Here is a 56,157-nt window from a genome sequence, read left to right on the forward strand (position 1 = left end):
CGTGGGTTGTGCCGGGTTGGTCAGCGGCCCCAGGGCGTTGAACGCGGTGCCGACCCCCAGTCCCCCACGTGCGGCGGCGGCGTGGCGCATCGCCGGGTGGAACGTCTGGGCGAAACAGAACGTGATGCCGGCCTCACGGGCGACCTGCTCGACGCGTTCGGGGCTCAACGTCAGGTCGACCCCGAGGGCTTCGAGCACGTCCGCTGAGCCCGAGCTCGAGGACGCGGCCCGGTTGCCGTGCTTGACGACGGTGATGCCGCACGCGGCGATGACGACCGCAGCCATCGTGGAGATGTTGACAGTGTGGGCGCGGTCGCCACCCGTCCCGACGATGTCGAGGCTCGGACCTGCCACCTCGATGCGGTGGGCGTGCTCCAGCATGACGTCGGCCAGCCCCCGCAGCTCCTCGACGCTCTCACCCTTGGCACGCAGCGCGACGAGGAAGCCGGCCAGCTGGACGGGTGTCGCCTCACCGGACATGACCTCGTGCATGGCCCAGGCCGCCTGAGCGGTGCTGAGGTCCTCGCGCCGCAGCAGCATGCTCAGCAGGTCGGGCCAGCTGGCAGTCGTGCGGGTCGGGGAAGACGTCGGCTGGTCGGCCGTCATGGTCTAACCGGCGCGGACGGACCCGCGGCGACCCAGCTCAGCCACCGCACCAGCGAGGGCCACGGGGTCGAGCGGGTGCGGCACGGCCACGTCGGCCAGGGACCAGGTGGCCAGCCAGCCGTCCTGAGGGCGCCCGGTGAGGACCAGGATCGGCGGGCACTGGAAGATCTCGTTCTTCAGCTGGCGGCACAGTCCCAGACCACCCACGGGGGCAGCCTCGCCGTCGAGGATGAGCAGGTCGAAATGGGATGCCTCGACCGCCTCGATCACGGCCGCACTCGTCGCGCACTCGCGCCAGGCGGTCACCTCGACGTCGCGCGCCGGGCGTCGTCCCACGGCAACTCGCACCTCGTCGCGCGTGGTGCGGTCGTCGCTGTAGAGGAGCACCGAGATCTGGCGGACCGGGGTCGCCCCCGCGAGGGCGGTGTCGGTGGCGGGCGCGTGCGAAGCGGTCATGCGGCAGATGCTACCGGGGCAGGCGTGAGACCCCTCCAGGTGGCTCAGAGGTGAGACCCCAGGTCACCCACAGGTGGGGCCCTGGGGCGCCCACAGGTGAGGCCCGTAGCGTGGGATTGCCCACGCTCGGGCCCTCGACGGGGGGTCGACGGTGTGCCGCGTGGGGAATATGGCAATAATGCTCACGTGGCGACAGCATCCGCAGTGACCTCAGACTCTCCCCGCCCCGCGACCATTCCCGGTCACGGTCCGGTCTCCCGGCCCAACATGGTCTCCGTCGGCACGATCGTGTGGCTGGCCAGCGAGCTGATGTTCTTCGCGGGGCTCTTCGCGATGTACTTCACGATCCGGTCGGTCGAGCCTTCGCTGTGGTCCACGGAGACGGGCAAGCTCAACGTCCCCTACGCGACGGTCAACACGCTGGTGCTCGTGATCTCGTCCGTCTGGTGCCAGCTCGGCGTTCACGCGGCGGAGCACGGCAAGGCCCACCGCGGTGCGGCCAGCCTCCTGTCCGTCAAGGAATGGGGCATGCGCGAGTGGTACGTCCTGACCTACCTCTTCGGCGCGGTCTTCGTGTCCGGTCAGGTCCTGGAGTACTCCAACCTCACGCACGACAACATCACCCTGTCGGCCAACGCTTACGGCTCGGTGTTCTACCTGACCACCGGCTTCCACGCCCTGCACGTGACCGGCGGCCTGTTGGCCTTCCTCCTGATCATCGGCCGCACGTTCACGACCCGCCACTACAGCCATGCCCAAGCGGCCGGTGCGGTGGTGACCTCGTACTACTGGCACTTCGTCGACGTGGTGTGGATCGCCCTGTTCGCGACGATCTACCTCCTGAAGTGAGTCGCCGGATGCCGACCACCACTCCCGCCTCCCCCGCCCTGCCCGTGACGACCGACAGGACCGCATCGTGAACGCCTTGGCCGCCCGCCGCCGACACCCGGCCGCGATCGCCGTGCTCATCCTGCTGGGGCTGGTCGTGACCGGCCTCGCCTACTCGGTCCTGGCCCCGCGCCCCGCACAGGCCTCCGCCTCCGGCGTCGACCAGGTCGGACTGGGCAAGAAGCTCTTCCTCGCCAACTGCGCCACCTGTCACGGCCTGCAGGCCCAGGGCAGCAAGGTTGCCCCTTCCCTGGCCGGCGTCGGCGCCGCTGCCGTGGACTTCCAGGTGGGCACGGGGCGTATGCCGTTGGCCAAGCCTGACGTGCAGGCCCCCAAGCAGCGGGTCCAGTTCAGCAACGACGAGATCGCCGCGCTCGCGGCCTACGTCGCCTCCCTTGCCCCCGGCCCGGCCATCCCGGACAGCCAGTCGGTCAGTGGCCAGGGCGGCAACGTCGCCATGGGCGGTGAGCTGTTCCGGGTGAACTGCGCGATGTGCCACAACTTCGCCGGCTCCGGTGGCGCCCTGACCCGCGGCAAGTTCGCGCCCAGCCTGCGCAACGTCTCCGGCAAGCACATCTACGAGGCCATGGTCACCGGGCCGCAGTCGATGCCCGTCTTCAACGACGACAACATCTCCCCTCAGGCCAAGAACGACATCATCGCCTACCTGCACTCGGTCGACCAGGAGGAGAATGTCGGTGGCATGAACCTCGGCAACATCGGCCCCGTTTCCGAGGGCCTGTTCGCCTGGGTCTTCGGCCTTGGCCTCATGGTCGCGTTCGCGGTCTGGCTCGGGAAGAAGGCCGCCTAATGACGTCACGACAGGATCAACCGATGAGTGAACACGACACCGCCTCCCGCGAGGTCGTCCACAGCACCGACGGCTATGGCGCCAACGCCGTCCGCCTCGACCAGGGCCACATCGAGGGCACCGGCGGCCTCCCCGAGCGGTTCCAGAACCCGGGCCTACCCCCGCACGTGCCCCGCATGGCCGACCTCGACGAGAAGGCCGCCAAGCGCGCCGAGAGGCAGGTCGCGACCCTGTTCGGGCTCTCCAGCCTGGCCACGATCGTCTTCGTCGTCGCGTACTTCGCGATCAGCCCGGACCACGCCACGTTCCTGCCCGGCATCGGTAAGGCGAACCTCTACAACGTCGTGCTGGGCACCTCGATGGCGATCGCCCTCCTGGGTATCGGTGTCGGAGCCGTGCACTGGGCCAAGACGCTGATGCCCGACACCGAGATGGTCGAGATGCGTCACCCTCAGCGCGCGTCTGACGCTGACCGTCAGCGGGTGATCGACAACCTCACCGAGGGTGGCGAGGCTGCGCAGATCAACCGCCGCCCGCTCATCAAGTACTCCCTGGGTGGCGCGCTCGGCCTCTTCGCCCTGCCGCTCGTGCTCCCCCTGGTCGGCGGTCTCGGGCCGCTGCCCGGCAACGGCCTGTCGACCACCATCTGGAAGAAGGGCATCCGGCTGGTCCGCGACCCCGAGCGGACCCCCATCCGCGCCGACCAGGTGACGATCGGATCGGTCTACCACGTGCTTCCGGAGTCGATCAACGAGTCCCAGCACGTCCTCGAGGACAAGGCCAAGGCGGCCGTTCTCCTCATGCGCCTCAACCCCGAGGACATCAAGCCCCAGAAGGAACGCGACTGGGGTCACGACGGCATCGTCGCCTACTCCAAGATCTGTACCCACGTGGGCTGCCCTGTCGGTCTCTACGAGCAGCAGACGCACCACCTGCTGTGCCCCTGCCACCAGTCGACCTTCGACGTGACGCAGGACTGCAAGGTGATCTTCGGGCCGGCCAAGCGACCGCTCCCCCAGCTCAAGATCACCGTTGACTCCGAGGGCTACCTCGTGGCCGATGCTCCCTTCCGCGAAGCCGTCGGCCCGAGCTTCTTCGAGCGAGGACACTCATGAGCACCGCCGACACCGTGAACCACGGCACCGCGAACCACGACCCCGTCGACCGTCTCCGGGCAGACGACCCCGCTCCGAAGGCGCCTCCGGGCCCGGGAGCCAAGGCCATCGGCGGCGTCGCCGGTTGGCTGGACGACCGCACCGGCGCGGCCAAGCCGGTCGGGTACCTCATGAAGAAGGTCTTCCCCGACCACTGGTCCTTCATGCTCGGCGAAGTGGCCATGTACTCCATGATCATCTGCCTGCTCTCCGGCACGTTCCTGACCTTCTGGTTCGTTCCGAGCGGCGGGCAGGTCATCTATGACGGCTCCTTCCTGCCCCTGCGCGGCGTGACCATGTCAGAGGCCTACCGCTCCACGGTCGATATCTCCTTCGACATCCGCGGTGGCCTGCTCATCCGGCAGATCCACCACTGGGCCGCGCTGATGTTCATCGTGTCCCTCTCGGTGCACATGCTCCGGGTCTTCTTCACCGGCGCCTTCCGCAAGCCGCGTGAGATCAACTGGGTCATCGGCTCGATCCTGTCGATGCTCGCCCTCGTGGAGGGCTTCGCCGGCTACTCGCTGCCGGACGACCTGCTCTCGGGCACGGGTCTGCGCGCGGCGGAGGGCTTCATGCGCTCGGTCCCCGTGCTGGGCTCGTACCTGTCGTACTTCGTCTTCGACGGGCCGTTCCCGGGCGAGGCGATCATCCCGCGCCTGTACTCCGTACACATCCTGCTGCTGCCGGCCATCCTCGTGGGGCTCTTCACCGCTCACATCGGCCTGGTCTTCGTCCACAAGCACACCCAGTACCCGGGCCCCGGCAAGACCAACGACAACGTCGTCGGCTACCCCGTGATGCCGGTGTATGCCGCGAAGGCCGGCGGCTTCTTCTTCATCGTCTTCGGTGTCATCGCCCTCATTTCCGCCCTGGTCACGATCAACCCCATCTGGGCCTACGGTCCCTATGACCCGAGTCCGGTGACGGCGGGTGCCCAACCCGACTGGTACATGGGCTTCGCCGACGGGGCACTGCGTCTGCTTCCTGGCTTCCTGGAGTTCACCGCCTTCGGGTTCACGTTCTCCTTCAACGTGATGATCGGCGCGATCCTGCTCATCCCGGTGATGTACGGCCTCATGGCGGCCTACCCGTTCCTCGAGCGCTGGGTCACCGGCGACGAGCGCGAGCACCACCTGCTCGACCGGCCTCGCAACAACCCCACCCGCACGGGCCTGGGCATGGCAGCGATGACCTTCTACGGCGTGCTCATGTTCGCGGCCGGCAACGACATCATGGCCACCAAGCTGCACTTGTCGATCAACGACATCACCCACGTCCTGCGTGCAGCGGTGTTCGTAGCCCCGCCCATCGCCTACTGGGTGACCAAGCGGATCTGCCTGTCGCTGCAGCGTCGCGACCGCGACCTCGTCCTGCACGGGCGGGAGACCGGCCGCATCATCCGCACTGCGGACGGCCGCTTCTTCGAGCAGCACGAGGCGCTGGACCCCTACACCCGCTGGAGCCTGGTGCAGCACGACGTGCACCGCCCGCTCGAGCTCGGGGCCGCCACCGACGAGAACGGCGTGGCCTCCCCCACAGCCCGCAAGGAGAAGCTGCGCGCCCGCCTGTCGCACTTCTACTTCAGCGACCGCATCGAGGCTCCCACGCCCGCCGAGCTCGCCGCCGCCCACCACGACGGTCACGGCGCCGAGGCAATCGAGTCCGGCAACGGGTCGGGCACCGGCTCGCAGGCCACCCAGCACGAGCTGGAGTCCTCCGAGCGCCACTGAGGCGCACCACCGTTCCAGCCCAAAACGGCTCCAGGTATGCCGCCCGCTCCCCGGAGTGGGCGGCATACCTGTCTGTGCGCCTGACAGCTGGGTGCCGTGGCACCCGTCGGCACGTGACACGCTGGGTGGCGTGGAGATGGACGCGCGGGACTTCGAGGACGCCGTCGCGGACGCGCTGGATGCCGTCCCCTCGGAGCTCATGGGGCTGCTCGACAACGTGGTCTTCCTCATCGAGGACGAGCCCACGGCCGGCGAGCCCGACCTGCTCGGACTCTACGAGGGGACGCCACTGACGGCTCGTGGCGACGGCTGGGCCGGATCGCTGCCCGACCGGATCACGGTGTTCCGGGGACCCCTGACGCGGATGTGCCGGGACCGTGCGGAGCTACGTGCAGAGATCGCCGTCACCGTGGTCCACGAGATCGCGCACCATTTCGGCATTGACGAGGCGCGCCTGCACGAGCTCGGCTGGGACTAGCGGGGACCTTCGACGAGCGATCGCGCTCAGACCAGCGCGCTCTGGTGCTGCCAGCCTGCGAAGGTGTACTGCCACACCCCGATGCCCTCGGTGGGCAGGAACGGGCGGTTCGAGCCGGTGAAGATGACGATGTCACCGACCTTGGAGTTGTTGAACATCCACTCGGCATTCGCCGGCGACATGTTCGTGCAGCCGTGCGAGACGTTGGCGGTGCCCTGACTGTCCACCGACCACGGCGCGGAGTGGATGTACTCCCCGGTCCAGGTCAAGCGCAGGTTCCACTGGGTGTCGATCTTGTAGTAGTTCGGGTCGCCCTTGGGGATACCGATGGTCGTGGAGTCCATGGTGATCTTGCCCTCCTTGCGGATGATCACCTTCACCCCCGAGCGCGTCTCCGTGAGGGGCCCCGGCCGCCCGGTGCTCACCGGGATCGTCTTGATGACCTGGCCGCCTCGGGTCACCGTCATCATGTGTGTCTGGATGTTGACCCGGCTGACCATCGCCGAGCCGACGGTGAAGCTGGCGTGGTCGTCGTGAGCGATCCACTTGTCCGCGCCGGTCTGGACGCCGGTCAGCGGCGCGTCGACCGTCACCGTGGTGCCTGGCTGCCAGTAGGTCGCCGGGCGCCACATCAGCTGACGGCTGTCGAGCCACCCCCATGAGCCCTTCTGGGCGGGCGAGACTGTGATCTTGACGAGCTTCTCGATCTGAGCGCGCATGGCCTTGGTGGCCACCGCCGTGTCGAACTGGATGCTGGCCGGCATGCCGATGCCGACGGTGTCACCGGAGTTGAGGATGCCGTAGGTGGCGACGACCTTGGGCACCAGCGTGGTGAAGGTGCTGGTCGTGGTGCTCGATGCCCCACCGTCGGGCCCGGTGGACTTGGCGGTGACCGTGTAGGTGGTGCTGGGAGCCAGGCGAGCGCTGGAGATCCACGTGCCCGAGCTGTCGGTCGACCCGGGCACGGCTTTGCCGGTGGCGTCGGCGACCGTGACGTGGTCGACCGTACCGGTCGTCGCCTTGACGGTGACGGTCTGGGTGGGCAGGACACCGGTGGCCCGATCGGCGGGCGCGATGACCAGCTGGGCCGGCTGGGCGGTGGCTGAGGACGACGCGGACGGTGCGGGCGCGGATGACTGGCTGGAGTCGTGCGCCGACGGCGTCACGGAGACCCCTTGGCAGGCTGCCGCCAACGTCGCCACAGCGACCATCGTCAGGGCAGCGGACAGTGCCCGAGGCCGTCGTGTCATACCTACCACGTGTGCGCTCCTGTGCTCGGCGTCCGGCCTCCTAGCCGGCGGCCCCCCATATGGCGGCCGCCTCGGGAGGCGGCCAGCCTGCCCCAGTCTACCCGTTCAGCATGGGCGTCATGACAACGACGCGAACCGCGAGGAGCACGAGGGGACCGCGAGGGGCGCTCAGACGGCGTGCGGGCCCTTGAAGTACTCGAAGGTCCAGCCCACCAGAGCGACCACGCCCAGGGCGGCGCCGATGATGAACAGCCACCAGCCGATGGCCACTCCCAGGAAGCAGAGCGCTGCGGCCCCGGCGAGTGGCAGCGGCCACCAGGAGTGGGGGCTGAAGAAGCCGTACTCCCCCTCCTGCTCGGCGATCTCACCCGCGGGGTTGTCCTCGGGGCGCTCGGGCAGGCGGCGACCGGTGATCCACAGGTAGAAGGCGATCATGATGCCCAGGCCCGAGGAGAGGAAGAGCCCTGCGGGGCCGACCGGCTCGCGCCAGTGGGTGAAGTAGCCGTAGATCACGCCCAGAGGCGCGAAGAAGGCGGCTAGGACGACGAAGAGCTTGTACTCGATCTTCATCGTCAGTCGCGCTCCTCGTGGTAACGGCCATGCTGGTCGGGACGGTCGAGGTCACCCGTGTGGTGCGGGTGCAGGCCCTCGCCCTGCTGGGCCGGCCCGACGATGCGGGTCAGCGTGTCGGGGTCGGCCATCAGGCTCGCCATGTGGGTGACCTCCGGGTGGTGCAGGTCGAACGCGGGGCGCTCGGAGCGGATCCGGGGGATGGAGTCGAAGTTGTGCCGCGGAGGCGGGCACGACGTGGCCCACTCCAGCGAGGCGCCGTAGCCCCACGGGTCGTCCGTCTCCACCAGCGGCGCCGTGCGCCACGTCTTCCATACGTTGTAGAGGAACGGCAGCGTCGACGCGGCCAGCAGGAAGGCGCCTGCTGTCGACACCTGGTTCATCCAGGTGAAGCCGTCCTCGGGCAGGTAGTCCGCGTATCGACGGGGCATGCCGTCCACGCCGAGCACGTGCTGGATCAGGAAGGTGGTGTGGAAGCCGATGAACAACATCCAGAAGTGCCACTTGCCCAGGCGCTCGTCGAGCATGCGCCCGGTGAACTTGGGCCACCAGAAGTAGAAGCCACCGAACATCGCGAACACGACGGTCCCGAACACGACGTAGTGGAAGTGAGCCACCACGAAGTAGGTGTCGGACAGGTGGAAGTCGAGCGCCGGGCTGGACAGGATGATGCCGGTCAGGCCACCGAAGAGGAACGTGATGAGGAAGCCGATGGCCCAGAGCATGGGCGTCTCGAAGGACAGCTTGCCCCCCCACATCGTGCCGATCCAGTTGAAGAACTTCACTCCGGTCGGCACGGCGATGAGCATGGTCATCACCGAGAAGAACGGCAGCAGGACCTGACCCGTGGCGTACATGTGGTGGGCCCACACGGTCACCGACAGGGCTGCGATGCCGATCGTGGCGAACACGAGCGTCTTGTAGCCGAAGATCGGCTTGCGCGAGAACACCGGCAGGATCTCGGAGATGATGCCGAAGAACGGCAGCGCGATGATGTAGACCTCTGGGTGGCCGAAGAACCAGAACATGTGTTGCCACAGCATCGGCCCGCCGTTCTCCGCCTGGAAGACGTGGGCACCGAACTTGCGGTCCGCACCCAGCGCGAGCAGCGCCGAGGCCAGCACCGGGAAGGCCATGAGCACGAGCAGGCTCGTGATCAGGATGGTCCAGGTGAAGATGGGCATCCGGAACATCGTCATGCCGGGGGCGCGCATGCAGATGATCGTGGTGATGAAGTTGACCGCACCAAGGATCGTGCCGAAACCACCGAGCGCGAGACCGAAGACCCACAGGTCACCGCCGGCTCCGGGGCTGTTGCTGGCGTCGGACAGCGGCGAGTAGGCGAACCAGCCGAACGACGCGGCGCCGGACGGCGTGAGGAACCCGGCGGACGCGATCAGGCCACCGAAGAGGTAGAGCCAGTACGCGAACATGTTCAGCCGCGGGAAGGCGACGTCCGGCGCGCCGATCTGGATGGGCATCAGCGCGTTGGCGAACCCGGCGAACAGGGGCGTGGCGAACAGCAGCAGCATGATCGTGCCGTGCATGGTGAACAGCTGGTTGAACTGCTCGGGGTTGTCGACGACCTGCAGGCCCGGCTGGAAGAGCTCGGCGCGGATGAGCAGCGCCAGCACACCACCGAACATGAAGAACGCGAACGAGGTGATGAAGTAGAGGTTGCCGATGACCTTGTGGTCCGTCGTCGTGAGCCACTTCACCACGGTCTGGCCCTTGGTCAGCCGCCGGGTGGAGGTGGCCTGGGTCGACCGGTAGTAGGTCGACGAGGTGTCGGTGACGGCTGCCATCACTGCCCCCCTGCGCTCGGAACGCTGCTCTGGTCTTGGTTCATGATCTTTTCTGGGTTGAGGCTGTTGTCGAGCTGGCCGGTGTTGCCCTTGGCCTTGAGGTCGGCGATGTGCTGCTCATAGGTGGCCTGGTCGACGACCTTGACGTTGAAGAGCATGTCCGAGTGGTAGGCACCGCAGAGCTCCGCGCACTTGCCCCTGAAGTCACCCGTCTGCGTCGGGACCACCTGGAACTTGTTGACGAGCCCCGGGATCACGTCGAGCTTCTGGAGGAAGGCCGGCACCCAGAACGAGTGGATGACGTCCCGCGAGGTCAGCACGAACTCGACCCGCTTGTTGACCGGCAGGTAGAGGGTCGGCAGCGAGGCCTCGGCCCCCGGCTTGCCCGTGAGCTCAGCCTGGGTGCCCGCCTCGTACGTCTTCTCGTTGACGTAGTTGAAGTCCCAGCTCCACTTCTTGCCGATCACGTTGACCACGACGTCCGGGTGCTTGGACGTGTCGAGCAGGGTCGCCTCGTCGTGCGCGGTGTAGTAGAAGAGCACGGCGATCATGAACACCGGGACGACGGTGTAGAGGATCTCCAGCGGCACGTTGTAGCGCAGCTGGACCGGCAGCTCGGTGTCGTCGGGGCGCCGGCGGTAGGCCACGACGCACCACAGGATCAGGCCCCAGACGAGGACACCGACGCCGAGGGCGGCGATCCAGGCGCCCACCCAGAGGTTGGTGACGTGCTGGCCGTTCTGGGTGACCGCCCGAGGCAGGAACCCGTCCTGGACACGGCCGGCGCAGCCGGAAAGGGCGAGCACGACGAGCGCGGCGAGGGATGCCGTGGTCGCCGTCCTGACGAGGGTCCGCCGCCGGTGTGGGCGCGGCGCAGAGACGTCATGCTGACGCAACGGTGCACCTTCTTCGAAGCAGTGAGGGGCCATCGCGCCAAACCCTACTCCAGCCCCCGCCCCTGGGCCGGTCAGGGTGCGGCTAACGTCGAGGTGTGGCCGAACCCACTGTCCCCCGGGCCCTTCTCGACGCGGCGAGTGGTCCTGTGCACCCCCAGGCGACGCAGACGTTGATGGCGGCGATCGAGGCCGGCTGGGCGGACCCACGGCGCCTGTATGCCGAGGCACGGACCGCTCGCATGCTGCTCGACCAGAGCCGGGAGGTCCTCGCCGCAGGGTTGGGAGTGCGCCCATCTGAGGTCTGCTTCGCCCCCGATGGTGTCGCTGCTGCACGACTGGCGGTCGACGGGCTCCTGCACGCCGCGCGCCGCCGCGGGTCCGGCATGGTCGCCTCGGCCGTCGAGCACTCGGCCTTCCTCGTCCCGGCTCGCGACCGGCTGAACCGCGACGCGGCAGCCCGCCTTCACGAGGTGCCCGTCGACGCCCGCGGGCGGGTGCATCTCGACGCCCTGACCGAGGCCCTTCAGGACCCTGCAGTCGTGGTGGCCGCCCTCCAGCATGGCAACGCCGAGGTGGGCACGCTGCAGCCGATCGCCCAGGCGGCCGAGGCCGCCGCCCGCGCCGGTGTCCCCCTGGTCGTGGACGCTCAGGCCTCGCTCGGCCGCACCGCGCCACCGGAGCGCTACGACGTCATGGTCGCGGATGCCCGCTCGTGGGGCGGTCCAGGTGGGGTCGGGCTCGTGATCCTGCCCGAGCGGACCCGCTGGTCGCTGCCCGGGGCCGCCGATCCCGACGAGGCGCTGACGGGGCCTACCCGGCATACGCCCTGGCTGCCTCTCGTTCTGGCGGCCGCCGAGGCCTGGCAGCAGACCGAGGCCACCCGCGCCACCGACGAGCGCGAGGCGTTCGCCCTCGTCGACCGCCTCCGGGCGGCGGCCGCGGCCGTGCCCGACACCGAGGTGGTGGGCGACCCCGTCGGTCGGCTGCCGCACATCGTGACGTTCTCGGCGCTCTACACCGACGGCGAGGCCCTGGTGCGGGCGCTGGACCGCCGCGGGGTCGCCGTCGCCTCCGGGTCGGCATGCACCAGCAGCACGCTCGAGCCGAGCCACGTCCTGGCGGCCATGGGAGCCCTGACCCACGGCAACCTCCGGGTGACCCTGCCCCTCGCCGCCGTGGCGCCTGAGCGGGCCTCGGCCGTCGAGCGCCTCGCCGTGGCGCTCCCCGAGGTCGTCGCCGAGGTGCGGGCCGAGCTGGGAGCGCGGAACCTGTGACCTCCTCCCCCGGTCCCGACGCGTTCGCGAGTGCGCCCGACGCGGTCGTCGACGCGCGCGGGCTGCGCTGCCCGCTACCGGTGATCCGGCTCGCCGCTCACGCCCGCTCCGTCGGGGGCGTCGAGGTGGTGGAGGTGCTGGCCACCGACCCGGCCGCCAGGTCAGACATCCCGGCGTGGTGCCGGCTCCGCGGTCAGGAGTACCTGGGCGCCCTCGACCGGGCCGCCGACGGTGGGGTCGCCGAGGGCGGCGGCCACACGGCATACCGGGTCAGGATCACCCCGGCCGACGCGGAAGGACGAACGGCGGCGGAGGCAGCCGCAGCGCGTCCTGGAGGCGCGCCAGATAGGCCTGCCGGCTGACCGTGACCACGCCCAGCGACCGCAGGTGGTCAGTGGCCCACTGGACGTCCACGATGCGGCGAGGGTCGCCGTCGGCGAACACGGTATCCGCCAGCGCGACCACGGCCGCCTTGGACGCGTCCCGGGCACGGTGGAACATCGACTCCCCCGCGAACAGGCCACCGATGGCGAGTCCGTACAACCCACCCACGAGCTCGCCGTCCTGCCAGGTCTCGATGCTGTGCGCCCAGCCCAGTGCGTGCAGCTCGGCATAGGCGTCGACGATCTCGGGGGTGATCCAGCCGCCTTCGCGTGAGGGGTCGGCACACGCTTCGACCACCTCACGGAACGCGGTGTCGGCCCGCATCTCGAAACCGCGCATGGCCTTGCGCAGCGACCGGCTCGCGTGCACCCCGCCCCGGAGCAGGACCCCCCTCGGGTCAGGGGACCACCAGCCCAACGGCCGCGAGCCGTGCTCGCCGACCCCCATCGGGAACACCCCGCTGCGGTATGCCGCGAGCACGGTGCCCGGCCGCAGGTCACCGCCGAGCGCCACCAGGTCCTCGCCGTCCGCGACGGTGCTCAGGTCGAAGTCCCACGGGGTCTGCGGCGGCTCTACCGGGTCGCGCATCCGCCGCTCACGGTCGGTCACTGTCGGTGATGGACGAGAGCCCGGCCGTTACGGCGCGATACAGGTGATGTGCGGGGCGATGGCGTCCGCGGACTCCTGTCCGTAGGCCTCGGCCAGGCGGCGCAGGAAGCGCTCCTTGCCGAGGGTGTACTCCTGGGTGCCCACCGTCTCGATGACATAGGTGGCCAGCATCGACCCGAGCTCGGCGGCATGGCGCAGCCCCAGGTCGGCCGCCAGGCCGGTCAGGAAGCCGGCCCTGAAGGCGTCGCCGACACCGGTGGGATCGGCGCGGCGCACCTCGCGTGCCACCGACACCTCGACGGGGGCCTCTCCCCGCCGCTCGATGACGACGCCGTCCTTGCCCTTGGTGATGACGCGGGTGGTGACGCGCGCGGCGATCTCCTCAGAGGTCCAGCCGGTCTTCTTCTCCGTCAGCGCCGCTTCGTACTCGTTGGTCAGCAGGTAGTCCGCTCCGTCGATGAGCTCGCGGATGGTCTCGCCGTCGGCGAAGGCCAGCTGCTGGCTCGGGTCGGCGGCGAACGGGATGCCCCGAGAGCGGCATTCACGGGTGTGGCGAAGCATGGCCTCCGGGTCGTTGGCGCCCACGACGACCAGGTCCAGGCCGCCGACCCGCTCCGCGATGGGGCCCAGCTCGATGCCGCGCGCCTCGCTCATGGCACCGGCATAGAACGTGGCGATCTGCGCCATGTCCTCGTCCGTCGTGCACACGAACCGCGCGGTGTGCTTGGACTCGGACACGTGCACCGACACGCAGTCGACGCCGTGTCGCTCGAGCCAGCTGCGGTAGTCCGCGAAGTCCTCGCCGACCGCACCCACCAGGATCGGACGCTGACCGAGCCCGGCCATGCCGAACGCGATGTTGGCGGCCACGCCGCCGCGGCGCACCTCGAGGTCGTCGGCCAGGAAGGACAGCGAGACCTTGTCGAGCTGTTCTACGACGAGGGAGTCGCGGAACCTGCCGCGGAAGGTCATGAGGTGGTCGGTGGCAATGGATCCAGTGATGGCTATCTGCACCCTGGAAACCTACCCGCTTGACCGCACCCAGGCTGCACTCGCTGCGTAGGCTCGCCCCATGACTGAGTCAGCGATCCGAGAGTTCGACTTCGGCGGACTGCGAGCGACGTTCGTCAACTGCACGCTCAAGCGGTCCCCCGAGACCAGCAACACCCAGGCCCTGGTCGACATCAGCGCCTCGATCATGGCCAAGCACGGTGTCGAGGTCGAGGTGATCCGGGCGGTCGACCACGACATCGCCACGGGCGTCTATCTCGACATGACCGAGCACGGCTGGGAGCGCGACGAGTGGCCGACGATCTTTGCGCGCCTGCTGACCAGCGACATCCTCGTGCTGGCCGGACCCATCTGGCTCGGCGACAACTCCAGCGTCACCAAGCGGGTGATCGAGCGGCTGTATGCCGGTTCGTCCATGACCAACGCGAGTGGCCAGTACGTCTACTACGGCAAGGTGGGCGGCGCCATCATCACGGGGAACGAGGACGGCATCAAGCACTGCTCCTCGAACGTCCTCTACAGCCTCCAGCACATCGGCTTCGCCATCCCACCGGGCGCGGACGCCGGGTGGATCGGCGAGGCCGGGCCGGGTCCGTCCTACCTCGACCCCGGCAGCGGCGGCCCGGAGAACGAGTTCACCCAGCGAAACACGACGTTCATGACGTGGAACCTCATGCACCTCGCGCGGCTGCTGCGCGACGCGGGAGGGTTCCCGGTGGGTGGCAACCAGCGCACCGAGTGGGACGCCGGCGCGCGGTTCGACTACCCGAACCCCGAGTACCGCTGAGCCCGGCGCCGTATCGCTGAGCGATACGGCGCCGGGCTCGAAGCGGGCTGGGTCAGCTGAAGGAGTCGCCGCAGGCGCAGGAGCTGCCCGCGTTGGGGTTGTCGATGGTGAAGCCCTGCTTCTCGATGGTGTCGGCGAAGTCGATGCTGGCGCCCTCGAGGTAGGGGGCACTCATGCGGTCGACGACGACCTCGACACCGTCGAAGTCGCGCACCAGGTCACCGTCGAGCGTGCGCTCGTCGAAGTAGAGCTGGTAGATGAGCCCCGAGCAGCCACCGGGCTGCACGCCGACGCGCAGTCGGAGGTCGTCGCGGCCCTCCTGCTCGAGCAGGGACTTGACCTTGGCAGCGGCGACATCGGTGAGGAGCACGCCGTGCGAGGTCTCGGCGGCCTGCGTCGTGGTGTCGCTCGCCGGAGCGGTCTGGTCCTGAACACTCATGGTGATGCGTCCTTCATGTCGGTGGAGGGGGCCATCAGAGCCAACCCACGGTTCGCGCGGATTGTTCCCCGCGCAGTTCCCACTGTACGTCGTGGTCAGCGCGAGGGGGACCAGGTGGCGGCGACCCGGACCGCCCGAGCGCGCAACGTGCCCACCGGGTCAGCCATCGCCGCCTCCAGCTGAGCCGGCGTCTCGGCGACCGCATAGGTGCCCGACAGCCCCAAGGTCATCGCCTCGCGCCGCCCCACCAGCGTCTGCCCGGCGATGACGACGCTCGGCGTGGCGGTCTCGAGGGCCGTCGCGGCGACCCCGGCGACGACCTTGCCCTGCAGGCTGGACCAGTCGAAGCACCCCTCACCCGTGACGACCAGGTCGGCAGCGGCGGCGAGGTCGCGGAAGCCGACGGCGCGCAGCACCTCCTCGACGCCGCTGACCCTCGTCCCACCCAGCAGGTACAGGGCGTAGCCGAGGCCTCCGGCCGCCCCTGCACCGGGCTCCTTGTCGAGACGTCGCGGCTTGCCGGTGAGCAGGTCCGTGGGCTCGGGAACCGTGCGGCGGACGACCTCGGCATACCGCCCCAGGGCACCCTCCAGGGCCTGGGCCAGCTCGGGAGACGCGCCCTTCTGCGGCGCGAACACTGCGCTGGCGCCCTGCAGCCCCAGCAGTGGTGAGTCCACGTCGGTGGCGAGGACGAGCTCCACGCCGGCGAACCGCTGGCGCACCTCGTGGAGACCGGCCAGGGCATCGTCGGAGAGCTCGGCCAGCGCCAGCCCGCCGCGGGCCAGGGCGCCCTCGGGGCCGGCCCCGAGGGCGGCGAGCAGCCCTGCTCCCCCGTCGTTGGTCGCACTGCCCCCGAGCCCGACCACGATGCGCGTGGCCCCGGCCGCGAGCGCGACATCGAGCAGCTGGCCCACACCCCAGGTGCTCGTGACGGCGGGGTTGCGTTCGTCGGCGTCGAGCAGGTGCAGGCCGGCCGCCTGCGCCGACTCCAGGTAGGCCGTGCGCCTCCCGTCCAGGTCCACCAGGGTCAGAGCCGCCGGCACCTCGCGACCGAGCGGATCGGCGACGGTGCTGGCGAGGGTCTCCGCCTGCGGGAACGCCGCACCCAGCACCTCGAGGAAGCCGGGCCCCCCGTCGGACAGCGGCAGCAGGGTCAACAGGTCGTGGGGGGCGGCCTCGCGCCAACCAGAGGCGATGGCTTCGGCGGCCTGCTGCGCGGTGAGCGTGCCGGTGAAACAGTCCGGAGCGATGACGACGTGCACGGAGCCATCTTGTCAGCAGCCGCTGAGCACGGGACACGCCTGGGTAAGGCGACCCTACTGTCAGCCATACTCGCCAAACGGGTCCACACTGGTGGGATGCGCCCTCGTTCATCGGCCAACAAGCCGCACCTGCCCAACAGCCCCTTCCGGGCTCAGCCGACGCCGGAGGTCCACCCGTTCGAGGTCAACGACCGCGTCACGCACGACCGGCACGGTCTCGGATCGGTGGTGCGCATCACCGGCGACCGTATGGAGGTCAGGTTCGGCCAGATCATGGTCAGCGTGGCCCGGAACAGCACCAAGATCCACCCGCTCTGAGCGGCGGCATACGATCGGGACGTGAGCACCTCCACGGACGCCCCACGCACCGCGCCGCTTCCCCTGCTCGTCCTCGGGCGCGGCACCGACCTGCACAGTGAGCGCGGCGTCGAGTGTCCCGGTGACCTGCCCGCGCCGTCCGACCCCGGGCTGGTCGAGCGGGCCCGTACCGCGAAGGAGGCGCTGGGCGATCGAGTGTTCGTGCTGGGACACCACTACCAGCGCGACGAGGTGATCGAGTTCGCCGACGTGACCGGCGACTCGTTCAAGCTGGCCAAGGAGGCTGCCGCCCGGCCCGACGCCCCCTACATCGTGTTCTGCGGCGTCCACTTCATGGCCGAGTCGGCCGACATCCTGACCAGCGACGAGCAGACGGTCATCCTGCCGGACCTCGCGGCAGGGTGCTCGATGGCCGACATGGCCGCCATCCGCCAGGTCGAGGACGCCTGGGACGACCTGGTCGAGGTTGGGGTCGCCAACCGCACCGTTCCCGTGACGTACATGAACTCCTCGGCCGCCATCAAGGCCTTCACCGGTCGTCACGGCGGCACGATCTGCACGTCCTCCAACGCCAAGACCGCCCTGACCTGGGCGCTGGAACAGGCCGGCGAGGGCGGCAAGGTGCTGTTCCTGCCCGACCAGCACCTGGGCCGCAACACCTTCGTCCGCGACCTCGGCGGCTCTCTCGACGGCTGTGTCGTCTTCGACCCGCACCGGCCGATGGGCGGCCTGACACCCCAGGAGCTGCAGGACGCGACGATGATCCTGTGGCGCGGGCACTGCTCGGTGCACGGCCGGTTCAGCGTCGAGGCAGTCGAGCAGGCCCGCCGCGAGATCCCCGGGGTGCGGGTGATCGTGCACCCCGAATGCCGTCACGAGGTCGTCCAAGCGGCCGACGAGGTCGGTTCGACGGAGCGCATCATCTCGACGATCGCCGCGGCGCCGGCAGGCACGCGGTGGGTGGTCGGCACCGAGCTCAACCTGGTGCGACGTCTGGGCGCCATGTTCCCCGAGCAGCAGATCGCCTTCCTGGAGAAGAATGTCTGCTACTGCTCGACGATGAACCGGATCGACCTGCCCCACCTCGTGTGGGCACTGGAGTCGCTGGTCGCGGGCCGGGTCGTCAACCCGATCCGGGTCGACGACGAGGTGGCGCACTATGCCCGCGTCGCCCTCGACCAGATGCTCGCGCTGCCCGGCGAGACCCAGCGCGACTGAAACCCAGGGCGAGTCGGGCCCAAGACGTCTGAGGCGCGCCGGTCAGGTCTCCTCGACCGTCAGCGTGAAGCCGCGAGCGCGCAGCCGGTCCACGAGCGCGTCACCCATGGCGGTCGCCGGGGTCAGCGCTCCCGCCGAGGCAGGCAGGCGTTCGCCGTCCAGGGCCAAGCACAGCGCCGACTCTGCGAGCATCACGGCCGTCGCGGCATAGCCAGGGTCACCGTCGGCCGCCACGATGGCTCGGTAGCGCCGGCCCGTCTCAGTGGTCGTGCGCAGCTCCATGCGGAACCAGCCCGCAGCGCGGCTCTGCGCGCTGGGGCCCTCGCCGGGCTTGGGTGCCAGGCGGTCGAACCAGGGGCGCAGGCGCGGCTCGCTGAGCGCCTTGAGCGCCAGACCCAGGACGCCCGTCATGAGCATCGCCTGGCGACGCCCCTTGAGGCCGCGGCCGTATGCACTCAGCTCGCGGTAGCGGAACCTGCGGCCGTAGTCGTGGCCGCGAAGTGCGTTGCTACGCCTGACCACTCGCGTGTTGAAGGCTGCCATGACGAACGGCCCGACCCACTGGCCGGTCTCCGCATCGACGAACACCGAGCGCGGGTCGTGCTCGGGGCCCAGCTGAGGCTCGGCCTCCCGGTCGGGGCTCAGGGAGTAGGGGTCGAAGACGACCTTCGCGAGCCGCCGGTCGGCCGTGACCTCGTCGATCTGGGTGCGCGAGGAGTCGATGGTGCCACCCGACAGGCCGCCTTTGGCGCGGGCCAGGAGCGTGGTGTCCAGCAGACCACCAGCGCCGTCCTGGCGCGCTCGCTCGTGCAGCATGAGCACGCCCAGGTCGGAGGGGATCGAGTCGTAACCGCAGGACGTGACGATCCGGGCGCCCGTGCGACGAGCGGTCTCGTCACACTCGTCGACGACGCGACGCACGAACAGGACCTCTCCGGTGAGGTCCGCGTAGTGCGTGCCCGCCTCGGCGCAGGCGCGCGCGAGCGGCAGACCGTACTTGAGGAACGGCCCGACGGTCGTCGCCACGACAGTGGTCGAGGCGGCCAGGTCGGCCATGGCTCGTTCGTCCGCCGCATCTGCCACGACGAGCGGCCAGTCGTGCGCGGCGCTGGGCAGCTCGGCGCGCACCGCCTCCAGCTTGGCGAGTGAACGCCCCGCGAGGGCGACCCGCGTGCCTTCGGGTGCGTGCTGCGCGAGATCGGCGGCAAGCAGCCGCCCGACGAACCCAGTCGCGCCATAGACCACGACGTCGTAGGGACGGCTGGCGCCGATGGGACTGGTCATGGCCGGTGCTCCTCGGGGACGCGCTCGCTGTCGTGGACCGGCCCGGGCGGCGTGCCGTCGCCGAACGGGGAGCCGCCGAGCTGTTCGCGGTGATGAGGGGTGAGCCACCCGCGCAGGTCGGGCCCGCCGGGGACGACCCCCGTCGGGTTGATGTCGTGGTGGACGACGTAGTAGTGCCGCTTGATCTGGACGAAGTCTGTGGTGTCGCCGAAACCAGGCGTCTGGAAGAGGTCGCGCGCGTAGGCCCACAGCACCGGCAGCTCGGTGAGCTTCGAGCGGTTGCACTTGAAGTGGCCGTGGTAGACGGGGTCGAACCGCGCGAGCGTGGTGAACAGCCGGACATCGGCCTCAGTGATGCGCTCCCCCATGAGGAAGCGCTGGGTGGCCAGGCGCTCCTCGAGCCAGTCCAGGGCGGCGAACAACCGCTCGTATGCCGCGTCGTAGGCCTCCTGGGTACCCGCGAAGCCACAGCGGTACACACCGTTGTTGACCTCGGTGTAGACGCGCTGCATGACCTCGTCCATCTCGTCCCGCTGGCCCTCGGGATAGAGGTCCGGAGCCCCCCTGCGGTGGTAAGCGGTCCACTGCGTCGACAGGTCGAGGGTGATCTGGGCGAAGTCGTTGGTCACCACCTGGCCGGTCGGCACGTCGACGATGGCCGGGACCGTGATGCCGCGCGGGTAGCCCGGCTGGCGTCGCTCGTAGGCGTCCTTCAGCCGCGGGATGCCGAGCACGGGATCCACGCCGCCGGGGTCCAGGTCGAACGTCCAGCTGTCCTGGTCATGCGTGGGGCCGCACAGACCCATGGAGATGGCGTCATCGAGACCGAGCAGCCGTCGCACGATGATGGCCCGGTTGGCCCAGGGGCAGGCCCGGGCGGCGACGAGCCGGTACCGGCCGGCCTCGACTGGCCATGGGCTGGTGCCGTCGGCGGTGATGCGGTCGGTGAGGTAGCGGGTGTCGCGTTCGAAGGAGGGCTCCACGTAGCCCTGGGTCTGCACTGCCATCCGCCGAACCTAGCCGGTCAGCGCTTCATGGCGCCCAGTCGCGCCAGCAGGACGGCCTCGGCGACGCAGACCTTCTCGAACTCGCCGAGGTGCAGGGACTCGTTGGCCCCGTGGGCCCGGGTGTCCGGGTCCTCCACGCCGGTGACGAGGATCGCCGCCTGCGGGAACTTCTCGGCGAAGGCCGCGACGAACGGGATGGAGCCGCCGACGCCGATGTCGACCGGCTCGACACCCCAGGCGTCCGTGAACGCCGCCCGGGCCTGGTCGTAGACCGGCCCGGTTGCGTCGGCGTCGAAGCCGGCGCCCTGGTCGTCCAGGTGGACCTCGACCTTCGCGCCCCAGGGGGTGTGCGCCTCGATGTGCCGCTGTACCGCGGCATACGCGTCCAGGGGCACCTCGTCGGGAGCCAGGCGGATGGAGACCTTGGCGCTGGCCGTGGGGACCAGGGTGTTGGAGGACTTCGCGACGGACGGCGCGTCGAGGCCGATGACCGTCGCGGTGGGCTTGGCCCACATCCGGTCGAGCAGCGAGCCGGTGCCGATCACCCCGACGCCGTCGAGCAGGCCCGACTCCTCGCGCAGGCGGTCCTCTCCGAACTCGAGGTCGGCGGCGTGGCCGGACTTCAGCCCCTGCACGGCCACGTCGCCGGCCTCGTCGTGGAAGGTGGCCAGCAGCCGCACCAGCGTCGTCAGAGCGTCGGGCACGGGGCCGCCGAACATGCCCGAGTGGATGCCGTGGTCCAAGGTGGTGACCGTGACCACGACCCGGATCAGGCCGCGCAGGGTCGTCGTGAGCGCAGGCTCGCCGAGCGCCCAGTTGGTCGAGTCGGCCAGCACGATGGCGTCGGCCCGCAGCCGGTCGCCGTGGCGCTCGAGGATGGTGGCCAGGGAGTCGGAGCCGATCTCCTCCTCCCCCTCGACGAAGACGGTCACCCCGACCGGCAGCTGGCCCGTGTGGGCACGCAGGGCCGCGAGGTGGGCCATGATCCCGGCCTTGTCGTCGGCGGCGCCGCGGCCATAGAGCCGGCCGTCGCGCTCGGTCGGCTCGAAGGGCGGGCTGTCCCAGTCCTCGTCGGCGCCGGGAGGCTGCACGTCGTGGTGGGCGTAGAGCATGACGGTGGGAGCGCCCTGCGGCCCGTCGATGTGGCCGATCACGGCCGGACGACCGCCCTCGCGCACGATCTCGACCTCGAGACCCTCGGCGCGCAACAGGGCGGCGGTGGCCTCGGCGCTCGCCTCGACCTGAGCCTGGTCGAAGGCGTCGAGGGAGACGCTCGGGATGCGGGTGAGGTCCTCGAGGTCCTTGCGCAGGCCGGGCATGAGCCCGGCCACCGTGGTCTTGAGAGCGGAGATCTGGTCGGGCGTCAGCACGTCGTCGGTCACGAGGCGTGAGCCTAGACCGTGAGCCGGACGGTCGAGGCGACCCAGGTGGGTGCTCGTCGTCGCCGAGCCGCGATGCGGGGCCTGCCCCGGCCACGGCATACAGTGGGTCTGTGTTCGGACGTAGCAGCAAGACCCTCCAGGAGCAGCAGAGCGAGACGGTTCTGCGCGAGCCGCGCGATGGCGCCAAGAACAGGCCCACGCCCAAGCGGCGCGACCAGGAGGCCGCGAACAAGCGTCCGCTCGTCGTCACCGACCGCAAGGCTGCCCGCGAGGTCGAACGCACCAACCGCCGCCAGGCGCAGCTGAAGCAGCGCGAGGCCATGGTCACCGGGGACGACGCCAACCTGCCTGCCCGCGACAAGGGGCCGGTGAAGCGCTACGTCCGCGACTACGTCGACGCCCGGTGGAACCTCGGCGAGTTCATGCTGCCGGTGATGCTGGTCGTGCTGGCGCTGTCGTTCATCCGCTCGCCCCTCGTGTTCGCGTTCGTGTCCATGGGGGTCTACGCGCTGCTGCTCGTCGCCATCGTCGACGGTTTCCTCATGTGGCGCCGGCTGAAGAAGCGGCTCGTGGCGAAGTTCGGCGCGGGCCAGACGGTGCGCGGGCTCGCGATGTATGCGGCGATGCGCAGCTTCCAGCTGCGCCGCTCGCGGATGCCGCGCCCCCAGGTCAAGCGCGGTCAGTACCCCAGCTGACCCGTCACCCCAGCGGACCCGTCATTCTGCTACTCGGGGGGCCGCAGGCTCATCGGGCCGTAGACGGGCGCGCCGTCCCGCAGCAGCGTGACGGCGTCGACGCCGGCCGCGCTCAGGTCGTGCCAGCTCTCGCCGAACCAGTTCTCCGCGTCGGACTGTGACGGGAACTCCGTGGTCGCCAGCGCTCCGCCGGAGAGCTCGCGGCCCTCGGCGTCGAGGTAGGTCCAGGTCCATGCATCGGCCATGGTCCACACCCTAGGACCAGGCTTTGACAGGAGCGCGGTGGGGTGGGACGGTTCGTTCGTCGATTCAGCCACGCCCTGGGTAAGCCGGTCACATTCCGGCGCTGTCCCGCAACCGTAGGCTGCCGACCGCCTCGTCCGAGGCGGTCGGTGGTAAGCCGGAAAACCAGCCGAGGCCCTTCGACTCCAACTATGTCCGTCGTGGAATGCGGACCGGAGTCACAGACGATCCCGCGCAGCGGGTGCGTCTTCTCGCCGGTCGCGAGGAGGAAATGCACATGGCGCGCGCCAGCCTGCGGTCGTCCCTGCTCTTGTTCACGCTCGTCGCCGCCCTGGGAGCCGCCCTCGTGGTGCCAGCAGGCTCGGCCGATGCTGCGGCATACCGCTTCTGGGGGTACTTCCAGCTCAGCGGGTCGTCGTGGAAGTTCGCACCGAAAGGCCCCGACCAGCTGACTCCGGCCAACGGCGCCGTCGAGGGGTGGCGCTTCGCGCTCGCCAGCGAGACCGATACGCGCGCCCCCCGGGTCCACCCCACGTTCGACGCGGTCTGCGGCGCCACCAAGGCCGAGAGTGGCAAGAAGCGCGTCGCCGTCGTCATCGACTACGGCCGTGTCGCCGACCAGGAGGACGGCGCGCAGGTGCCGGCCCCCGTGGCGAAGTGCGCGCTCGTCCCGACGGCAGCCACTGGCGCCGAGGTCCTCGCGGCCGTGGCCACCGTGCGGACCGACAAGGGGCTGGTCTGCGGCCTGGACAACCACCCCGCGACGGGCTGCGGTGGTGCGGTCAAGACCGTCTCCGCAGCAGCGGCGGCGCCCGACACGCCCGTGACCCTGGCGGCGCGGCCTGCGGCACCCGCAGCCGCATCGACGAGCCCTGCCCAGTACATCGGGATCGGTGTTGTCATCCTGGCCCTGCTGGCTCTCGGTGTGGTCGCGCTCCGCCGGCGTCGCAGCGCCTTCGGGCCATCCGAGCTCTGACCCGACGCGCACGGACTGCTCTCGATGACTCGCTCCCCCACCTTGCCCAGGCTGCTGCATCCGGCCGCCTGGTGGGTGTGGGGCGCGGGTCTGGCCGTCGCCGCCTCGCGCACCACCAACCCGTTCCTGCTCGTGCTGGTGGTGGCGGTCGCAGGATGGGTGGTCCTCGAACGACGTGACGTGGGCTCCTCCAACGCCTTCGCCCCGTTCCTCCTCGTGGGGATGTTCGCTGTGGGGTTGCGCGTCGTCATGGTCGCACTGCTCGGTGGGGGCGTGACCGGGAGCACCGTCCTCGTCCGCCTCCCGCAGCTGCCCTTGCCCGCGTGGTCCGGTGGCCTGCGGCTCGGCGGACCGGTGACGGCCGAGGGCATTCTCGCGGCTGCCTACGACGGGCTTCGGCTCGCCGCCATGCTGGCCTGCCTCGGCGCGACGAACGCCCTGGCCAGCCCTCGACGGTTGCTGCGGTACGTCCCCGCCACTCTCTATGAGGTGGGAACGGCTGTCGTCGTGGCGCTCACATTCGCCCCGCAGCTGGTCGAGGACGCCCGGCGGGTCCGCCTGGCCCGTCGCCTCCGGGGACACACCGGCCGAGGGATCCGCGAGATCGCCCGCCTCGCAGTGCCCGTGCTCGTCGGCGCCCTCGAACGCTCGCTCCACCTCGCGGCCTCGATGGAGTCGCGCGGGTACGGCCGGGCCGTGCGGCGCACCCAGAGGTCAGCCCGTCTGGGCGGAGCGCTCACCATCCTGGGGTTGCTCGGCGTGGTTCTCGGCCTCTACGGCATGCTCGACACGACGAGCCCTGTCGCACTGGGGCTGCCGACGCTGGTGGCCGGCACGGTCTGTGCAACGGCAGCACTGCTCGTCGGGGCCCGCCGTGACCCGCGGACCCGCTATCGCCGTGATCCTTGGGGGGTGCCGGAGACCTTGGTCACCCTGAGCGGCGTGGTTCCGGCGGGTGTTCTCATAGCCGCCAGCATCCCGGGGTGGGGTGGAGTGGCGCCCCAGCAGGTGCCCGCTGTCGTGCCCACGGTCAACCTGGCTCTGGTGGCGGCCATCCTCGTCGGCGCCGCGGCGGCCGTGGCCGCGCCGGTACCGCCCCAGGTCGCCGGTCTGAGAACAGCGAGGGCCGAAGCGTGATCGAGTTCCAGGACGTCTCTGTCGCGTATGCCGTGGGTACCCAGGGCGCGGATGTTCAGCCCCAGCGGGTCGCTTTCACCGGCGCCACCTTCACGGTGCCCGAGGGCGAGCTCGTGCTGGTCGTCGGACCGACAGGTGCGGGCAAGTCCACTCTCCTGCGCTGCATCAACGGCCTAGTGCCGCATTTCTCGGGCGGCACGCTCAGGGGGCGCGTCGTGGTTGACGGTCGCGACACCCGGGTCCACCGCCCTAGGGATCTCGCCGACCTCGTCGGCTTCGTGGCCCAGGACCCGGTCTCGTCGTTCGTCACTGACACGGTCGAGGAGGAGGTCGCCTACGGGATGGAGGCGATGGGTGTCGACGCCACTGCCATGCGTCGGCGGGTCGAGGAGACCCTCGACCTCATGGGGTTGTCCGACGTGCGGCATCGTGCCCTCAAGGACCTCTCCGGCGGCCAGCAGCAACGCGTCGCGATCGGCGCAGTCCTCGCGGCGGGGCCCCGGATCCTCGTGCTCGACGAGCCGACATCGGCGCTGGACCCCGTCGCCGCAGAGGACGTGCTCGCCACCCTCCACCGGCTCGTGCACGACCTGGGTATCACCGTCGTCGTGGCCGAACACCGCCTGGAGCGGGTCATCCACCACGCCGACCGGGTACTGCTGCTCGAGTCGGGTCGGGTCAGCGGGCTGCTGGACCCCGCCGACGCCATGGTCCACTCCCCCGTCTTCCCCCCTGTCATCGCGCTGGGGCGAGCCCTCGAGTGGCGCCCCCTGCCCCTGTCGGTCCGCGACGCCCGCCGGCGGGCTCGGGAGCTGCGCGGGTCGCTGACGCCCCCGGCGCCGTCCCCGTCGCCGTCGCTGTCCCCGTCGCCGTCGCCGTCGAGCCGGACAGACGCGCAACGACCGCCGGTCACACGTCTCGAGCGTCTGACGGTGCGGCGGGGGCCGGTGGTGGCGCTCCGAGAGGTCGACCTCAGCGTGCGACCGACCGAGGTGGTCGCTCTCATGGGACGCAACGGCGCAGGCAAGTCGACCTTGCTCGCCTGCATCGCGGGGCAGCTTCAGCCGTCTGGCGGCCGGGTGCGCCTCGGCGACCTCGACCCTGCTCGCAGTGCGCCGGCGCAGATCGTGCGGCGGGCCGGCCTGGTGCCCCAGGACCCCTCTCTGATCCTGTATGCCGACACCGTGGCCGACGAGCTCGCCACTGCAGATCGCGACTTCGGGCTGCCAGCCGGGTCCACAGCCGCGGTTCTCGACCGTGTGGCACGCGGGGTCGCCCGGGACCAGCACCCGCGCGACCTCTCCGAGGGGCAACGTGTCAGCCTCGCCCTGGCGGTCGTCCTCGCGTCGATGCCACCGCTTGTCCTGCTCGACGAGCCGACCCGGGGCCTGGACTACGCCGCGAAGCGACGGCTTGTCCAGGTGCTCGCCGGACTGGCCGCGCAGGGCCGCGCCGTGGTCCTCGCGACGCACGACGTCGAGCTGGCCGCCGAGGTCGCCACGCGTGTCGTCATCCTGGCTGAAGGGGAGGTCGTCGCCGACGGGCCGGCCACGGATGTCCTGGCGGGCTCTCCGGCGTTTGCTCCTCAGGTGGCCAAGATCCTTCACCCGCTGCCCTTCCTCACCGTCGATGATGTCGTCGCCGCCCTCGGGCAGGCGTCATGACGACCGGCCGTTGGCGCGGAGCGCTGACCATGGGGCTGGTCATGGTGGTGGGCGTGGTGGCGTTCGGCTGGCCGTTCCTGGCCACGTCGGGGTCCGAGCTCGACCAGCTGGGCCACAGTGGCGATGCCTCATTGGTCTTCGTCGCCCTGATGGCCCTGCTCGCACTGGTCCTGCTGGCCGAGCTCGGGTCGGGCGGCATGGATGCCAAGACGGTGGCCGTGCTCGGGGTCCTCGCGGCAGCCGGCGGCGCCCTCCGCGTGCTCTCGGCAGGCACCGCGGGCCTCGAGCCGATGTTCTTCCTGCTCGTGATCGCCGGCCGAGTCCTGGGGCCCACCAAGGCGTTCCTCCTGGGGGCGCTTGCCCTGCTCACCTCGGCCTTCCTCACCGCCGGGGTGGGCCCTTGGACCCCGTTCCAGATGCTGAGCTGCGGCTGGGTGGCCATGGGAGCCGCCCTCCTTCCGCGCGTGATCGTGCGGTCCGAGCGGTGGCTGCTCACGGCATACGGCCTGGTGGCGGGTCTGGCCTATGGGGCCGTCATGAACCTGTGGTTCTGGCCGTTCCTCGGCTCGAGTGCACCATCGGGAGCAGGGTTCACCCCGGGTGCCGCCGCCACGGCGAACCTGCAGCACTACGCGGTGTTCTATCTGGCGACCTCGCTCGCGTGGGACCTGCCAAGGGGGGTCCTGACCGCGGTGTTGACGTGGGTCGCGGCCCCGCCTCTGTTGCGGGCCCTGCGTCGCAGCCTGCGGCAGGCACGGTTCGAGGCACCGGTGGCGTTCGCACCTCCCCACTCCCCCATCGCTGCCTCCACGCTCTCCGCCCCGCCAGCATCACCCCTCCGCTAGCGACCCGCCCGCAGGTCGCACTCAATGGCTGGTCGGCGGCCCTCCCTCCACCCGGCGGCGGACCTCGGCGTGGCCGGCGGGACCGTCGTCGAGGTTCCACCAGCCCTCGACCCACCAGGTCGCTCCGGCCTCCTCCCAGTCGGACGGCCCGCCCTCCAGGTGCACGTGCTCACCCCAGCTGTCCGCCTCGACGACCCGCTCGTATCCCTGCCACGGCAGCCCCTGCTGCTCGCGCATCCCCCGCACCAGGCTCACCACCTGGGCGAACGACTCGAGGTCGTAACCGGCCTGACCCTGCGGCGCGGCCGCCGGGTCCTCGGGGACGATGGCAGGCAGCAGCCCGTCCCAGCCCGCCGCCCGCTCGAGCGAGGGCTGGCGCGCCCGGCCGACCCGATAGGCGCCGACCACCCAGACCGGCGGATGCGGCTGATGCATGGGAGGCGGTGGCAGCCGGAAGTCCGTGGGGCGCGCCGAGTAGTGCCTGCCCCGAAACGTGAACGGCTGGCCGTGCATGAGCCCGGCGTAGATGGCAAGGCACTCGTCGAGCCGCTCCGCGCGCACGGCGCGGCCCTCGTCGGCCTCGAACGCGAGCCAGCCGTCATGCAGGGCCCCGAGGCCGACGGACATGACGGCCCTGCCCCCGCTGAGCCGGTCGACGGTGCCCACCTTGGAGGCGAGGTCCCACGGCCGGTGCCGAGCGGCCGGGGTGAGCAGCGTGCCGAGCCGAATGCGTGAGGTGACCATGGCCGCCGCTCCCAGACTCACCCAGGCATCGGTGCCCCATAGGGCCTCCCAGGTGAAGATGCCGTCCCACCCGTGCTGCTCGCCGAGGACCGCCAGCTCGGTGAACAGGCGAGCATCGGAGAACGGGACGACGACGCCGAACCTCATGACGCGACGCTACGCCGCGGCACCGACAGCGGGCATCGCGACCGCGCACGACGTCAGACGTGCACCACCGTGGGCTCGAGAACCACCTCAGACGTCAGCGAGCTCGCGATGTAGCACTCGTCATGGGCCTGAAGAAGCAGCGCCTGCACCGTCTCGTCGTCGGTGTCGCCGCAGACTGACACCCTGGGTCGCAGGGTGATTCGGGTGATGCGCTGTGGGACGGCCGTGGCCGGCATCTCGCCGAATGCCTCGTCCTCGTAACCCACCACGTCGACGCCCTGCCGTGCCGCCACCGCCAGGAACGACAGCAGCTGGCACGAGCTGGCCGCCAGGACGAGCAGCTGCTCGGGGTTGGGCAGGTCCGCGTCCCCGCGAAAGTGCGGGTCCGCGCTGAGGTCCAGCCCCTCGACGGCCGGTGGCAGGTATGCCGAGTGGGCCCGCGGGTACGCGGCGTACCCCAGGCCGGTCGACCCGGTCCACTGCACCTGCGCGCGGTAGTGGTGCCCCGGCATACTCAGCCCTCGCGGACCCCGACCTCGACGAACGGCGGCTTCACGACGCGGGCCGGGACCTCGCGCCCACGCACGTCGATGACGACCTCGGTGCCCTCAGCGACACTCGGCGCCAGCAGGGCCAGGGCGATGCCGTTCTTCAGGGTCGGGCTGAAGGTGCCCGAGGTGACCTCGCCGATGACCTCGCCATCGAGCCGCACCTCGCAGTGCGCCCGGGGGATGCCGCGACCGGTGGCCAACAGGCCCCACGCGACGCGAGCCGGGCCCTCGGCGCGCTCAGCCGCGAGCGCCTCCTTGCCCCAGAAGGCGTCCTTCTTCCAGCCGACCGCCCAGCCGACGCGCGCCTGGACGGGGGTGATCGACGGGGACAGCTCGTTGCCGTGCAGGGCATAGCCCATCTCGGTGCGCAGGGTGTCCCTGGCGCCGAGACCACAGGGCAGCCCGTCGTAGGGCGCGGCCGCCTCGACCAGCGCATCCCACAGCTCGCCGGCCACCTCCCACGCAGGAACCAGCTCGTAGCCCCGCTCCCCCGTGTAGCCGGTCCGGCACACGATGACCGGGTGACCGTTCCAGTCGGTCTCGGCGAACGACATGTAGTCGTGCCCGGTCGGCAGCCCGAGCGCGTCGAGAACCTCATCGGACCTGGTGCCCTGCACCGCGATGACGCCGTAGCGGTCGTGCAGGTTCTCCACGGTGATGCCCTCAGGGGCAGCCGCCGCGAGGAGGGCGACCACCGCAGCGGTGTTGGCCGCGTTGGGGATGAGGAACACGTCGTCGTCACTGCGCAGGTAGGCGATCAGGTCGTCGACAACACCCCCAGACTCGTTGCAGCACAAGGTGTACTGCGCCTTCCCCTCGTGGATCCGCCCCAGGTCGTTGGTGAGGCAACGGTTGACGAACTCACGCGCGCCCGGCCCCGACACCCGAGCCTTGCCCAGGTGCGAGACGTCGAAGAGGCCGACCGAGGTGCGCACGGCGGTGTGCTCGCGAACCACGCCGCCACCGGGGTACTCGATCGGCATCTCCCACCCACCGAAGTCCGCCATCTTGGCGCCGAGCGCCACGTGACGGTCGTGGAGGGGGGACGTCTTGAGGTCTGGGTCGCTCATGGCGCGAACGCTACCGCCCCTTAGCCTGCCAGCCCGCAGCAGCACGGTTATCCTGCGCTGCAGCAGGTGCCAAAAGCCCCCATCAGAAGGATGCCTTGTGACGACCGTCAACGTCTCCGACCGCTCTGCCCACGACCTCAAGGTCGACGTGCTGGTCCTCGCCACCGTCGGAGTGGACGGAACCGCGCGACTCGCGGCCGCCCACGGACTGCCACGCGAGGCCGCCTCCCACATCGAGACCTCGCTTGAGGCCCTGGCGGCTGCCGGGGCCGCCGAGGAGGTTCACACGCTGACGGCAGTGCCCGGAGTGCGCGCGCCGCTGGTGGTCGTCACGGGCCTGGGCAGGCAGGCCGCAGACTCCTCCGGTTTCGACCACGAGGTGCTGCGGCGCGCCGCCGGTGCGGCTATCCGCTCGGTGAAGGGGGGCGGCAAGGTCGTCGTCTCCCTCCCCGCACCGGACGAGGCAGCCGTGGCCGCCATCGCCGAGGGCGCTGCGCTCGGCGCCTACCGGTATGCCGGCGTGCGCGGCCCCAAGGCCAAGCCCGCCAAGCCCGTCACCGCCATCACTGTCGTCACGGGTGTGGCGCGGAGCAAGGCCGCCAAGGCGGCAGCCACGCGCGCCGCCGTCCTCGCGGAGGCCAAGGCCTACGCGCGCGACCTGGTGAACACCCCGCCCAACCAGCTGTTCCCCAAGTCCTTCGCCGACTCGGTCACGGCGCGGGCCCGCTCGGCCAGCGGCAAGGTCAGCGTCACCGTGCTCGACGAGAAGGCGCTGGTCAAGGGCGGCTTCGGCGGCATCGTCGGCGTCGGCCAGGGCTCGGTGAACCCGCCCAGGCTCGTCACCCTCACCTGGTCCCCGTCGAAGGCGAAGGGCTCGGTCGCGCTGGTCGGCAAGGGCATCACGTTCGACTCCGGTGGCCTGTGCATCAAGCCGCCGGCCTCGATGCTCACCATGAAGTCCGACATGGCCGGAGCCGCCGCCGTGGCCGCGACCGTGTTCGCCGCGGCCGAGCTCGGCCTGCCCGTCACCGTGACCGGCTATCTCTGCCTGGCAGAGAACATGCCGAGCGGCTCGGCCCAACGTCCCAGCGACGTGGTCACGATGCGTAACGGCACCACCGTCGAGATCCTCGACACCGACGCCGAGGGCCGCATGGTGCTCGGCGACGGGCTGGCCTTGGCGGGCGAGGCCAAGCCTGACGTCATCGTCGACATCGCCACCCTCACCGGAGCCCAGATGGTCGCCCTCGGGGCGCGGGTCGCCGGCATCATGGCGAACGACGACGCCTTCCGCGACCGGGTCCGCGCCGCGGCCGACCAGTCGGGAGAGGCCGCGTGGCCGATGCCCCTGCCGCAGGACCTGCGCAGCCAGCTCGACTCGCAGGTCGCCGACATCGCCCACAAGGGCGAGCGCTGGGGCGGCATGCTGACGGCCGGGTTGTTCCTGCGCGAGTTCGTCGAGGAGGGGACCCCCTGGGCGCACGTCGACATCGCCGGACCGTCCTTCAACGAGGGGTCCGCCTGGGGCTACACGCCCAAGGGCGCCACCGGGTTCGGCGTCGCCACCCTGCTCACGTTGGTCGAGAGCTACGCCGGCTGACCGGCACACGACCTGCACGCTGAGAGGGGCCCGTCCGACACCGGACGGGCCCCTCTCAGATATGTCCGCGGGTCTATCCGCGGGCGGTGTTCACCCGCTCTTGCGACGGAACATCTGCTGCGTCGCGCTCGTCGCGGCGCTCTGCGCGTGGTCCACCTTGCCGTGCTCGTGGTCGTCGGAGACGTCACGTCCGGCATGGGACTGCTTGCGCTCCAGCGCCTCGCGGAACCTGCGCTTGACGTCCTCGCTCGGCCCCTGCTGCCCAGACTTGCCATTGCCAGACATGGTTCCTCCTGCTCGTCCGAACTGCTCGTGTGAGCCTCCACCCTCGCACCTTCGGACGACCAGAACCACCGGTTAGCGCGTCAAGGCTTGTTGCGTTGGCGGGAGTTCCACTCGCGCATGCGCTGCGGATACCCCGTGTGGAGCACGTCGTAGACAGGGATCCCGAGGCTCGTGGCCAGCTCGAAGGCGGCCTGGCGGGTGCCGGCCGCCCGCCTGGTCCACTCCCCGTCGTGGGCGATGAGGATCACCGTGGTGGCCGTGACGTTGGTCGGGGGTTCGACATACGCCTCCACACCCCGGCGGCTGGCGACGAAGTCGGCGAGGTGACGCCGGACCGCCTGTTGGTCCACCGCCATGTTGGGACCGTCGGACGGCCCGCCGTGTCGCGAGCCCCGGCGTCTGCGCCACCACACCATGGCGCAACGATACGGGGCGAAGGTGCGCGGCCCCGAGGGTTTCGCGCCGTTTCGGCGCGTCTCTCACCCCGCCCGCGCCGGGGTGAGACCTGCTTGTGCCTGTCAGGTCCATCAGTGACAAGATGCACTGTGTCGCACGCGACACGGTCACCACATGACCGGCGGCTGCAGCGACACGACCCACGACGCGAACGACGCAAGGGAGCGACCAGGATGTCGGCTGACGCCGAGAGCACCACCTTCGACGTAGTGATCCTCGGCGGCGGCAGTGGCGGATACGCCTGCGCGTTCCGCGCGGCCGAGCTCGGCCTGCGCGTCGCTCTCGTCGAGAAGCACAAGCTGGGTGGCACCTGTCTGCACGTCGGCTGCATCCCGACCAAGGCGCTGCTCCACGCCGCCGAGGTCGCCGACACCGCCCGCGAGGGCGAGCGCTTCGGCGTGAAGTCCACCTTCGAGTCCGTCGACATGTCGGGGGTCAACGCGTACAAGGACGGCGTCATCGCCCGTCTCTACAAGGGTCTCCAGGGTCTCGCCAAGGCTCACCAGATCGAGCTCATCGAGGGCGAGGGCCGGCTCGTCGACCGCTCGACGGTCGAGGTCGGTGGCCGGGCCGTGCGGGGCCGGCACGTCGTCCTCGCCACGGGGTCGTACCCCAAGTCGCTGCCTGGTCTCGAGATCGGCGGCCGCATCATGACCAGTGAGCAGGCGCTCGCGATCGACTTCGTACCGCCGCGCGTCGTCGTCCTGGGCGGCGGCGTCATCGGCGTCGAGTTCGCCTCGGTGTTCCGCTCGTTCGGCTCCGAGGTGACCGTGGTCGAGGCACTGCCCCGACTGGTCGCCGCCGAGGACGAGGCGATCAGCAAGCAGCTCGAGCGCTCGTTCCGCAAGCGCAAGATCGCCGTGAAGACGGGCGTCCGGTTCGCGGGTGCGACCCAGAGCGGCGACACCGTCACCGTCTCGCTCGAGGGCGGCGACTCGATCGAGGCCGACCTGCTCCTCGTCGCCGTGGGCCGGGGTCCGGTCACCGAGGGCCTGGGGTATGCCGAGGCCGGCGTCACCCTCGACCGCGGCTTCGTGACGACCGACGAGCGGCTGCGCACCGGCGTCGAGGGCGTCTACGCCGTGGGCGACATCGTGCCGGGGCTCCAGCTCGCTCATCGCGGCTTCGCCCAGGGCATCTTCGTCGCCGAGGAGATCGCCGGGCTGGAGCCGGCGCTGATCGACGAGACCGGCATCCCACGGGTGACCTACTGCGACCCCGAGATCGCGTCCGTCGGTCTGACGGAAGCCCAGGCCGCGGAGAAGTACGGCGAGATCGAGACCTACGAGTACAACCTCGGCGGGAACGGCAAGTCCCAGATCCTGCAGACCCAGGGCTTCGTCAAGCTGGTCCGCGAGAAGGACGGTCCTGTTGTGGGCGTCCATATGGTCGGCGCCCGGATGGGCGAGCAGGTGGGCGAGGCGCAGCTGATCTACAACTGGGAGGCCCTCCCTTCCGACGTGGCATCGCTGATCCATGCCCACCCCACGCAGAACGAGTCACTCGGAGAGGCGCACCTGGCCCTCGCCGGCAAACCGCTCCACGCACACAACTAAGAGGAGAACGAGCAGATGTCTGAACGCGTGACCATGCCGGCGCTGGGTGAGTCGGTCACCGAAGGCACCGTGACGCGCTGGTTGAAGAACGTCGGCGACACCGTCGCGGTGGACGAGCCGCTGCTCGAGGTCTCCACCGACAAGGTCGACACCGAGATCCCTTCACCAGTGGCGGGCGTGCTCCAGGAGATCCTCGCGGGTGAGGACGACACGGTCCCAGTCGGCGCAGACCTCGCGGTGATCGGTGACGGCAGCGAGTCCGGCGCCGGCGGGTCCCAGGGCGGGTCGGCCGACGCGCAGCAGGGCGACCAGGGTGGTCAGCAGGGCGACGTCGGGGCCAGCCCCGTGCCGGAGACGCCCTCGGTGGACCAGGAGCCGCAGCAGCAGAACTCCGAGCCGGAGAGCTCCCAGCAAGGCCAGCCGTCGCAGGACCAGCAGGATGGCCAGCCGCAGGGCGGCGACTCCGGTGGTGGCGAGACGGTCCGTATGCCGGCGCTCGGCGAGTCGGTCACCGAGGGCACGGTGACGCGCTGGCTGAAGGCCGAGGGAGACCGGGTCGAGGTCGACGAGCCGCTGCTCGAGGTGTCCACCGACAAGGTCGACACCGAGATCCCCTCCCCCGTAGCCGGGGTTCTCACCAAGATCCTCGTCGCCGAGGACGACACCGTCCCGGTCGGTGGCGACCTCGCCGTCATCGGTGGCAGCGCCCCCGCGCAGCAGCAGTCTCAGCCAGCCCAGGAGCAGGAGCAGCCCCAGCCCGCGCAGGAGGCGCCGAAGCAGCAGGAGCAGGCACCCGCCCAGGAGCAGGCACCGCAGCAGGCACCGGCAGTACCTGCACCCGCTCAGGCTCCGCAGGCCCAGGCACCCCAGGCCCAGGCACCCCAGGCAGCGCCTGAGCAGGCGCCCGCCGCCCCTGCTCAGGCTCCCCAGGCCGATGGCGGCCAGGCTGCCGACGCGTCGGCATACGTCACTCCGCTCGTACGCAAGCTGGCGGCAGACAACAACGTCGACCTCGGCGCACTCACGGGCACCGGCATCGGTGGGCGGATCCGCAAGCAGGACGTCCTCGACGCCGCCAAGGCCGCCCAGGACGCGGCACAGCAGCAGTCGACCCAGCAGCAGGCGCCTGCAGAGCCCGCGGCCGCACCGGCCAGCGCTGCCCAGTCCGGGGCCGCCGCGGCCAGTCGCCCGGCCGCGCCGTCGCCCAAGCGTGGCACCACCGAGAAGATGTCGCGCCTGCGACAGACCATCGCCAAGCGCATGGTCGAGTCCCTGCACGTCTCGGCGCAGCTCACCACGGTGGTCGAGGTCGACGTCACGAAGATCGCTCGCCTGCGGGCCAGGGCCAAGAGCGAGTTCGAGCGTCGCGAGGGCACCAAGCTCAGCTTCCTGCCGTTCTTCGCGCTCGCGTCCGTCGAGGCCCTGAAGGCGCACCCGACGGTCAACGCGAGCGTCGAGGGCGACCAGGTCACCTACCACGGATCCGAGAACCTCGGCGTGGCCGTCGACACCGAGCGCGGCCTGCTGGTGCCCGTCATCAAGGACGCCGGCGACCTCAACATCGCCGGGCTGGCCCGCAAGATCGCCGACCTCGCCGAGCGCACCCGGGGCAACAAGATCACGCCCGACGAGCTCGGTGGTGGCACGTTCACGCTGACCAACACCGGCAGCCGCGGAGCGCTGTTCGACACGCCGATCATCAACCAGCCCAACGTGGCGATCCTCGGCACCGGCGCGGTCGTCAAGCGTCCCGTGGTCGTCACCGACGTCGACGGCGGCGAGACGATCGCGATCCGCTCGATGGCCTACCTGGCCCTGTCCTACGACCACCGGATCGTCGACGGCGCCGACGCCGCTCGGTTCCTGACCACCATGAAGGCCCGGCTCGAAGAGGGCAACTTCGAGGCCGACCTCGGTCTCTGAGCGACGACCCGGACCTCTTGAGACCACCACCACACATGTCGAAGCGCGTCGCCGTCACCGGTTCGTCCGGACTGATCGGCGGCGCGCTCTCGGCGTACCTGGAGAAGCGCGGGGACGAGGTGGTCCGGCTGGTACGGCGGACCCCGCGTGACTCCACGGAAGTGCAGTGGGACCCCTCCTCGCGGGAGCTCGACCCGACGGCTCTGCGGAGCATCGACGCCGTGGTCCACCTGGCCGGAGCGGGTGTCGGCGACCACCGCTGGACCCCGGCCTACCAGCGCGAGATCCTTACCTCCAGAGTCGACGGCACCACGGCCATCGCCGGCGCTCTCGCGCAGCTCGGTGGCGACGTCCGGCTGGTGAGTGGCTCCGCGGTGGGCTTCTACGGCGACCGGGGTGACGAGCTGCTCACCGAGGACTCGGAAGGCGGCACCGGGTTCCTCAGCGAGGTCGTGCGGGCCTGGGAGGCAGCCGCAGAGCCGGCCCGTGCGGCAGGCATCTCCGTGGCGCACCCGCGCACCGGCATCGTGCTGGCGGCGTCCGGCGGAGCCATGGCGCGCATGCTCCCGTTGGCTCGGCTGGGCATCAACGGGCCACTGGGAAGCGGCACGCAGTGGTGGCCCTGGATCTCGTTGCGAGACACCGTCGCCGGCCTCGCGTTCCTTGTCGACCACCCCGACCTCACCGGTCCGGTGAACCTGGTCGGCCCATCCCCCGACAGGCAGCTCGACCTGGCTCGTGAGCTGGGCCGTCAGATCCACCGGCCGGCGCTGCTGCCGGCCCCGGCGTTCGGCATCAAGCTCGTGCTGGGTGGTTTCTCCGACGAGGTCCTGACGAGCAAGCGGGCGATGCCGGCCCGGCTCGCCGAGGCCGGCTTCGTGCACCAGGACACCACCCTCGCGTCGGCGCTACGCGCAGTCCTCGCGGACGCCTAGGGAGCACTCACCTCCTCGATGCGCCATCCGGCGTCCTGCCAACGCAGCGAGAAGCGCACCACCGGCGCGGGCGGCAGCCGCTCATGCCGGACGACTCCTCCTGCGTCATCCACCGTGTATGCCGTGGTGTCCACGGCCGCGTCGATCTGCGCCGTGGTGGCGGTGCACTCCACGTAGCGCGCGCTCCGCACGCGAAAGGCGACATCGCGGTAGGACCGGTGGTGAGCCGCGAGGTCACGAAGCAGCGCCGCGTCGTCACGCATGGCGACCGATCCCGTCACATCCAACGACTCGAGCTCGGCGGGCACCCGACTGGTCATCGTCCGGGCCCGACGGTCCGCGAGTGCCTGCATCAGCCCCACGGGGTCGCGACGAGCAGCGGCGGGGTCAGTGGTGAGGTCGCGAGGCGTCACGGAGACGAGGGTTCTGGGCCGTTGCGGCACCGCGCTCGGATGCGGGGGGATGCGCCACGGTAGGTGGTCCGCGAACGCGACGCCTGCCACGGCCAAGCCCAGCGCGGTCATCACAGCGGCGCCCACGAGCAGCCATCGCAGCCTGGGCCGCCCTCGGACCCGAGCGGCCGCTCGAGATGCGGCCGGTGGGGCCGGCTGGGACCTGCGCAGCCGGTGGGTCAGCAGTGAGGTGTCGTCCGCGCCGACGACGAGCCGTAGCGGCTCACACGGCGCCGAGTCGAAGTAGGCCAGGGCCAGCTCTGCCGCGGTCGGTCGATCGGCGGGGTCGCGCGAGAGCGCCTGTGCGGTGACCGCTCGCCACGACTCCGGCAGCCCGGGAGCCAACGCGTCCAGCGGCTGCCGCAGGGATGCCGGGGTCGGAAGCTCCCCGGTGACGCACCACCACCCCAGAGCGCCCACGGCATAGACGTCGGAGGCAGCGGTCCGCGGCGACCCGTCCTCGAGCTCGGGAGCCACGAAGCCGGTCGTCCCATAGGTCTGAGCGTCCGACACCCCGGCCACCTGTGCGACGCCGAGGTCGGAGAGCACCGGCCGGCCGCTCCGCTGGAGCAGGACGTTGCGCGGCGAGACGTCACCGTGGACCACGCCCATCGCGTGCAGCCCGGCGAGCGCTCTCGCCACGGGCACCAGCACGGTCACGCTCTCACCCACGCTGAGGTGACCGCGGGCCCGAACCGCGCTCCAGAGCGAGCCGCCGGCGACGTGGTCCAGTACCAGGGCGAGCGACGGCGGGTCGGTGTGGAGGCCGATCGCCTCGTGGAAGCCGACCAGCCCCTCGACCGACACCCGGCCGAGGACAGCCAGCTCGCGCGCGGCGTGGCCGCCCGGCTCGTCGACCGGCTGGTCGCCCGCCTGGTCGACCGGCTTCACGTGCGCCCCGACGGGCACCACCTTGACCGCCACCGGCAGCAGGTCTCGCGACCGTAGCGCCGCCCACACCGTGCCGGTCGCGCCAGTCCCGAGGTGCTCGCCGAGCCGGTAACCGGGGACGTCCGGAGGCGGCATGGGGTCGGTCGCGTCCATGGGCGCCACTATGCCGAGATCGCCGTGCGAGGCCGCGAGCTTCTCCACAGGCCGTCCTTCTGCACTGGCCGTCGGGGCAGGCCCATAGGGTGCCTCCATGCCTGCAGACCAGCCCACGATCCTGGCCACCTCCGGTGGCTACCGCCTGGCCGACCGGGTGCGTTTCGAGTTCGATGCGCTCGTGCACCACGCCGTCGAGCTCTCCGGCGCCACAGGACGGCCTCGGCTGACGCATCTCGGCACCGCCGGCGGGGACCAGCGGTTCGCCAACGACTGGATGAGCGACGCCGCTCGGGTGGCCGGGTTCGAGCTGACCAACCTCAACCTGTTCTCGATGCCGAGCATCGAGGACATGGAGGGGCACCTCCTCGAGCAGGACGTCGTCTGGGTCAACGGTGGCTCCGTGGCGAACCTCCTGGCCGTATGGCGGGTCCACGGGCTCGACGCCATCTTCCGCAGGGTGTGGGAGGCCGGGGTGGTGCTCGCCGGCGTCTCCGCCGGCTCGATCTGCTGGTACTCCGGCGGCACCACCGACTCGTTCGGACCGGAGCTGCGCGCCGTGACCAACGGGCTGGCGTTCCTGCCCTTCGGCAACGGCGTGCACTACGACTCCGAATCCCGCCGCCGTCCACTCGTGCACCAGCTGGTCGCTGACGGCACGCTGCCGACGACCCACTGCACCGACGACGGCGTCGGCCTGGTCTATCGCGGGACCGATCTGGTCGAGGCGGTCAGTGAGGTCGACGGCAAGGGCGCGTACGTCGTGACCCGCGAGGGCGACGTCGCGACCGAGGAGCGGATCGAGCCGCGTCGCCTCTGACCAACGCTGCCCGTGGTGGGCTGACAGCCTCGGCGTACCCTGACGTCATGCGTTTCGAGCACGTGGGCTTTGCACCGGAGTTCGTCGACTATCAGCGGGCCTGGGACCACCAGCGCGAGGTCCACGCCGCTGTCGTGGCTGGCGGCGAGGACACCGTGCTGCTGCTCGAGCACTCCCCCGTCTACACCGCCGGCAAGCGGACGCTCGACTCCCAGCGGCCGTTCGACGGCACCCCGGTGGTCGACGTCGACCGGGGCGGCCTGATCACCTGGCACGGTCCTGGCCAGCTCGTCGGCTACCCGATCGTGCGGCTGCATGGCGTGCCCATCGACGTGGTGGCCCACGTGCGCCGGCTCGAGGAGGTGATGATCCGGGTGTGCCGCGAGTTCGAGGTCGAGACGACTCGGGTCGAGGGCCGCAGCGGGGTGTGGGTGCTGGCCGACGACCGTGGTCCGGACCGCAAGCTCGGCGCCATCGGCGTGCGGGTCAGCCGCCAGGTCACCATGCACGGGTTTGCGCTCAACTGCGACGCCGACCTGTCCTGGGCCGACAACATCGTGGCCTGCGGCATCGACGACGCGGGCGTGAGCTCGATCAGCCGGGAGGCAGACCGGACGGTGACCGTCCAAGACGTCCTGCCGTATGCCGAGAAGCACCTGAGCGAGGTGCTCACCGCAGCTACCCGGCCCTAGCCGGGGCACGACCGGGCGTACCCTTGAAGGACGCCCGGTGACCTCCGGGCGGACCTGTGCCCCGCGGCATACCGCTCGGCAGCACTGACGAAGGGCAAGGGAGCTTCGTGACCATCGCACCCGAGGGCCGCCGCCTGCTTCGCGTCGAGGCGCGCAACGCCGAGACGCCGATCGAGCGCAAGCCGGAGTGGATCCGGACGACCGCCAAGATGGGCCCCGAGTACACCAAGCTGCACTCGATGGTGAAGTCCGAGGGCCTGCACACGGTGTGCCAGGAGGCCGGCTGCCCCAACATCTTCGAGTGCTGGGAGGACCGCGAGGCCACCTTCCTCATCGGCGGCGACATCTGTACGCGACGGTGCGACTTCTGTGACATCGCGACCGGCCGTCCGTTGGCGCTCGACCTCGACGAGCCGCGCCGGGTGGCCGACTCGGTGGCTCAGATGGGACTGCGCTACTCGACCGTCACGGGTGTGGCGCGAGACGACCAGCCCGACGGCGCCGCGTGGCTCTACGCGGAGACGATCCGCCAGATCCACGCCAAGAACCCCACCACCGGCGTCGAGATCCTGCCTCCTGACTTCGGCGCGCAGCCCGAGCTCGTCGGCCAGGTCTTCGACGCCCGTCCCGAGGTGTTCGCGCACAACCTCGAGACGGTGCCACGGATCTTCAAGCAGATCCGCCCGGCCTTCACGTACGACAAGTCGCTGCGGGTCCTGTCCATGGCGCGCGAGGCCCAGCTCGTCACCAAGTCCAACCTCATCCTCGGCATGGGCGAGCAGGACCACGAGGTCGAGCAGGCCATCCGTGACCTGCACGACGCGGGGTGCGACATCCTGACCATCACCCAGTACCTGCGCCCCTCGAAGCTGCACCACCCGATCGACCGCTGGGTCAAGCCCGAGGAGTTCGTGCACTGGAGCGAGGTGGCCGAGGACCTCGGGTTCAAGGGTGTCATGGCCGGCCCGCTCGTGCGCTCGTCGTATCGTGCCGGTCGCCTGTGGGCCACGGCCATGACGAAGTGGGGCCGGGAGATTCCCGAGCACCTCCAGCACCTCGCGGCGGCTGCCGGCGACCCGGCCCGGCAGGAGGCCGCCTCGCTGGTCGCCGCACGTCGGCCCGCCGCATTGGGTCAGCGCGGCTGACGCCCCGTATCCTGACCCCTATGGCCCGCAAGGATTCGCAGCAGTCGGACACGCCCGCAAAGCAGGGCCGTTTCGCCCAGATTCGCCAGGTCTACCGGGCCGCCTACCAGGTGGACCGCACCATCCCCTGGTGGATGCTGCTGGCTGCTCTCGGCGTCGTCGTGGTGGGCGTCATCATCGGTCTGCTGCTGGGCCACTGGGTCTACGCGCTCATCCTGTCGCTGCCGCTCGCCATGCTGGCCGCCACCCTCGTGCTGAGCCGCCGCGCCGAGCGGGCGGCATACCGCGCTCTCGAGGGGCAGCCAGGCGCGGCCGGCGCCGCCCTGGGCGCGCTGCGTCGCGGTTGGTATGCCGACCAGCAGCCGGTCGCCGTGGACGGTGCCCGCGGCGCGCGGCCCGAGGACATGACCGGAGCCGCCTTCGTCTACCGCGCGGTGGGGCGCCCCGGAGTGGTGCTCATCGGTGAGGGGCCGGACGCGCGACGCAGCAAGCTGCTCGCCTCGGAGCGCAAGAAGATCGAGCGCGTCGCGCCCGGTGTCCCGGTCACGCTGGTCGTCGTCGGCGACGGGGACGGGCAGGTCGCCGTCCGCAAGCTCACCGGCAAGCTGACCCGGATGAAGGCCGTCCTCACCAAGGACGAGGTCTCCGCCGTCAACAAGCGCCTGAAGTCGCTGGGCGGACTGCGCCCTCCGATCCCTGCCGGCATGGACCCGCAGCGCGCACGCGTCGACCGCAAGGCCATGCGCGGACGCTGACCTTCAGCCCCCGCCCGGCCGCGGCGATCAGGGCTTGCGGTCGCGGCATACGCGATATAGCGTGATTGTCCACAACGCGATATAGCGCGAGAAGGGACAGATCTCATGACTGAGGAATGGACGATCGACGCACCACGCGTCCTCGATGTCGGGGACGACGGCGAGCGCGTCCGCGAGCTGAGCGTGGCCATCGTCGGCGGCCGGGTCGACGTGGTCACCCACGCCGACTCCCCCACCGCGCGGGTGGAGGTCTCGGGCGTGGAGGGCGACCCGCTGACGGTGAAGTGGGACGGCTCCAAGCTCAAGATCACCCACGGGATCAGCTCGGCGGGGATCCTCGCCAAGGTGCGGCGCGCCTTCGACGGCATCGAGCGCAACCGAGTCTCCATCAGCATCTCCATCCCCGAGGACGCGCGCGCCTCCGTCAGCACGGTCAGCGCCAGCGGGCTGCTGGCCGGAATGCGCTCGGGCGCCAAGGCCAACACCGTGTCCGGCGCGATGACCATCGACGACGTGGCCGGGCCCGTGGGCGTCAACACCGTCAGCGGCGACGTGGAGTGCGGGAACGTGCGCGGGCCGTTCACGGTGCACTCGGTCTCGGGCTCGGTCACCGCCCAGTCGAGCCAGACACCCGAGGTCAGCATCAACACCGTCAGTGGTGACATCACCCTCGACCTGACGATGGGACGGGCCACGATCACCTCGAACTCGGTGTCGGGGGACGTCACCGTGCGCGCTCCGCATGAGGGCTACGACGTCACGGCGAACACCGCCTCCGGACAGGTGGTCATCGACGGGCAGATCATCGACAAGCTCTCGCGCCCCTCGGGCAACCGACTCACTGGTGGCGATGGTGGGCTGCGCCTCAAGGCGAACGCGGTGTCGGGCAACGTCGTCCTGCTCAAGTCGGTCGTGGGAGCGTCCGCATGAGCCCGGTGTTCGCCCACGGGCAGCTGCGCCTCTATCTGCTGTCGCTGCTCGACGAGGGTCCTCGCCATGGGTACGAGGTCATCCAGGACCTCGAGCAGCGGTTCAACGGCCTGTACTCCCCCAGCGCCGGCACGGTGTATCCGCGGCTGGCCAAGCTCGAGGAGGAAGGCCTGGTCGAGCGAACGGACGAAGGTCGCAAGGCGGTGTACCGGATCACCGAGGCCGGTCGTGAGGAGGTCCGCTCACGGCAGGACGACCTGAGTGCGCTCGAGGCCGACCTCGACGTATCGGTGCGCGAGCTGGCCGAGGAGGTGCGGTCGCGCGTCCGCGGCCAGACGAGCGACCTGCGCGCCGAGCTCAGGGTGGCCGCGCAGGAGGCTCGCCGCACCGCGACGCCGGTCGGCGGTCAGCAGACCTGGCCGACCCCCGACTCGCACACCGTGCACGAGGTCGAGGAGGCGGTGCAGCAGCTGCGCCAGGAGGCCCGCACGGCCTGGCGGCGGCACGGCATCACGCCCGCGCAGACTCGCGAGATCGTGGACATCCTGGCCGAGGCGACGAACCGGATCCGCGAGGTGGTCAGGTCCGGACGATGACGGTGCCCGCGGCCTTGTCGTGCAGGCCGCGACCGTCGGCGTCCCAGAACATCGCGGGCAGGAACAGGGCGAGCAGCACCGTGCGAACCAGCACCTGGAACGGCCGAGCAGGCTGCCCGTCGATGGTCTGCACCCGCAGGCCGACGATGCGATGGCCGAGGGTGTTGCCCAGCGTGCCCACGAGCACGAGGTTCTCGACGGCGAAGATGGCCAGCGGGACGAAGGACCCACCGCCCGCCTGCACCAGCGGCACCCGGAACAGCCCGTAGGCGATCAGCTGGCAGACGGTCCAGTCCACGAGGACGCCGAGCAGCCGCCGCCCCCACCGGCCGACCGAGCCGGCGCCGTCGCGCGGCATACCGAGTCGTTGTCCTGGGTATGCCGTGGGCGCACCCGTGCGTGCTCCGGGCCCGTCGAGCCAGGAGCCGATGTCCTTGCGGTCGACCACGTCGCCAGCCTCTCACGGCGTAACACCCGCGAAACATTCGGGTCATGGCCGAGAAATGCCCGCCCGATAAGGTCGTGGACGACACCGGTTGGGTCGACAACCGTCACCGGGCGGTCTCGGCCGCCCTACCACCAGGAGGTTGGATTGTTCAGCAATGCTGACGAGGTCCTGAAGTTCATCAAGGACGAAGACGTCAAGTTCGTGGATGTGCGGTTCTGCGACCTGCCCGGCGTGATGCAGCACTTCAACGTGCCTGCGCAGAGCGTGACGGCAGACTTCTTCAAGGATGGCCAGATGTTCGACGGATCCTCGATCCGCGGCTTCCAGGCCATCCACGAGTCCGACATGAAGCTGATCCCGGACCCCACGAGCGCCTACGTGGACCCGTTCCGCGCGGAGAAGACGCTCATCCTCAACTTCTCGATCGTGGACCCCTTCACCGGCGAGGAGTACTCGCGCGACCCGCGCAACATCGCGGCCAAGGCCGAGGCCTATCTCAAGTCGACGGGCATCGCCGACACCGCGTACTTCGGCGCCGAGGCAGAGTTCTACATCTTCGACGACGTGCGCTTCGAGACCAAGCAGAACGCCGGCTACTACTTCATCGACTCCGTCGAGGCCGCGTGGAACACGGGTCGCGAGGAGGAGGGCGGCAACAAGGGCTACAAGACCCGCTACAAGGGCGGCTACTTCCCCGTCCCGCCGGTCGACCACTTCGCCGACATGCGCGACCAGATGTCGCTGGCCCTCGAGGCCGCCGGCCTGAGCGTCGAGCGCGCGCACCACGAGGTGGGCACCGCTGGCCAGCAGGAGATCAACTACCGCTTCAACACGCTGAAGCAGGCGGCTGACGACGTTCTGAAGTTCAAGTACATCATCAAGAACGTGGCCTGGCATGGCGGCAAGACCGTCACCTTCATGCCCAAGCCGCTCTTCGGTGACAACGGCTCGGGCATGCACTCGCACCAGTCGCTATGGAAGGACGGCGAGCCCCTGTTCTACGACGAGCGCGGCTACGGCGGCCTGTCGGACCTGGCCCGCTGGTACATCGGCGGTCTGCTCAAGCACGCTCCCGCGGTCCTCGCGTTCACCAACCCGACGGTGAACTCCTACCACCGCCTGGTCCCGGGCTACGAGGCTCCCGTGAACCTCGTGTACTCGGCCCGCAACCGCTCGGCCTGTGTGCGCATCCCGATCACCGGCGACTCCCCCAAGGCCAAGCGCCTCGAGTTCCGCGTGCCCGACCCGTCGGCGAACCCGTACCTCGCGTTCTCGGCGATGCTGATGGCAGGCCTCGACGGCATCAAGAACCGCATCGAGCCCCCCGAGCCCGTGGACAAGGACCTCTACGAGCTGCCGCCCGAGGAGCACGACGCCATCGCCCAGGTGCCCGGCTCGCTGCCCGAGGTGCTCGCCGCGCTGGAGGCCGACCACGAGTTCCTGCTCGAGGGTGACGTGTTCACCCAGGACCTCATCGAGACCTGGATCGAGTGGAAGCGCAAGAACGAGGTCGACCCGATCCGGTTCCGCCCACACCCGCACGAGTTCGAGATGTACTACGACCTCTGACCTTCACGTGCCGCTTGACCTGCTGTTCTGCGCGCTCGATGCCGTCCTAGTCCGCATCTAGTCCGCAAGACTCGGGATCTTCCTCTGCGAGTCCGCCCGCGCTGCCAGACCACACCACGGCAGTGCGGGCGGACTCGTCCGCGTCGGGCCACATCTGGCCGTACGGGTTGTTGCCTGGGAGCGTGCGGTGATGCGGGTTGCGGCCGCGAGCACCGGGGCGAGTTGACCGACAAGGCGGCGCTCGCCACGCTGACCGAAAGCACCTCCAACGGAGAGTCCTCTCATCCCTTGACTCCGCCCTCGTTGGCGCCGCGGATGAAGTAGCGCTGGAGGGAGAAGAAGAGCACCGCGACCGGGATGGTGGTCAACAGCGCTGCGCCGAGTTTGAGCGGGAACTGCGTCCCTGCACCGAGCTGGCCGCTGGTGAGGGAAGCGAGGCCGGTGACCAGGGTCATGTGGTCGGGCGTGCCCCTGGTCACGACGAGGAAGTGGCTGAACTCGTTCCAGGAACCCTGGAAGGACAGGATCGTCAGGGTGATCAACGCCGGCCGCGCCATCGGCAGGACCACAGACCAGAACGTCCGGAAGATCGAGGCGCCGTCCATGCGCGCCGCCTCCTCAATCGAGATCGGCACCGAGTCGAAGAACTGCTTCATGATGAAGACCCCGGCTGCATCGACGACGAGCGGCATGATCATCGCCGTGTAGGTGTCGTAGATCCCGAGGTAGTTGACCATCAGAAACTTGGGGATCAGCAGGGCGACTCCGGGCACGCTCATGACGGCAAGCAGGGCGCTGAAGATGGCCCCGCGGCCGCGGAACTTCAACCGTGCCAACGCGTAGCCGGCGAGGCTGTCGAGGAAGACCCGGGCGAACGTGACGATGACGGCGATGAGGACCGAGTTCTTGATCCAGGTCGGGAAGGGGACGGCGCCACTGCCGAAGATCGTCTTCCAGGCGGCCAGGCTCAGCGGGTTGGGGATCAGCGACAACGGGTGCGAGGCCGCGTCCGGGTCGGTCTTGAACGACGTCACGATCTGGATCAGGAAGGGGACGATGAAGATCAGGGCGAAGAGGGTCAGTGCCCCGTACAGGAGCGCCCGCTTGAGTGCGCTTGCGCGGGTGGTCATGCGCGTGCTCCCTTCCGGCGGCCGAACAGTGATCGTCGTTCGTCCTTCTCCGTCAGGGCCCACCGCTGGATGCGAGTGAGCACGAGGATGATCACGAAGACGACGAAGGCCATGGCGGCACCCGAGCCGTACTTGAAGTTGCCGAAGCTCTGCTGGTAGGAGAGGAAGGCCGGGGAGAGAGTCGTTCCGTTGGGTGCACCCTTGCCCATGACGAAGATCTGGTCGAAGACCTGCCAGGTCCCGATCAGGCCGAGAGTAAGGACCAGGAACAGGACGGGCCGGATCATCGGGATGGTCACCATGCGCAGCTTCTTCCACCCGGTGGCGCCGTCGAGGGCAGCAGCCTCGTCGATCTCGACGGGTAGGTCCTGCAAGGCGGCGATGAACATGAGCATGAAGGTGCCCGACGTCGTCCACACGACGAGGATGATGATGACGCTCATCGCCACCGAGGGACCGGACAGCCAGTCCCAGAGGCTGCGACCGACGATGTCATGTTGGCCCCACCCCGGGTTGTCGACGCCGACGGCGTTGAAGAGCAGGTGGATGAGGCCGCGGTCGTCGGTGAACCAGTTCGGCCCGTTGAGGCCGACGACCTGGAGCAGGCCGTTGACAACCCCGGTGCTGGAGAAGATGAACAGGAACACCGTGGAGATCGCGATCGAACTGGTGACCGAGGGGAAGTAGAAGGCGGTCCGGAAGAAGCTGCGCGCCTTGAGGATCTTGGCGTTGACGAGCAGGGCGAGGCCCAGCGCCAAGGCGGTCTGCGCGGGGACGACGAAGAGCACATACCAGAAGGTGTTGCTGATCGACTGCATGAAGTTGGAGCGGGTCAGGCCGTCCCTGGTAAACAGATCGGTGTAGTTCTTCGCGCCGACGAACTGCGCGCCCGGGCCACCCGAGAACGGGTTGCTCGACCCGTTCCAGTCGGTCAGGCTCACCCACAGTGCCATCACGATGGGGATCGCGAGGAACAGCCCGAGGATGACCACCATGGGCGAGACGAACAGCCACCCCATCGGACCCTCCGGACCGCGCAAACCCCTACCTCGCTCCTTGGGGGGCTTCGTTGCCTTGGCGACGGCCTCTTCCGCAGCGACCGGTGCGGGTGTGGCTGGTCGTCCCGCTTTGGCTGTCGTCATGTGCGACTCCTGCGTGAGAAGTGTTGCGGCCGAGGGGGTGGGTCGTGCTGGGTCCGTATGCCGGTGACGCCGGCGCAAGGGCGACGCGCCACCGGCATACGGACGGGGTCAGCTAGCTGCCCGAGAGCGCGGCTTTGCCGTTCTTCTGCAGCTCGGCCAGCATCGTGGCCGGGTTGCCGCCCTTGGACAGGGTGGCCAGCTCGGCGTTGAACTTGCTCATGACGTCGTCCAGGCCGGCGAGGTTGACCGGTCCCTGACCGTAGGCCGCACCCGCGACAAAGGCTGCCGACTCCGGATACTTGGCTGCGAACTGCTTGAGCCCTTCGGTCGTCGAGGGCATGACGCCGAAGGCATCGGCGAAGGCCATCTGCTGGGCTGGGGTGATGAGCGACTTGACCAGGTCGACCGCAGCGGCCTGGTGGGGCGACTTGGTAGCGATGCCCCAGCAGTTGGTGAAGGTCAACGTGCCCTTGCCCCCGGGGCCAGCAGGAAGCTCGACGGTCTTGTACTTGATGTTGGGGTAGTCCTTCATACCGCCGGCGATCCAGTTGCCTTCGATCGTCATGGCAGCCAGGCCCTTACCGAAGGCCTCGCCGCCCCAGCCGGTGGCCGGCTTGGTGTCGGTGTTGAACTTCAGCACCCCTTCCTTCATGAGCTTCTGGACCTCCTGCAGCCCCGCCAGGTTTCCGGGAGCGTCGGCGGTCATCTTGCCGTCAGGGGAGACGACCCAGCCGCCAGCCTGCTTCATGAAGGCGCCGGAGCGGTTGATGTCGTTGCCAATGACCAGGCCGGTCACGTTGCCCTTGGTGAGCTTCTTGGCGACGGTCTCCAGGCCGGCCCAATCCTTGGGGATGTCGGCATCGGTCAGTCCTGCCGCGGTCCACATGGCCGTGTTGATCTCCAGCGCGAGCGTCGAGGAGTCCTTGGGCGCGCAGTAGAACTTGCCCTGGTAGGTGAACGACTTGACGAGGGAGTCGACGAATCCGGCGTTCTTGACCTGGTCGCCGTAGGCGTACAGGTTCCCCGCCTTGGCATACGTGCCGAGCTTGCTGGCATCGGTATAGAAGACATCGGGCGGGCTTGAGCTGGCGAATGCCTGGCCGAGCTGCTGACCGAGGTCGGAGGCGGCGATGACCTCGACGGTGTTGCCCGTCTTGGTCGCCCACGCCTGAGTGGCGGACTTGACGGCGGCCGTCTCGGCGGCACCGGAGCTGCCGATCATGACCGTCAGCTTGACTGGGCCCTTGCTGGTGCTCTGCGTCGTGGAGCTGCTGAACCCACCGCTGCACGCGGAGAGCGCGAGAGCGCCGGTCGTCGCGAGAGCGACCGCGGCGATACCACGGACGGACCGTGTCTTCATAGGTGCCTCTTTCATTGTGTGCGGTCGCCCGCAGGGGAGGAACTGGCCCGGATGACCAGCTCGGGGGGAATCAGGAGCCCGACATCGTCGCCTTCGCCGCCGAGCAGCGCGAGCACGCGGTCGGCAATCTCGGCGAGCGGCTGACGGACAGTGGAGAGGTCGAGCGCTGCGGCCAGATCACCGTCGTCGAAGCCGACGAGACCGAAGTCCAGGCCGGGCTGCCAGCCTCGGTTGATCAGCACCATCCAGGCGCCGACAGCGAGGGCATCGGAGGCGCAGACCATCGCGGCACCCCGCCCCAACCGGTCGATCAAAGGGCCGGCAGCGGCCGCGGCGAGCGTGAAGTCCTGCGCGGCCGTGGCCTGCCAGTCGGACCTCTGAAGGCCGAGGTCGAGCGTCGCGCGCGACCAGCCCGCTCGGCGGTCATCGCCGACCGGCGAGCCCGGCGGCCAGCCGAGGAAGCCGATGCGCTCGAAGCCGTTCCCCGCGAGGTGCCGCACGGCGGCGTCGACCCCCGCCGCGCCATCGATGTCGACCCACCCGGCGTGCGTCGGGTCGTCCCAGATCCGACCGAAGGACGCGAACGGGACGCCGCTGTCGCGCAGCCACCTTGGCCGTGGGTCGCCGTGCCGGGTGTCGGTGAGCACGAACCCGTCGGCGAGTCGAGAGGCCAAGAGGTCCTCGTAAGCCGCGATCGGAGCCTCCGGGTCGGGCGCGGTGAACGGCACGATGTGCGCGTCGTGCCGGTGAGACAGGGTCGTGAGGCTGACGAGAAAGTTCACGAGGAGGTTCCCCTGACGCCCGGCTCCGGCCGTCTTGAGCTCGAGGCCCCAGGCGCCGGCACGTTCTTGCTTGAGGTTGCGGGCGGCGCGGCTGGGCCGGAAGCCAAGCCGGGCGATCTCGCGCCTGACCCGCTCCAGCGTGTCGGCAGCAACGCGCTCCGGCTGGTTGACGACGTTGCTCACGGTCTGACGAGAGACGCCCGCAGCGCGCGCCACGTCGATCACGGTCGCTCGGTCGCGACCCCCCCGATCCAACGTCATCCTTGACGACCACCCTCAGTTGTGGAACGTTCATATTCGGCCGGCAGCCCCGGTATGAACGTTCATACCCGTGGGTCGACAGGTTCATACCTCTCACACGGCTTGTCAAGACCCTGACGCAGAACAACCCGATGGTGAACCGAGGGCCCGGCGCCACCCGTCACGAGAGAGAACACATGCACACGCAGCGCATCGACCCCCCCGGCGGGCCGGCACGCCTGCAGCCATGGCTGCACGACCTCGTCATCACCACGGCCGGCAACGTCACTGCGCTGGGAACGGCCGGCGGCGACATAGGTCTCTCCGCGGCCGAGGGCCTCTACGTCGATGACGCCCGCGTTGTCTCGCGGTGCCTGGTCACCTTTGGGGGTGCTCCCCTCGAGCCTGTGGGTCGAGCCGCGCTCGGCCCGGAGAGCGAGTTCGTGGGGTCGGCCCGCCACCTCGGCGCCAAGGGCAGTGCCGACCCGACGGTCGAGGTGCACCGGCGCCGGCTGCTTCGCAGCGGTGGCGCAGAGGAGACTCTGACCGTCACCTCGCGAGCGGTCCCAGTAGCCGCCAAGCTCACGGTCGTTATGGGGGGCGACGGTGCCGAGATCGCCGTCGTCAAGGGTGGGGATGCGCCGGAGACTCTCGTGCCTGCCGCAGCGACCTCCACCGGTGGCTCGTGGAACACCTCACGGCACCGCGTGACTGTCGTGTGCGATCCGACCCCGGCAACCTCGACGATCGACCCCGACGGCGCGCTCCGGCTGACGCTCCCCCTGCGCATCGACACAGGCGAGTCGGCCACCGTAGTCCTGCGCACCTCCGTCACGCGGATCGTGCCGTCCGGGTTCGACGCCGACGACGCCAGCGAGGCGGTCGCATGGCCCGACACGGTGCACGTGGCAGCCGGCGACCCGCGACTTGAACGGACCGTGAAGGCCTCGCTCGCAGACCTGCAGTCGCTCCTGCTCAGCGACCCGCAGGCTCGCGAAGACTTCTTCGCCGCGGCCGGGTCCCCCTGGTACCTCACGCTTTTCGGGCGCGACTCCATCTGGGCTGCACGGCTCACCCTACCTATCGGAACGGAGCTCGCGGCCGGCACCCTTCGCGCTCTCGCCCGCCGCCAAGGAACGACCCACGACACCCTCAGAGCCGAAGAGCCGGGGAAGATTCTCCATGAGGTCCGAAGGGTCGCCTACGTCGATTCCACGAGCCGGCTGGAGCTACCGACCGTGTACTACGGCACGGTGGACGCGACCTCGCTGTGGATCTGCCTTCTCCATGACGCATGGCGGTGGGGCATGCCCGAGAAGGACGTTCGCGCGCTGCTGCCCGAGCTCCGTTCCGCCGCAACCTGGCTCACCGACATCGCACCCGGCGACGACGGCCTACTCACCTACGTCGACGTCAGTGGCAAGGGCCTGACCAACCAGGGCTGGAAGGACAGCGGCGACTCAATCCGTTGGCGCGACGGCCGGATCGCCGACGCGCCGATCGCGCTCATCGAGGCCCAGGCCTACGCCGTCGAGGCGGCCCGTTCGGCGTCGACCCTGCTGCTGGTGCTGGGTACGGACGAGGACGCTGCCCGCGCCAAGGCGCTCGAAGACTTCGCCGACCACCTGCAAGACCTCGTCCGGCGACGTTTCTGGGTCGACGAGCGCGACAACACCTACCCCGCCATGGCCATCGACGGCCACGGAGAGGCGGTGACCGGTCTCGGATCCAACATGGGTCATGGGCTCGGCACTGGGGTGTTCACCGCGGACGAGGCCACCCGGGTCACCGACGTCCTCACCGAACCCCGAATGCTCGGAACCCACGGAATCGCGACCTACGCAAGCGACAACGGCGGCTTCAACCCGCTCGGCTACCACACCGGTTCAGTGTGGACTCACGACACCGCGATCTGTGCGCTCGGCATGCTGCGCGAAGGCCATCGCGCGCAGGCGGCCGCCGTCGCCCAACGACTGCTCACCGCCGCCGAGGCCTTCCACTTCAGATACCCGGAGCTGTTCGCCGATACCGGGGTCCTTGGTGAACCGATACCGTATCCCGCCTCCTGCCGGCCCCAGGCATGGTCTGCAGCCTCCGCCGTCGCGCTCCTCACCATCGCGCTCGGACTATCCGTCGACGTGCCCAACCGGACGATCACGGTGGAACCCCCGCCGGGTCTGCCGTTCGGGCCGATCACGGTGCGCGGCATACGGGTCGGCGACGCATCCGTGACGGTAGCGGTCGATGCCGACGGCCGGACCACCGTCGACGGCCTCCCCGACGGCTTCACCTTCAAGACCTGACGCGCTGGCAGTGGCAAAGCAAACCCGCCATCCCGATTGTGGAGCACGAGCACGCCCGTCCTGCTCGAGGATCGACACCCGGGCGTACCCGATGCCGGTAGCCGGGGTCGCGGTTCTCAGTGCTCATCGTGTGGCCCCCTTTCGAGACGTTGGTTTGGGACATGGGTATGGACGCCCGCGGAGGCCTCTCGGGGCTGGGGTGTGCGGCGTCGCGCCATCGCTCCTTTCTGATCTGATCAGGCGACCCCGGGCGAAAAGGTGGCGAGGGCGTGATGCGCTGGGCCGGACGTGACGGCCTCCCCCATGCGTTCGGCATGAGGGAGGCCGCTGGTTCGAGGATTGCTAGGTTCCCGGTATCTCCACGGCTGCCATGGTCCACCGGTCAGTGGTGAATCCGGTGTCTGACACCGTCACCGGCGTGCCAGTCACGGTCGGTGCGTCCACCCGTTGGGTCCAGAAGGAATCGTGTACACGTGTGTCGATGAACTTGTGCACGAGCGTCTGACCTGGAGCGGGCAGCGGCGTCTTAGCGTGGGTCCAGTCATGACCGGCGGCCCAGACCAGGGAGTTGCATCCCTGGGGGATCACGGTGGCCGAGGCGGGGCCGCCCGTTCCGGCCCCGTCTGCAGTGGCCGCGACGTGGTTGGCTGCCCCCCGGAAGGCCGCGACGGTGATGGAACCGTCATAGGCCTTGGCGAGCGTCGCGACGACCGTGGCATCGGTGAGCTGGGCTGTCGCATAGGTCTGCCAGACCTCGGTCGTTCCCCAGGTGCTGTTCGACCTTGCAGCCATGGTCCACGTGAGTCCGCCACCGGAGACGCTTCGCACTGTCTGGGTGGGTGCGGTTGGACCATCTGCCTCGATGAACGCGAGAAGCAGCTCACCGGCCCCGCCGGTCGTCAGCTTCGGTGCGTAGAACTTGGCGGACGCCCACTTCTGGTCCCGTGACACGGACGTGTCGAGGGTCGGGGCCGTGGTGGCGCAGCTGTTCACCTTCGGGGTCACCGTGATGGAGACGGTCGCCGTGTTCGAGTCGGACGTGCCATCGTTGGCCTTGAAGGTGAACGAGTCCGGCCCGCTGTAGCCCGTGGTCGGGGTGTACGTCAGGTTCGGTGCGGTCCCCGAAAGGGTGCCATGAGCTGGGGAGGCGACCACGGCGTAGGTGAGAGGATCACTCTCCGGGTCGGTGGCCGTCAGGGTGACCGCCTTCGCGGTGTCCTGCGCGGTGGTGACGGACTGGTCATTCGCTACTGGCGGCTTGTTGACCGCTGTCCAGGTCTGGGTGACCGGGTTGGACTGCAGGGTGACCGAGGCCGGGTCGGTGAACGAGGCGCCGATCGTGTCGGTCCCTGCGCCTCCGCTACCGGTGTACGTCAAGCTTGCCTGCCCGGAGGCGTCGGTGGTGCCGCTCCCGGTCTGCCCTGTGTTGGGTCCTGCGCTGATGGCGAAGTGAACCGTCTGACCGGCCAGTGGGGCCCCAGCGTCAGTGGTCGTGGCCGTGACGGTGTGCGTCGTTCCGGCCGGTGCGCTGCCTGTCGCCGGTGTCAGCGTGATGGCGTACTGGTGGGCCGCGGTGACCTCGCCCCGAACTGACAGGCCGGCAACGACGCTGCCGCCGGCGCTGAGCCCGTTGAACTGGCCCAAGAGCGCACCAGAGGCAATGTTGAAGTGGGCGACGTCGCCGGTGCCGAGGTCGGCGGTCCAGAAGGTGGTCCCGTCTGGGTCTAGGTTGAGCGCGAACAGGGAGCTGTCGTTCGGGACGGCGTACGTCTGCACGACCACACCGGAGCTATCCAGGCGAACGACTTGCTGGCTGTCTGCGACCAACACGCCGCCGCCGGGCAGGATCCTCAGCGCGTATGCGTACGACCCGGGAAGAGGTGTGGTCGTGAAGTCCGTGAGCTGGGCGTTGGTGCACACGTTGAAGCGGTGGACGTTCGGGCCCTCGGAGTCGTAGTAGATGGTGCACTGGTCTGCGGCCAGGTCGATCCAGTCGGTTCCGCGCTCCCGGATGGTGGGCGCGAAAGAGGCGAGCGGTGCACCGGTCGCGTCGAACTTGAGGATATTGGTGGTTCCGTCAGCCTGCCCGACGTATGCGTTGCCCGCGGCATCGAAGACCATGGACTCCGGGTCGGCGTTGTAGCCGCTACCAAAGGATCCGACCAGCGTTCCATTGGTGTCGAACTTGGTCACCGCGTTTCCCGAGAAGCCGGTGACGTAGAAGTTGCCAGCGCCGTCGAACGCCGAACCCGTCGTGTAGGGAGTGCCGGTGGTGGTGTCGAGGGTCTGGACGAGCGTGCCCGACGGAGTGAACTCTTTGACCAGACCACTACCGACGGAGACGAAGACGTCTCCCGCCGTGTAGGGGGTGGCCGCTGCGGGTCCGGCCGCGACCACCATGGACATCAGCGCGGACACGCTTACCGCGAGCGTCCCGGAGACCCAGCGGCGAGCGGCCGCCGAGTGCAGCACCGCTCTGGTGGGTGGATATCCCAACCCCGACGATCTCGGCGCCGTCACGTTCCAGCTCGACAACTTCATCTGCCCACTCCATCTCTTGGAGATCGCTCGCGGGGTAATTTGGCAGGCGAGCACCGCCATCTCAGATCACAGTTGCCGACAGTGCCACCGGACCGGTCGGACGTCATCGGGCACCTGGCGTATCCACCTGGCCAACGCCTACGCCGATCCGCGCACGGCGCGTCGTCGTCCAGGCCGTATCTAGCGCCAGGGCCGCTTGGGGTCCCGGTGACCTTTACCGAGCTGAGCTCGTTCTCGCCGCCATGAAGGAGACCGACGACGGACGGCATTGGCCCGTCAACGCCTACGACCAGTTGGGCCCAGGCTGTCAATGAGGAACCGCCATTCAAACGATTGCGTAACTGCAATGATTGCGTGATACATTCAGGCCATGTCCTCGGACCCTCCGACCTGGCGCGACGACTGGCTGCGCGGCGGTACGTTGCCAATTGTGTTGATGGCCAATGCGTGCCTTCGGGGCTGCACGACCGCCAACTGGCCCGGACGGTGGATCTCCTGTCAGGAGACCGAGAAGCGGCAGCGTCCGGAACCCTCCGAAGGGCCTCTGGGAGTCGGCCGACAGAAGCCCCGAGTTCGGCATCCACGGGCAGGGTCGATGGTCCGTGCGTCATTCGTGGCCCGGAGCCGTGGGCATTGCAGCACCACGGCTGCTCAGTGTCGGGGCCGTCGGGGCCACCCTGTCTGGTGTCCAGGGGGCGGCCCAGCGACGATGAGCCCGGACATCACAATCTTGCAGCCGACCATCGCGGCGGCCCGGCAATGAGGAGTCGCGACGTGGCCAGGCTCGGCTACGGTCTTGCGCTGCTCCTGGACCCTCAGCGCACGTCGTCGGCCCTGGCCGGCCCCCGGTTGGACCGCCGGGCCCGGGTCACCGCCAGGGTCCTGGGTGTGCGGCACGTGGCCCAGGCCGTAGTGCTGATTGCCGATGACCGGCCGTTCACGCGGACGGCTGCGCGGGCCATCGACCTGTCACACGCGGCCAGCATGGCCCTGCTGGCCGCGTGGGTACCCGGTCGGGCCAGGGTGGCCCTCACCGACGCAGCCATCGCCGCGGTCCTGGCGGGTGGCGCCGCACCCCTGGGCCAACGCGTCGCCTGCCCTCCGTCAAAGGTCTCGTCGCGCGAGCCGCCCGAATCAGACCTGCTAGACCTCCCCCGGCCAACCGGAACGGGAGGAGTGGACGTGTCCATCAACGACGCGGACGGGCCTTCGGCCCGGCGGCGTCGCAACGCGCTGATGCAGCAGGCGGTCTACGAGGCGTTCCAAACTGCGCGAGGGGCCACGCAGCAGCAGGCGAGGGACGCGCTCGGCCGGGCGTTGCAGAAGCGTGGTGTCCCCCTGCCGCCGCCCGCGTGGCTGGAGGCGGCGGCTGCAGAGCTTGCCGCGGGAAGCCTGTACGTGGTCAGCGGGCCCGCGATGCAGGATGTCGGGCTGAAGCTCCCGCCCTACCGGCCCATCTGAGGGACCAAGAAGCCGCTCAGGCAGGCAGTCCCAGGAGGTACGTCTCCTGGCCCAGGAAGGCTCCCCGGCAGCGGCCGCGAAAGACTCGAGGGCGCGCCGGCGAGAGCTCGTCGCCGGGCGCTGGTCATGTTCTCCATCACGGCCAGATTCAGGCTGGCCGGCTGGTCACGGGCACCAGAACCCGAAGCCGGGGCAACGTGACGAGGATCGGAGGCCTCGGTTCGAACCGTCCTCTTCGCGTTCATGGGGCCCAGGTAGGCCATTCATTGCGCTAAATCAATGGTTGCGCTTGCGATCG

General features: G+C 69.8%; 54 protein-coding genes and 1 riboswitch. Of the genes, 28 read left to right on the forward strand and 26 right to left on the reverse strand.

Features of this window, described 5'->3' with window-relative positions; translation table 11 throughout:
* Positions 1–606: anthranilate phosphoribosyltransferase (gene trpD, locus VGN50_RS04805; protein WP_327443538.1), on the reverse strand; the 606-nt coding region annotated here is incomplete at its 3' end.
* Positions 607–609: 3 nt separating this feature from the next.
* Entirely contained in the window at positions 610–1,062 is a 453-nt protein-coding gene (locus VGN50_RS04810; RefSeq protein WP_327443539.1) for a response regulator, read from the reverse strand.
* 204 nt (positions 1,063–1,266) lie between these two features.
* On the opposite strand from VGN50_RS04810, the gene VGN50_RS04815 reads away from it, so the two are divergent.
* The 5 genes from VGN50_RS04815 to VGN50_RS04835 all read left to right on the forward strand — a co-directional run bounded on the left by VGN50_RS04815 (position 1,267) and on the right by VGN50_RS04835 (position 6,126).
* Complete coding sequence (locus VGN50_RS04815) at positions 1,267–1,911, forward strand: heme-copper oxidase subunit III (RefSeq protein WP_327443540.1); 645 nt, start codon at positions 1,267–1,269, stop codon at positions 1,909–1,911.
* A gap of 67 nt (positions 1,912–1,978) precedes the next feature.
* Positions 1,979–2,761 carry a cytochrome c gene (locus VGN50_RS04820; RefSeq protein WP_327443541.1) on the forward strand — a complete coding sequence of 261 codons (783 nt, stop codon included), beginning with the start codon at positions 1,979–1,981 and terminating at the stop codon, positions 2,759–2,761.
* A gap of 23 nt (positions 2,762–2,784) precedes the next feature.
* A complete protein-coding gene (locus VGN50_RS04825) occupies positions 2,785–3,876 on the forward strand; it encodes a ubiquinol-cytochrome c reductase iron-sulfur subunit (protein WP_327443542.1) in 1,092 nt (363 codons plus the stop codon).
* The gene (locus tag VGN50_RS04830; RefSeq protein ID WP_327443543.1) at positions 3,873–5,648 is read left to right on the forward strand and encodes a ubiquinol-cytochrome c reductase cytochrome b subunit; all 1,776 of its coding nucleotides are present in this window, start codon (positions 3,873–3,875) and stop codon (positions 5,646–5,648) included. Before VGN50_RS04825 ends, VGN50_RS04830 begins: the two co-directional genes overlap by 4 nt.
* A gap of 136 nt (positions 5,649–5,784) precedes the next feature.
* Positions 5,785–6,126, forward strand: coding sequence for a metallopeptidase family protein (locus tag VGN50_RS04835; protein ID WP_327443635.1), 342 nt, complete (start codon positions 5,785–5,787; stop codon positions 6,124–6,126).
* Positions 6,127–6,152: 26 nt separating this feature from the next.
* Here VGN50_RS04835 and VGN50_RS04840 read toward each other — a convergent pair whose 3' ends face one another.
* The 4 genes from VGN50_RS04840 to coxB form a co-directional block, all read right to left on the reverse strand.
* On the reverse strand, positions 6,153–7,376 hold the full coding sequence (locus tag VGN50_RS04840) for a L,D-transpeptidase (protein ID WP_327443544.1): 1,224 nt from the start codon (positions 7,374–7,376) through the stop codon (positions 6,153–6,155).
* A 168-nt stretch (positions 7,377–7,544) separates the two neighbouring features.
* Positions 7,545–7,946: a cytochrome c oxidase subunit 4 gene (locus tag VGN50_RS04845; RefSeq protein WP_327443545.1), complete on the reverse strand. Its 402-nt coding sequence runs from the start codon at positions 7,944–7,946 to the stop codon at positions 7,545–7,547.
* Between the two features lie 2 nt (positions 7,947–7,948).
* Positions 7,949–9,751, reverse strand: coding sequence for a cytochrome c oxidase subunit I (gene ctaD / locus VGN50_RS04850; protein ID WP_327443546.1), 1,803 nt, complete (start codon positions 9,749–9,751; stop codon positions 7,949–7,951).
* Positions 9,751–10,647, reverse strand: a complete 897-nt coding sequence (gene coxB / locus VGN50_RS04855) for a cytochrome c oxidase subunit II (RefSeq protein WP_327443547.1) — start codon at positions 10,645–10,647, stop codon at positions 9,751–9,753. The genes ctaD and coxB overlap by 1 nt, the downstream gene beginning before the upstream one ends.
* Positions 10,648–10,742: 95 nt before the next feature.
* Between coxB and VGN50_RS04860 the strand changes: the two genes are divergently transcribed.
* Positions 10,743–11,921 (forward strand): cysteine desulfurase family protein, encoded by a 1,179-nt coding sequence (locus VGN50_RS04860; protein ID WP_327443548.1) that lies wholly within the window; start codon positions 10,743–10,745, stop codon positions 11,919–11,921.
* Positions 11,918–12,283: a sulfurtransferase TusA family protein gene (locus VGN50_RS04865; RefSeq protein WP_327443549.1), complete on the forward strand. Its 366-nt coding sequence runs from the start codon at positions 11,918–11,920 to the stop codon at positions 12,281–12,283. Before VGN50_RS04860 ends, VGN50_RS04865 begins: the two co-directional genes overlap by 4 nt.
* On the opposite strand, the gene aat is transcribed toward VGN50_RS04865, so the two are convergent.
* Together aat and VGN50_RS04875 are read right to left on the reverse strand one after the other, a co-directional pair.
* On the reverse strand, positions 12,198–12,893 hold the full coding sequence (gene aat / locus VGN50_RS04870) for a leucyl/phenylalanyl-tRNA--protein transferase (RefSeq protein ID WP_327443550.1): 696 nt from the start codon (positions 12,891–12,893) through the stop codon (positions 12,198–12,200). The genes VGN50_RS04865 and aat overlap by 86 nt on opposite strands.
* A 48-nt stretch (positions 12,894–12,941) precedes the next feature.
* Positions 12,942–13,928, reverse strand: coding sequence for a carbohydrate kinase family protein (locus tag VGN50_RS04875; protein WP_327443551.1), 987 nt, complete (start codon positions 13,926–13,928; stop codon positions 12,942–12,944).
* 58 nt (positions 13,929–13,986) lie between these two features.
* On the opposite strand from VGN50_RS04875, the gene VGN50_RS04880 reads away from it, so the two are divergent.
* The gene (locus VGN50_RS04880) at positions 13,987–14,712 is read left to right on the forward strand and encodes a flavodoxin family protein (RefSeq protein ID WP_327443552.1); all 726 of its coding nucleotides are present in this window, start codon (positions 13,987–13,989) and stop codon (positions 14,710–14,712) included.
* A 52-nt stretch (positions 14,713–14,764) separates the two neighbouring features.
* On the opposite strand, the gene erpA is transcribed toward VGN50_RS04880, so the two are convergent.
* Complete coding sequence (gene erpA, locus VGN50_RS04885) at positions 14,765–15,151, reverse strand: iron-sulfur cluster insertion protein ErpA (protein WP_327443553.1); 387 nt, start codon at positions 15,149–15,151, stop codon at positions 14,765–14,767.
* A gap of 95 nt (positions 15,152–15,246) precedes the next feature.
* Entirely contained in the window at positions 15,247–16,413 is a 1,167-nt protein-coding gene (locus VGN50_RS04890; RefSeq protein ID WP_327443554.1) for a glycerate kinase, read from the reverse strand.
* Between the two features lie 96 nt (positions 16,414–16,509).
* Between VGN50_RS04890 and VGN50_RS04895 the strand changes: the two genes are divergently transcribed.
* On the forward strand, positions 16,510–16,731 hold the full coding sequence (locus VGN50_RS04895; protein ID WP_327443555.1) for a hypothetical protein: 222 nt from the start codon (positions 16,510–16,512) through the stop codon (positions 16,729–16,731).
* Between the two features lie 21 nt (positions 16,732–16,752).
* The gene (nadA, locus tag VGN50_RS04900) at positions 16,753–17,949 is read left to right on the forward strand and encodes a quinolinate synthase NadA (RefSeq protein ID WP_327443556.1); all 1,197 of its coding nucleotides are present in this window, start codon (positions 16,753–16,755) and stop codon (positions 17,947–17,949) included.
* 42 nt (positions 17,950–17,991) lie between these two features.
* Here the strand turns inward: nadA and VGN50_RS04905 are convergent, their stop codons facing one another.
* From VGN50_RS04905 to VGN50_RS04915, 3 genes are read right to left on the reverse strand one after another with little or no spacing between them, the layout of a single operon-like run.
* Positions 17,992–19,233 (reverse strand): saccharopine dehydrogenase family protein, encoded by a 1,242-nt coding sequence (locus VGN50_RS04905; protein WP_327443557.1) that lies wholly within the window; start codon positions 19,231–19,233, stop codon positions 17,992–17,994.
* Entirely contained in the window at positions 19,230–20,240 is a 1,011-nt protein-coding gene (locus VGN50_RS04910; RefSeq protein ID WP_327443558.1) for a glutathione S-transferase family protein, read from the reverse strand. Before VGN50_RS04910 ends, VGN50_RS04905 begins: the two co-directional genes overlap by 4 nt.
* A 17-nt stretch (positions 20,241–20,257) precedes the next feature.
* Positions 20,258–21,622, reverse strand: coding sequence for a dipeptidase (locus tag VGN50_RS04915; protein ID WP_327443559.1), 1,365 nt, complete (start codon positions 21,620–21,622; stop codon positions 20,258–20,260).
* 110 nt (positions 21,623–21,732) lie between these two features.
* On the opposite strand from VGN50_RS04915, the gene VGN50_RS04920 reads away from it, so the two are divergent.
* A complete protein-coding gene (locus VGN50_RS04920; protein WP_327443560.1) occupies positions 21,733–22,317 on the forward strand; it encodes a DUF3043 domain-containing protein in 585 nt (194 codons plus the stop codon).
* Between the two features lie 29 nt (positions 22,318–22,346).
* Here the strand turns inward: VGN50_RS04920 and VGN50_RS04925 are convergent, their stop codons facing one another.
* Positions 22,347–22,562: a hypothetical protein gene (locus tag VGN50_RS04925; protein ID WP_327443561.1), complete on the reverse strand. Its 216-nt coding sequence runs from the start codon at positions 22,560–22,562 to the stop codon at positions 22,347–22,349.
* Positions 22,563–22,580: 18 nt separating this feature from the next.
* Positions 22,581–22,748: riboswitch (cobalamin riboswitch) on the forward strand.
* Between the two features lie 89 nt (positions 22,749–22,837).
* Here VGN50_RS04925 and VGN50_RS04930 point away from each other — a divergent pair.
* The 4 genes from VGN50_RS04930 to VGN50_RS04945 are packed head-to-tail and all read left to right on the forward strand — an operon-like array spanning position 22,838 to position 27,182.
* Positions 22,838–23,536: an SCO2322 family protein gene (locus VGN50_RS04930; protein WP_327443562.1), complete on the forward strand. Its 699-nt coding sequence runs from the start codon at positions 22,838–22,840 to the stop codon at positions 23,534–23,536.
* Between the two features lie 24 nt (positions 23,537–23,560).
* Positions 23,561–24,673, forward strand: a complete 1,113-nt coding sequence (locus tag VGN50_RS04935) for an energy-coupling factor transporter transmembrane component T (RefSeq protein WP_327443563.1) — start codon at positions 23,561–23,563, stop codon at positions 24,671–24,673.
* The gene (locus VGN50_RS04940; protein WP_327443564.1) at positions 24,670–26,337 is read left to right on the forward strand and encodes an ABC transporter ATP-binding protein; all 1,668 of its coding nucleotides are present in this window, start codon (positions 24,670–24,672) and stop codon (positions 26,335–26,337) included. The genes VGN50_RS04935 and VGN50_RS04940 overlap by 4 nt, the downstream gene beginning before the upstream one ends.
* Positions 26,334–27,182 carry an ECF transporter S component gene (locus tag VGN50_RS04945; RefSeq protein WP_327443565.1) on the forward strand — a complete coding sequence of 283 codons (849 nt, stop codon included), beginning with the start codon at positions 26,334–26,336 and terminating at the stop codon, positions 27,180–27,182. Before VGN50_RS04940 ends, VGN50_RS04945 begins: the two co-directional genes overlap by 4 nt.
* A gap of 21 nt (positions 27,183–27,203) precedes the next feature.
* On the opposite strand, the gene VGN50_RS04950 is transcribed toward VGN50_RS04945, so the two are convergent.
* From VGN50_RS04950 to gcvT, 3 genes are read right to left on the reverse strand one after another with little or no spacing between them, the layout of a single operon-like run.
* Positions 27,204–28,073, reverse strand: a complete 870-nt coding sequence (locus tag VGN50_RS04950; protein ID WP_327443566.1) for an LLM class flavin-dependent oxidoreductase — start codon at positions 28,071–28,073, stop codon at positions 27,204–27,206.
* Between the two features lie 53 nt (positions 28,074–28,126).
* On the reverse strand, positions 28,127–28,585 hold the full coding sequence (locus tag VGN50_RS04955; protein ID WP_327443567.1) for an OsmC family protein: 459 nt from the start codon (positions 28,583–28,585) through the stop codon (positions 28,127–28,129).
* 2 nt (positions 28,586–28,587) lie between these two features.
* Positions 28,588–29,694: a glycine cleavage system aminomethyltransferase GcvT gene (gene gcvT / locus VGN50_RS04960; protein WP_327443568.1), complete on the reverse strand. Its 1,107-nt coding sequence runs from the start codon at positions 29,692–29,694 to the stop codon at positions 28,588–28,590.
* A 97-nt stretch (positions 29,695–29,791) separates the two neighbouring features.
* Between gcvT and VGN50_RS04965 the strand changes: the two genes are divergently transcribed.
* Positions 29,792–31,294 carry a leucyl aminopeptidase gene (locus VGN50_RS04965; RefSeq protein WP_327443569.1) on the forward strand — a complete coding sequence of 501 codons (1,503 nt, stop codon included), beginning with the start codon at positions 29,792–29,794 and terminating at the stop codon, positions 31,292–31,294.
* 90 nt (positions 31,295–31,384) lie between these two features.
* On the opposite strand, the gene VGN50_RS04970 is transcribed toward VGN50_RS04965, so the two are convergent.
* Both VGN50_RS04970 and VGN50_RS04975 read right to left on the reverse strand, forming a co-directional pair.
* Positions 31,385–31,579, reverse strand: a complete 195-nt coding sequence (locus VGN50_RS04970; protein WP_327443570.1) for a DUF5302 domain-containing protein — start codon at positions 31,577–31,579, stop codon at positions 31,385–31,387.
* Between the two features lie 80 nt (positions 31,580–31,659).
* Positions 31,660–31,935: a hypothetical protein gene (locus tag VGN50_RS04975; RefSeq protein ID WP_327443571.1), complete on the reverse strand. Its 276-nt coding sequence runs from the start codon at positions 31,933–31,935 to the stop codon at positions 31,660–31,662.
* 273 nt (positions 31,936–32,208) lie between these two features.
* Here VGN50_RS04975 and lpdA point away from each other — a divergent pair, with 273 nt between their 5' ends.
* From lpdA to VGN50_RS04990, 3 genes are read left to right on the forward strand one after another with little or no spacing between them, the layout of a single operon-like run.
* A complete protein-coding gene (gene lpdA / locus VGN50_RS04980) occupies positions 32,209–33,591 on the forward strand; it encodes a dihydrolipoyl dehydrogenase (protein ID WP_327443572.1) in 1,383 nt (460 codons plus the stop codon).
* Positions 33,592–33,606: 15 nt separating this feature from the next.
* Complete coding sequence (sucB, locus tag VGN50_RS04985) at positions 33,607–35,514, forward strand: 2-oxoglutarate dehydrogenase, E2 component, dihydrolipoamide succinyltransferase (RefSeq protein WP_327443573.1); 1,908 nt, start codon at positions 33,607–33,609, stop codon at positions 35,512–35,514.
* 35 nt (positions 35,515–35,549) lie between these two features.
* On the forward strand, positions 35,550–36,449 hold the full coding sequence (locus VGN50_RS04990; protein WP_327443574.1) for a TIGR01777 family oxidoreductase: 900 nt from the start codon (positions 35,550–35,552) through the stop codon (positions 36,447–36,449).
* On the opposite strand, the gene VGN50_RS04995 is transcribed toward VGN50_RS04990, so the two are convergent.
* The gene (locus tag VGN50_RS04995) at positions 36,446–37,945 is read right to left on the reverse strand and encodes a serine/threonine-protein kinase (protein ID WP_327443575.1); all 1,500 of its coding nucleotides are present in this window, start codon (positions 37,943–37,945) and stop codon (positions 36,446–36,448) included. The two genes, VGN50_RS04990 and VGN50_RS04995, sit on opposite strands and share 4 nt — an antisense overlap.
* A gap of 97 nt (positions 37,946–38,042) precedes the next feature.
* Between VGN50_RS04995 and VGN50_RS05000 the strand changes: the two genes are divergently transcribed.
* From VGN50_RS05000 to VGN50_RS05025, 6 genes are all read left to right on the forward strand, one after another.
* The gene (locus VGN50_RS05000) at positions 38,043–38,765 is read left to right on the forward strand and encodes a peptidase E (RefSeq protein ID WP_327443576.1); all 723 of its coding nucleotides are present in this window, start codon (positions 38,043–38,045) and stop codon (positions 38,763–38,765) included.
* Between the two features lie 47 nt (positions 38,766–38,812).
* Positions 38,813–39,457 (forward strand): lipoyl(octanoyl) transferase LipB, encoded by a 645-nt coding sequence (gene lipB, locus VGN50_RS05005; protein ID WP_327443577.1) that lies wholly within the window; start codon positions 38,813–38,815, stop codon positions 39,455–39,457.
* 107 nt (positions 39,458–39,564) lie between these two features.
* A complete protein-coding gene (lipA, locus tag VGN50_RS05010) occupies positions 39,565–40,602 on the forward strand; it encodes a lipoyl synthase (RefSeq protein WP_327443578.1) in 1,038 nt (345 codons plus the stop codon).
* A gap of 20 nt (positions 40,603–40,622) precedes the next feature.
* Complete coding sequence (locus VGN50_RS05015; RefSeq protein ID WP_327443579.1) at positions 40,623–41,357, forward strand: DUF4191 family protein; 735 nt, start codon at positions 40,623–40,625, stop codon at positions 41,355–41,357.
* 105 nt (positions 41,358–41,462) lie between these two features.
* Positions 41,463–42,287: a DUF4097 family beta strand repeat-containing protein gene (locus VGN50_RS05020; protein WP_327443580.1), complete on the forward strand. Its 825-nt coding sequence runs from the start codon at positions 41,463–41,465 to the stop codon at positions 42,285–42,287.
* Complete coding sequence (locus VGN50_RS05025) at positions 42,284–42,883, forward strand: PadR family transcriptional regulator (RefSeq protein WP_327443581.1); 600 nt, start codon at positions 42,284–42,286, stop codon at positions 42,881–42,883. The genes VGN50_RS05020 and VGN50_RS05025 overlap by 4 nt, the downstream gene beginning before the upstream one ends.
* On the opposite strand, the gene VGN50_RS05030 is transcribed toward VGN50_RS05025, so the two are convergent.
* Positions 42,867–43,331: an RDD family protein gene (locus VGN50_RS05030; protein ID WP_327443582.1), complete on the reverse strand. Its 465-nt coding sequence runs from the start codon at positions 43,329–43,331 to the stop codon at positions 42,867–42,869. The genes VGN50_RS05025 and VGN50_RS05030 overlap by 17 nt on opposite strands.
* A 144-nt stretch (positions 43,332–43,475) precedes the next feature.
* Between VGN50_RS05030 and glnA the strand changes: the two genes are divergently transcribed.
* The gene (gene glnA / locus VGN50_RS05035; RefSeq protein WP_327443583.1) at positions 43,476–44,900 is read left to right on the forward strand and encodes a type I glutamate--ammonia ligase; all 1,425 of its coding nucleotides are present in this window, start codon (positions 43,476–43,478) and stop codon (positions 44,898–44,900) included.
* Positions 44,901–45,181: 281 nt separating this feature from the next.
* Here glnA and VGN50_RS05040 read toward each other — a convergent pair whose 3' ends face one another.
* The 4 genes from VGN50_RS05040 to VGN50_RS05055 all read right to left on the reverse strand — a co-directional run bounded on the left by VGN50_RS05040 (position 45,182) and on the right by VGN50_RS05055 (position 49,575).
* Complete coding sequence (locus VGN50_RS05040) at positions 45,182–46,030, reverse strand: carbohydrate ABC transporter permease (protein WP_327443584.1); 849 nt, start codon at positions 46,028–46,030, stop codon at positions 45,182–45,184.
* On the reverse strand, positions 46,027–47,172 hold the full coding sequence (locus tag VGN50_RS05045; RefSeq protein WP_327443585.1) for a sugar ABC transporter permease: 1,146 nt from the start codon (positions 47,170–47,172) through the stop codon (positions 46,027–46,029). The genes VGN50_RS05040 and VGN50_RS05045 overlap by 4 nt, the downstream gene beginning before the upstream one ends.
* Positions 47,173–47,284: 112 nt before the next feature.
* The gene (locus VGN50_RS05050; protein ID WP_327443586.1) at positions 47,285–48,532 is read right to left on the reverse strand and encodes a sugar ABC transporter substrate-binding protein; all 1,248 of its coding nucleotides are present in this window, start codon (positions 48,530–48,532) and stop codon (positions 47,285–47,287) included.
* A gap of 11 nt (positions 48,533–48,543) precedes the next feature.
* Positions 48,544–49,575 carry a LacI family DNA-binding transcriptional regulator gene (locus VGN50_RS05055; RefSeq protein WP_327443587.1) on the reverse strand — a complete coding sequence of 344 codons (1,032 nt, stop codon included), beginning with the start codon at positions 49,573–49,575 and terminating at the stop codon, positions 48,544–48,546.
* Between the two features lie 176 nt (positions 49,576–49,751).
* Here VGN50_RS05055 and VGN50_RS05060 point away from each other — a divergent pair, with 176 nt between their 5' ends.
* Positions 49,752–51,857, forward strand: coding sequence for a glycogen debranching N-terminal domain-containing protein (locus tag VGN50_RS05060; RefSeq protein WP_327443588.1), 2,106 nt, complete (start codon positions 49,752–49,754; stop codon positions 51,855–51,857).
* A 342-nt stretch (positions 51,858–52,199) separates the two neighbouring features.
* On the opposite strand, the gene VGN50_RS05065 is transcribed toward VGN50_RS05060, so the two are convergent.
* Positions 52,200–54,398 (reverse strand): Ig-like domain-containing protein, encoded by a 2,199-nt coding sequence (locus VGN50_RS05065; protein ID WP_327443589.1) that lies wholly within the window; start codon positions 54,396–54,398, stop codon positions 52,200–52,202.
* 774 nt (positions 54,399–55,172) lie between these two features.
* Between VGN50_RS05065 and VGN50_RS05070 the strand changes: the two genes are divergently transcribed.
* Positions 55,173–55,859, forward strand: coding sequence for a hypothetical protein (locus VGN50_RS05070; protein ID WP_327443590.1), 687 nt, complete (start codon positions 55,173–55,175; stop codon positions 55,857–55,859).
* The last annotated feature ends 298 nt before the right edge of the window (positions 55,860–56,157 follow it).

It is taken from the genome of Pedococcus sp., from assembly GCF_036000045.1.
In the GTDB taxonomy this organism is placed as follows: domain Bacteria; phylum Actinomycetota; class Actinomycetes; order Actinomycetales; family Dermatophilaceae; genus Pedococcus.

Excerpts from the sequence above, each read along its gene's own strand:
- aat (WP_327443550.1), bottom strand. The coding sequence starts at position 12,893 with ATGCGCGACCCGGTAGAGCCGCCGCAGACCCCGTGGGACTTCGACCTG.
- VGN50_RS05050 (WP_327443586.1), bottom strand. The coding sequence starts at position 48,532 with ATGAAGACACGGTCCGTCCGTGGTATCGCCGCGGTCGCTCTCGCGACG.
- VGN50_RS04835 (WP_327443635.1), top strand. The coding sequence starts at position 5,785 with ATGGACGCGCGGGACTTCGAGGACGCCGTCGCGGACGCGCTGGATGCC.
- VGN50_RS04945 (WP_327443565.1), top strand. The coding sequence starts at position 26,334 with ATGACGACCGGCCGTTGGCGCGGAGCGCTGACCATGGGGCTGGTCATG.
- VGN50_RS04910 (WP_327443558.1), bottom strand. The coding sequence starts at position 20,240 with ATGGCAGTGCAGACCCAGGGCTACGTGGAGCCCTCCTTCGAACGCGAC.
- VGN50_RS04950 (WP_327443566.1), bottom strand. The coding sequence starts at position 28,073 with ATGAGGTTCGGCGTCGTCGTCCCGTTCTCCGATGCTCGCCTGTTCACC.
- VGN50_RS04905 (WP_327443557.1), bottom strand. The coding sequence starts at position 19,233 with ATGACCAGTCCCATCGGCGCCAGCCGTCCCTACGACGTCGTGGTCTAT.
- VGN50_RS04895 (WP_327443555.1), top strand. The coding sequence starts at position 16,510 with ATGCGCCCTCGTTCATCGGCCAACAAGCCGCACCTGCCCAACAGCCCC.
- ctaD (WP_327443546.1), bottom strand. The coding sequence starts at position 9,751 with ATGGCAGCCGTCACCGACACCTCGTCGACCTACTACCGGTCGACCCAG.
- VGN50_RS04955 (WP_327443567.1), bottom strand. The coding sequence starts at position 28,585 with ATGCCGGGGCACCACTACCGCGCGCAGGTGCAGTGGACCGGGTCGACC.
- erpA (WP_327443553.1), bottom strand. The coding sequence starts at position 15,151 with ATGAGTGTTCAGGACCAGACCGCTCCGGCGAGCGACACCACGACGCAG.
- VGN50_RS04810 (WP_327443539.1), bottom strand. The coding sequence starts at position 1,062 with ATGACCGCTTCGCACGCGCCCGCCACCGACACCGCCCTCGCGGGGGCG.
- sucB (WP_327443573.1), top strand. The coding sequence starts at position 33,607 with ATGTCTGAACGCGTGACCATGCCGGCGCTGGGTGAGTCGGTCACCGAA.
- lipB (WP_327443577.1), top strand. The coding sequence starts at position 38,813 with ATGCGTTTCGAGCACGTGGGCTTTGCACCGGAGTTCGTCGACTATCAG.
- VGN50_RS05045 (WP_327443585.1), bottom strand. The coding sequence starts at position 47,172 with ATGACGACAGCCAAAGCGGGACGACCAGCCACACCCGCACCGGTCGCT.
- VGN50_RS04880 (WP_327443552.1), top strand. The coding sequence starts at position 13,987 with ATGACTGAGTCAGCGATCCGAGAGTTCGACTTCGGCGGACTGCGAGCG.
- VGN50_RS05055 (WP_327443587.1), bottom strand. The coding sequence starts at position 49,575 with ATGACGTTGGATCGGGGGGGTCGCGACCGAGCGACCGTGATCGACGTG.
- VGN50_RS04930 (WP_327443562.1), top strand. The coding sequence starts at position 22,838 with ATGGCGCGCGCCAGCCTGCGGTCGTCCCTGCTCTTGTTCACGCTCGTC.
- VGN50_RS04840 (WP_327443544.1), bottom strand. The coding sequence starts at position 7,376 with ATGACACGACGGCCTCGGGCACTGTCCGCTGCCCTGACGATGGTCGCT.
- VGN50_RS05065 (WP_327443589.1), bottom strand. The coding sequence starts at position 54,398 with ATGAAGTTGTCGAGCTGGAACGTGACGGCGCCGAGATCGTCGGGGTTG.
- VGN50_RS04830 (WP_327443543.1), top strand. The coding sequence starts at position 3,873 with ATGAGCACCGCCGACACCGTGAACCACGGCACCGCGAACCACGACCCC.
- VGN50_RS05020 (WP_327443580.1), top strand. The coding sequence starts at position 41,463 with ATGACTGAGGAATGGACGATCGACGCACCACGCGTCCTCGATGTCGGG.
- VGN50_RS05040 (WP_327443584.1), bottom strand. The coding sequence starts at position 46,030 with ATGACCACCCGCGCAAGCGCACTCAAGCGGGCGCTCCTGTACGGGGCA.
- VGN50_RS05000 (WP_327443576.1), top strand. The coding sequence starts at position 38,043 with ATGCCTGCAGACCAGCCCACGATCCTGGCCACCTCCGGTGGCTACCGC.
- VGN50_RS04845 (WP_327443545.1), bottom strand. The coding sequence starts at position 7,946 with ATGAAGATCGAGTACAAGCTCTTCGTCGTCCTAGCCGCCTTCTTCGCG.
- VGN50_RS04925 (WP_327443561.1), bottom strand. The coding sequence starts at position 22,562 with ATGGCCGATGCATGGACCTGGACCTACCTCGACGCCGAGGGCCGCGAG.
- VGN50_RS05025 (WP_327443581.1), top strand. The coding sequence starts at position 42,284 with ATGAGCCCGGTGTTCGCCCACGGGCAGCTGCGCCTCTATCTGCTGTCG.
- lpdA (WP_327443572.1), top strand. The coding sequence starts at position 32,209 with ATGTCGGCTGACGCCGAGAGCACCACCTTCGACGTAGTGATCCTCGGC.
- gcvT (WP_327443568.1), bottom strand. The coding sequence starts at position 29,694 with ATGAGCGACCCAGACCTCAAGACGTCCCCCCTCCACGACCGTCACGTG.
- VGN50_RS04995 (WP_327443575.1), bottom strand. The coding sequence starts at position 37,945 with ATGGACGCGACCGACCCCATGCCGCCTCCGGACGTCCCCGGTTACCGG.
- VGN50_RS04990 (WP_327443574.1), top strand. The coding sequence starts at position 35,550 with ATGTCGAAGCGCGTCGCCGTCACCGGTTCGTCCGGACTGATCGGCGGC.
- VGN50_RS04825 (WP_327443542.1), top strand. The coding sequence starts at position 2,785 with ATGAGTGAACACGACACCGCCTCCCGCGAGGTCGTCCACAGCACCGAC.
- VGN50_RS04975 (WP_327443571.1), bottom strand. The coding sequence starts at position 31,935 with ATGGCGGTGGACCAACAGGCGGTCCGGCGTCACCTCGCCGACTTCGTC.
- VGN50_RS05015 (WP_327443579.1), top strand. The coding sequence starts at position 40,623 with ATGGCCCGCAAGGATTCGCAGCAGTCGGACACGCCCGCAAAGCAGGGC.
- VGN50_RS05060 (WP_327443588.1), top strand. The coding sequence starts at position 49,752 with ATGCACACGCAGCGCATCGACCCCCCCGGCGGGCCGGCACGCCTGCAG.
- VGN50_RS04970 (WP_327443570.1), bottom strand. The coding sequence starts at position 31,579 with ATGTCTGGCAATGGCAAGTCTGGGCAGCAGGGGCCGAGCGAGGACGTC.
- VGN50_RS04935 (WP_327443563.1), top strand. The coding sequence starts at position 23,561 with ATGACTCGCTCCCCCACCTTGCCCAGGCTGCTGCATCCGGCCGCCTGG.